Source organism: Campylobacter sp. IFREMER_LSEM_CL1097 (genome assembly GCF_025772225.1).
In the GTDB taxonomy this organism is placed as follows: Bacteria; Campylobacterota; Campylobacteria; order Campylobacterales; family Campylobacteraceae; genus Campylobacter_D; species Campylobacter_D lari_D.
In genome coordinates, this window is sequence record NZ_JAKMRT010000004.1 from 57321 (window position 1) to 111996 (window position 54676).

75 protein-coding genes, 2 tRNA genes and 2 pseudogenes (2 of these 79 only partly in view) are annotated in these 54676 nt (G+C 28.3%); 45 read left to right on the top strand and 34 right to left on the bottom strand.

What is annotated here, in order from left to right:
• On the bottom strand, positions 1-197 hold the beginning of the coding sequence (gene hemL / locus L8W64_RS02510) for a glutamate-1-semialdehyde 2,1-aminomutase (protein ID WP_263672801.1). Its footprint begins 1081 nt before the window's first position; 197 of the gene's 1278 nt are visible here — the first part of the coding sequence; its start codon is at positions 195-197; its stop codon lies off the left edge, out of view.
• Positions 194-538 (bottom strand): c-type cytochrome, encoded by a 345-nt coding sequence (locus L8W64_RS02515; RefSeq protein WP_263666734.1) that lies wholly within the window; start codon positions 536-538, stop codon positions 194-196. The genes hemL and L8W64_RS02515 overlap by 4 nt, the downstream gene beginning before the upstream one ends.
• A gap of 81 nt (positions 539-619) precedes the next feature.
• Between L8W64_RS02515 and folD the strand changes: the two genes are divergently transcribed.
• From folD to L8W64_RS02540, 5 genes are all read left to right on the top strand, one after another.
• Positions 620-1468, top strand: a complete 849-nt coding sequence (gene folD, locus L8W64_RS02520) for a bifunctional methylenetetrahydrofolate dehydrogenase/methenyltetrahydrofolate cyclohydrolase FolD (protein ID WP_133319286.1) — start codon at positions 620-622, stop codon at positions 1466-1468.
• A complete protein-coding gene (gene lepB / locus L8W64_RS02525; protein ID WP_220566758.1) occupies positions 1465-2313 on the top strand; it encodes a signal peptidase I in 849 nt (282 codons plus the stop codon). The genes folD and lepB overlap by 4 nt, the downstream gene beginning before the upstream one ends.
• Positions 2314-2475: 162 nt before the next feature.
• Entirely contained in the window at positions 2476-3642 is a 1167-nt protein-coding gene (locus tag L8W64_RS02530) for a pyridoxal phosphate-dependent aminotransferase (RefSeq protein ID WP_263672802.1), read from the top strand.
• A gap of 89 nt (positions 3643-3731) precedes the next feature.
• Positions 3732-4853, top strand: coding sequence for a tRNA guanosine(34) transglycosylase Tgt (tgt, locus tag L8W64_RS02535; RefSeq protein ID WP_263672803.1), 1122 nt, complete (start codon positions 3732-3734; stop codon positions 4851-4853).
• The gene (locus tag L8W64_RS02540) at positions 4847-5605 is read left to right on the top strand and encodes a CorA family divalent cation transporter (RefSeq protein WP_220566760.1); all 759 of its coding nucleotides are present in this window, start codon (positions 4847-4849) and stop codon (positions 5603-5605) included. Before tgt ends, L8W64_RS02540 begins: the two co-directional genes overlap by 7 nt.
• Position 5606: 1 nt before the next feature.
• Here L8W64_RS02540 and L8W64_RS02545 read toward each other — a convergent pair.
• Positions 5607-5683, bottom strand: a tRNA-Arg gene (locus L8W64_RS02545).
• A 118-nt stretch (positions 5684-5801) separates the two neighbouring features.
• Here L8W64_RS02545 and L8W64_RS02550 point away from each other — a divergent pair.
• The 6 genes from L8W64_RS02550 (at position 5802) to L8W64_RS02575 (ending at position 11227) form a co-directional block, all read left to right on the top strand.
• Positions 5802-7244: an acetyl-CoA carboxylase subunit A gene (locus tag L8W64_RS02550; protein WP_220566761.1), complete on the top strand. Its 1443-nt coding sequence runs from the start codon at positions 5802-5804 to the stop codon at positions 7242-7244.
• Positions 7241-7501 carry a hypothetical protein gene (locus L8W64_RS02555; RefSeq protein ID WP_012661304.1) on the top strand — a complete coding sequence of 87 codons (261 nt, stop codon included), beginning with the start codon at positions 7241-7243 and terminating at the stop codon, positions 7499-7501. Before L8W64_RS02550 ends, L8W64_RS02555 begins: the two co-directional genes overlap by 4 nt.
• The gene (locus L8W64_RS02560; RefSeq protein ID WP_133319279.1) at positions 7501-8220 is read left to right on the top strand and encodes an arginyltransferase; all 720 of its coding nucleotides are present in this window, start codon (positions 7501-7503) and stop codon (positions 8218-8220) included. Before L8W64_RS02555 ends, L8W64_RS02560 begins: the two co-directional genes overlap by 1 nt.
• A gap of 18 nt (positions 8221-8238) precedes the next feature.
• Positions 8239-9045: an adenylosuccinate lyase gene (locus L8W64_RS02565; protein WP_263672804.1), complete on the top strand. Its 807-nt coding sequence runs from the start codon at positions 8239-8241 to the stop codon at positions 9043-9045.
• 69 nt (positions 9046-9114) lie between these two features.
• Positions 9115-10278, top strand: a complete 1164-nt coding sequence (gene ftsW, locus L8W64_RS02570; protein ID WP_220566762.1) for a putative lipid II flippase FtsW — start codon at positions 9115-9117, stop codon at positions 10276-10278.
• A 190-nt stretch (positions 10279-10468) separates the two neighbouring features.
• On the top strand, positions 10469-11227 hold the full coding sequence (locus L8W64_RS02575) for a basic amino acid ABC transporter substrate-binding protein (protein ID WP_133319276.1): 759 nt from the start codon (positions 10469-10471) through the stop codon (positions 11225-11227).
• Here the strand turns inward: L8W64_RS02575 and L8W64_RS02580 are convergent, their stop codons facing one another.
• A complete protein-coding gene (locus tag L8W64_RS02580) occupies positions 11228-12493 on the bottom strand; it encodes an aminotransferase class V-fold PLP-dependent enzyme (protein ID WP_263672805.1) in 1266 nt (421 codons plus the stop codon).
• 58 nt (positions 12494-12551) lie between these two features.
• On the opposite strand from L8W64_RS02580, the gene L8W64_RS02585 reads away from it, so the two are divergent.
• The 5 genes from L8W64_RS02585 (at position 12552) to L8W64_RS02605 (ending at position 15934) form a co-directional block, all read left to right on the top strand.
• Positions 12552-13403, top strand: coding sequence for a DUF234 domain-containing protein (locus tag L8W64_RS02585; RefSeq protein WP_133319274.1), 852 nt, complete (start codon positions 12552-12554; stop codon positions 13401-13403).
• Positions 13404-13405: 2 nt separating this feature from the next.
• On the top strand, positions 13406-14422 hold the full coding sequence (locus L8W64_RS02590; RefSeq protein WP_263659366.1) for a sensor histidine kinase: 1017 nt from the start codon (positions 13406-13408) through the stop codon (positions 14420-14422).
• Positions 14423-14464: 42 nt separating this feature from the next.
• Positions 14465-14541, top strand: a tRNA-Arg gene (locus L8W64_RS02595).
• Positions 14542-14723: 182 nt separating this feature from the next.
• Positions 14724-15701, top strand: coding sequence for a tyrosine-type recombinase/integrase (locus L8W64_RS02600; RefSeq protein WP_263672806.1), 978 nt, complete (start codon positions 14724-14726; stop codon positions 15699-15701).
• On the top strand, positions 15689-15934 hold the full coding sequence (locus L8W64_RS02605) for a hypothetical protein (RefSeq protein WP_263672807.1): 246 nt from the start codon (positions 15689-15691) through the stop codon (positions 15932-15934). Before L8W64_RS02600 ends, L8W64_RS02605 begins: the two co-directional genes overlap by 13 nt.
• On the opposite strand, the gene L8W64_RS02610 is transcribed toward L8W64_RS02605, so the two are convergent.
• The 15 genes from L8W64_RS02610 to L8W64_RS02680 form a co-directional block, all read right to left on the bottom strand.
• The gene (locus L8W64_RS02610; RefSeq protein ID WP_039625719.1) at positions 15927-16106 is read right to left on the bottom strand and encodes a DNA-binding protein; all 180 of its coding nucleotides are present in this window, start codon (positions 16104-16106) and stop codon (positions 15927-15929) included. The two genes, L8W64_RS02605 and L8W64_RS02610, sit on opposite strands and share 8 nt — an antisense overlap.
• Positions 16107-16116: 10 nt before the next feature.
• Positions 16117-16776 carry a pentapeptide repeat-containing protein gene (locus L8W64_RS02615; protein WP_263672808.1) on the bottom strand — a complete coding sequence of 220 codons (660 nt, stop codon included), beginning with the start codon at positions 16774-16776 and terminating at the stop codon, positions 16117-16119.
• Between the two features lie 44 nt (positions 16777-16820).
• Positions 16821-17240 carry a YopX family protein gene (locus L8W64_RS02620; protein ID WP_263672809.1) on the bottom strand — a complete coding sequence of 140 codons (420 nt, stop codon included), beginning with the start codon at positions 17238-17240 and terminating at the stop codon, positions 16821-16823.
• Entirely contained in the window at positions 17237-17716 is a 480-nt protein-coding gene (locus L8W64_RS02625; protein ID WP_263672810.1) for a hypothetical protein, read from the bottom strand. The genes L8W64_RS02620 and L8W64_RS02625 overlap by 4 nt, the downstream gene beginning before the upstream one ends.
• A gap of 3 nt (positions 17717-17719) precedes the next feature.
• Positions 17720-18412, bottom strand: a complete 693-nt coding sequence (locus L8W64_RS02630; protein WP_263672811.1) for a Rha family transcriptional regulator — start codon at positions 18410-18412, stop codon at positions 17720-17722.
• Positions 18413-18542: 130 nt separating this feature from the next.
• Entirely contained in the window at positions 18543-19178 is a 636-nt protein-coding gene (locus L8W64_RS02635; protein ID WP_235375841.1) for a toxin-antitoxin system HicB family antitoxin, read from the bottom strand.
• A gap of 272 nt (positions 19179-19450) precedes the next feature.
• Positions 19451-20152 (bottom strand): hypothetical protein, encoded by a 702-nt coding sequence (locus tag L8W64_RS02640; protein ID WP_263672812.1) that lies wholly within the window; start codon positions 20150-20152, stop codon positions 19451-19453.
• Positions 20149-20331 (bottom strand): hypothetical protein, encoded by a 183-nt coding sequence (locus L8W64_RS02645; protein WP_263661550.1) that lies wholly within the window; start codon positions 20329-20331, stop codon positions 20149-20151. The genes L8W64_RS02640 and L8W64_RS02645 overlap by 4 nt, the downstream gene beginning before the upstream one ends.
• An 11-nt stretch (positions 20332-20342) precedes the next feature.
• The gene (locus L8W64_RS02650; RefSeq protein ID WP_074692787.1) at positions 20343-21038 is read right to left on the bottom strand and encodes a hypothetical protein; all 696 of its coding nucleotides are present in this window, start codon (positions 21036-21038) and stop codon (positions 20343-20345) included.
• Positions 21022-21738, bottom strand: coding sequence for a hypothetical protein (locus L8W64_RS02655; protein ID WP_263672813.1), 717 nt, complete (start codon positions 21736-21738; stop codon positions 21022-21024). Before L8W64_RS02655 ends, L8W64_RS02650 begins: the two co-directional genes overlap by 17 nt.
• A 1-nt stretch (position 21739) precedes the next feature.
• Positions 21740-22600 carry a lambda-exonuclease family protein gene (locus L8W64_RS02660; RefSeq protein ID WP_257943591.1) on the bottom strand — a complete coding sequence of 287 codons (861 nt, stop codon included), beginning with the start codon at positions 22598-22600 and terminating at the stop codon, positions 21740-21742.
• Positions 22590-22841 carry a hypothetical protein gene (locus tag L8W64_RS02665; RefSeq protein ID WP_039625727.1) on the bottom strand — a complete coding sequence of 84 codons (252 nt, stop codon included), beginning with the start codon at positions 22839-22841 and terminating at the stop codon, positions 22590-22592. Before L8W64_RS02665 ends, L8W64_RS02660 begins: the two co-directional genes overlap by 11 nt.
• Positions 22841-23044, bottom strand: a complete 204-nt coding sequence (locus L8W64_RS02670; RefSeq protein ID WP_214115095.1) for a hypothetical protein — start codon at positions 23042-23044, stop codon at positions 22841-22843. Before L8W64_RS02670 ends, L8W64_RS02665 begins: the two co-directional genes overlap by 1 nt.
• Before the next feature lie 452 nt (positions 23045-23496).
• Positions 23497-23625 carry a hypothetical protein gene (locus tag L8W64_RS02675; protein WP_263672814.1) on the bottom strand — a complete coding sequence of 43 codons (129 nt, stop codon included), beginning with the start codon at positions 23623-23625 and terminating at the stop codon, positions 23497-23499.
• A gap of 34 nt (positions 23626-23659) precedes the next feature.
• A complete protein-coding gene (locus L8W64_RS02680; RefSeq protein ID WP_047208138.1) occupies positions 23660-23935 on the bottom strand; it encodes a hypothetical protein in 276 nt (91 codons plus the stop codon).
• A gap of 166 nt (positions 23936-24101) precedes the next feature.
• Here L8W64_RS02680 and L8W64_RS02685 point away from each other — a divergent pair, with 166 nt between their 5' ends.
• A complete protein-coding gene (locus L8W64_RS02685) occupies positions 24102-24872 on the top strand; it encodes an SEL1-like repeat protein (protein ID WP_263672815.1) in 771 nt (256 codons plus the stop codon).
• Positions 24873-24890: 18 nt separating this feature from the next.
• Here L8W64_RS02685 and L8W64_RS02690 read toward each other — a convergent pair whose 3' ends face one another.
• From L8W64_RS02690 to L8W64_RS02725, 8 genes and pseudogenes are all read right to left on the bottom strand, one after another.
• Positions 24891-25289: a hypothetical protein gene (locus L8W64_RS02690; RefSeq protein ID WP_257402320.1), complete on the bottom strand. Its 399-nt coding sequence runs from the start codon at positions 25287-25289 to the stop codon at positions 24891-24893.
• Positions 25289-25729 carry a hypothetical protein gene (locus L8W64_RS02695; protein ID WP_257402319.1) on the bottom strand — a complete coding sequence of 147 codons (441 nt, stop codon included), beginning with the start codon at positions 25727-25729 and terminating at the stop codon, positions 25289-25291. Before L8W64_RS02695 ends, L8W64_RS02690 begins: the two co-directional genes overlap by 1 nt.
• On the bottom strand, positions 25717-26382 hold the full coding sequence (locus L8W64_RS02700) for a hypothetical protein (protein WP_257402318.1): 666 nt from the start codon (positions 26380-26382) through the stop codon (positions 25717-25719). Before L8W64_RS02700 ends, L8W64_RS02695 begins: the two co-directional genes overlap by 13 nt.
• 78 nt (positions 26383-26460) lie before the next feature.
• Positions 26461-27115, bottom strand: a pseudogene (locus L8W64_RS02705) (DNA/RNA non-specific endonuclease).
• A gap of 6 nt (positions 27116-27121) precedes the next feature.
• Positions 27122-27544: a protein-export chaperone SecB gene (locus tag L8W64_RS02710; protein ID WP_257402316.1), complete on the bottom strand. Its 423-nt coding sequence runs from the start codon at positions 27542-27544 to the stop codon at positions 27122-27124.
• Positions 27545-27559: 15 nt separating this feature from the next.
• Positions 27560-28243, bottom strand: a complete 684-nt coding sequence (locus L8W64_RS02715; protein WP_257402315.1) for a hypothetical protein — start codon at positions 28241-28243, stop codon at positions 27560-27562.
• The gene (locus L8W64_RS02720) at positions 28227-28607 is read right to left on the bottom strand and encodes a hypothetical protein (RefSeq protein WP_257402314.1); all 381 of its coding nucleotides are present in this window, start codon (positions 28605-28607) and stop codon (positions 28227-28229) included. Before L8W64_RS02720 ends, L8W64_RS02715 begins: the two co-directional genes overlap by 17 nt.
• Before the next feature lie 8 nt (positions 28608-28615).
• Positions 28616-29338 carry a S24 family peptidase gene (locus L8W64_RS02725; RefSeq protein WP_263661544.1) on the bottom strand — a complete coding sequence of 241 codons (723 nt, stop codon included), beginning with the start codon at positions 29336-29338 and terminating at the stop codon, positions 28616-28618.
• Between the two features lie 133 nt (positions 29339-29471).
• Between L8W64_RS02725 and L8W64_RS02730 the strand changes: the two genes are divergently transcribed.
• Positions 29472-29690: a hypothetical protein gene (locus L8W64_RS02730; RefSeq protein ID WP_263672817.1), complete on the top strand. Its 219-nt coding sequence runs from the start codon at positions 29472-29474 to the stop codon at positions 29688-29690.
• A complete protein-coding gene (locus tag L8W64_RS02735) occupies positions 29677-29859 on the top strand; it encodes a hypothetical protein (protein ID WP_087685558.1) in 183 nt (60 codons plus the stop codon). Before L8W64_RS02730 ends, L8W64_RS02735 begins: the two co-directional genes overlap by 14 nt.
• On the opposite strand, the gene L8W64_RS02740 is transcribed toward L8W64_RS02735, so the two are convergent.
• Positions 29856-30005: a hypothetical protein gene (locus L8W64_RS02740; RefSeq protein ID WP_158100226.1), complete on the bottom strand. Its 150-nt coding sequence runs from the start codon at positions 30003-30005 to the stop codon at positions 29856-29858. The two genes, L8W64_RS02735 and L8W64_RS02740, sit on opposite strands and share 4 nt — an antisense overlap.
• 126 nt (positions 30006-30131) lie before the next feature.
• Positions 30132-30473 (bottom strand): hypothetical protein, encoded by a 342-nt coding sequence (locus L8W64_RS02745; RefSeq protein ID WP_263672818.1) that lies wholly within the window; start codon positions 30471-30473, stop codon positions 30132-30134.
• Between the two features lie 32 nt (positions 30474-30505).
• Here L8W64_RS02745 and L8W64_RS02750 point away from each other — a divergent pair, with 32 nt between their 5' ends.
• The 12 genes and pseudogenes from L8W64_RS02750 to L8W64_RS02805 form a co-directional block, all read left to right on the top strand.
• Positions 30506-31468: a hypothetical protein gene (locus L8W64_RS02750; RefSeq protein ID WP_263672819.1), complete on the top strand. Its 963-nt coding sequence runs from the start codon at positions 30506-30508 to the stop codon at positions 31466-31468.
• Between the two features lie 7 nt (positions 31469-31475).
• Positions 31476-32141, top strand: a complete 666-nt coding sequence (locus L8W64_RS02755) for a hypothetical protein (protein ID WP_263672820.1) — start codon at positions 31476-31478, stop codon at positions 32139-32141.
• Positions 32138-32524 (top strand): endodeoxyribonuclease RusA-like protein, encoded by a 387-nt coding sequence (locus L8W64_RS02760; RefSeq protein ID WP_039625747.1) that lies wholly within the window; start codon positions 32138-32140, stop codon positions 32522-32524. The genes L8W64_RS02755 and L8W64_RS02760 overlap by 4 nt, the downstream gene beginning before the upstream one ends.
• Positions 32514-32891 (top strand): DNA-packaging protein, encoded by a 378-nt coding sequence (locus L8W64_RS02765; protein WP_257402309.1) that lies wholly within the window; start codon positions 32514-32516, stop codon positions 32889-32891. The genes L8W64_RS02760 and L8W64_RS02765 overlap by 11 nt, the downstream gene beginning before the upstream one ends.
• Positions 32882-34174 (top strand): terminase large subunit domain-containing protein, encoded by a 1293-nt coding sequence (locus L8W64_RS02770; protein WP_257941558.1) that lies wholly within the window; start codon positions 32882-32884, stop codon positions 34172-34174. The genes L8W64_RS02765 and L8W64_RS02770 overlap by 10 nt, the downstream gene beginning before the upstream one ends.
• Positions 34146-34427: a hypothetical protein gene (locus L8W64_RS02775; protein ID WP_236681658.1), complete on the top strand. Its 282-nt coding sequence runs from the start codon at positions 34146-34148 to the stop codon at positions 34425-34427. Before L8W64_RS02770 ends, L8W64_RS02775 begins: the two co-directional genes overlap by 29 nt.
• Positions 34417-35913, top strand: coding sequence for a hypothetical protein (locus tag L8W64_RS02780; protein ID WP_263672821.1), 1497 nt, complete (start codon positions 34417-34419; stop codon positions 35911-35913). Before L8W64_RS02775 ends, L8W64_RS02780 begins: the two co-directional genes overlap by 11 nt.
• A complete protein-coding gene (locus L8W64_RS02785; RefSeq protein WP_047208152.1) occupies positions 35910-36116 on the top strand; it encodes a hypothetical protein in 207 nt (68 codons plus the stop codon). Before L8W64_RS02780 ends, L8W64_RS02785 begins: the two co-directional genes overlap by 4 nt.
• Positions 36106-36747 (top strand): hypothetical protein, encoded by a 642-nt coding sequence (locus L8W64_RS02790; RefSeq protein WP_263672822.1) that lies wholly within the window; start codon positions 36106-36108, stop codon positions 36745-36747. Before L8W64_RS02785 ends, L8W64_RS02790 begins: the two co-directional genes overlap by 11 nt.
• 13 nt (positions 36748-36760) lie before the next feature.
• On the top strand, positions 36761-37120 hold the full coding sequence (locus L8W64_RS02795; protein WP_214115115.1) for a hypothetical protein: 360 nt from the start codon (positions 36761-36763) through the stop codon (positions 37118-37120).
• Positions 37121-37183: 63 nt separating this feature from the next.
• Positions 37184-38209 carry a hypothetical protein gene (locus L8W64_RS02800; protein ID WP_257402304.1) on the top strand — a complete coding sequence of 342 codons (1026 nt, stop codon included), beginning with the start codon at positions 37184-37186 and terminating at the stop codon, positions 38207-38209.
• Positions 38210-39018: 809 nt separating this feature from the next.
• Positions 39019-41789: pseudogene (locus L8W64_RS02805) on the top strand (hypothetical protein); the annotation flags it as partial.
• 372 nt (positions 41790-42161) lie between these two features.
• On the opposite strand, the gene L8W64_RS02810 reads toward L8W64_RS02805, so the two are convergent.
• The 3 genes from L8W64_RS02810 to L8W64_RS02820 all read right to left on the bottom strand — a co-directional run bounded on the left by L8W64_RS02810 (position 42162) and on the right by L8W64_RS02820 (position 43123).
• A complete protein-coding gene (locus tag L8W64_RS02810) occupies positions 42162-42560 on the bottom strand; it encodes a hypothetical protein (protein ID WP_214115118.1) in 399 nt (132 codons plus the stop codon).
• On the bottom strand, positions 42550-42759 hold the full coding sequence (locus L8W64_RS02815) for a hypothetical protein (RefSeq protein WP_214115119.1): 210 nt from the start codon (positions 42757-42759) through the stop codon (positions 42550-42552). Before L8W64_RS02815 ends, L8W64_RS02810 begins: the two co-directional genes overlap by 11 nt.
• 154 nt (positions 42760-42913) lie before the next feature.
• Entirely contained in the window at positions 42914-43123 is a 210-nt protein-coding gene (locus tag L8W64_RS02820) for a hypothetical protein (RefSeq protein ID WP_139424934.1), read from the bottom strand.
• A gap of 148 nt (positions 43124-43271) precedes the next feature.
• On the opposite strand from L8W64_RS02820, the gene L8W64_RS02825 reads away from it, so the two are divergent.
• The 14 genes from L8W64_RS02825 to L8W64_RS02890 all read left to right on the top strand — a co-directional run bounded on the left by L8W64_RS02825 (position 43272) and on the right by L8W64_RS02890 (position 53494).
• Positions 43272-43997 (top strand): Rha family transcriptional regulator, encoded by a 726-nt coding sequence (locus L8W64_RS02825; RefSeq protein WP_263672823.1) that lies wholly within the window; start codon positions 43272-43274, stop codon positions 43995-43997.
• An 88-nt stretch (positions 43998-44085) separates the two neighbouring features.
• On the top strand, positions 44086-45102 hold the full coding sequence (locus L8W64_RS02830) for a DUF5309 domain-containing protein (protein ID WP_263666701.1): 1017 nt from the start codon (positions 44086-44088) through the stop codon (positions 45100-45102).
• Positions 45099-45497 carry a hypothetical protein gene (locus tag L8W64_RS02835; RefSeq protein WP_039625773.1) on the top strand — a complete coding sequence of 133 codons (399 nt, stop codon included), beginning with the start codon at positions 45099-45101 and terminating at the stop codon, positions 45495-45497. Before L8W64_RS02830 ends, L8W64_RS02835 begins: the two co-directional genes overlap by 4 nt.
• Positions 45484-45669, top strand: coding sequence for a hypothetical protein (locus tag L8W64_RS02840; RefSeq protein ID WP_087685567.1), 186 nt, complete (start codon positions 45484-45486; stop codon positions 45667-45669). Before L8W64_RS02835 ends, L8W64_RS02840 begins: the two co-directional genes overlap by 14 nt.
• A 1-nt stretch (position 45670) precedes the next feature.
• Positions 45671-48169: a hypothetical protein gene (locus tag L8W64_RS02845; protein ID WP_263672824.1), complete on the top strand. Its 2499-nt coding sequence runs from the start codon at positions 45671-45673 to the stop codon at positions 48167-48169.
• A gap of 2 nt (positions 48170-48171) precedes the next feature.
• Positions 48172-48828, top strand: a complete 657-nt coding sequence (locus tag L8W64_RS02850; protein WP_263672825.1) for a DUF4376 domain-containing protein — start codon at positions 48172-48174, stop codon at positions 48826-48828.
• Positions 48828-49199, top strand: a complete 372-nt coding sequence (locus L8W64_RS02855; RefSeq protein WP_240390394.1) for a hypothetical protein — start codon at positions 48828-48830, stop codon at positions 49197-49199. Before L8W64_RS02850 ends, L8W64_RS02855 begins: the two co-directional genes overlap by 1 nt.
• Entirely contained in the window at positions 49192-49551 is a 360-nt protein-coding gene (locus L8W64_RS02860; protein WP_306808637.1) for a DUF1353 domain-containing protein, read from the top strand. Before L8W64_RS02855 ends, L8W64_RS02860 begins: the two co-directional genes overlap by 8 nt.
• Positions 49548-50027 (top strand): DUF5675 family protein, encoded by a 480-nt coding sequence (locus L8W64_RS02865; RefSeq protein WP_263672826.1) that lies wholly within the window; start codon positions 49548-49550, stop codon positions 50025-50027. The genes L8W64_RS02860 and L8W64_RS02865 overlap by 4 nt, the downstream gene beginning before the upstream one ends.
• Before the next feature lie 229 nt (positions 50028-50256).
• A complete protein-coding gene (locus L8W64_RS02870; protein WP_263672827.1) occupies positions 50257-50649 on the top strand; it encodes a hypothetical protein in 393 nt (130 codons plus the stop codon).
• Positions 50633-50791 (top strand): hypothetical protein, encoded by a 159-nt coding sequence (locus tag L8W64_RS02875; protein ID WP_245162297.1) that lies wholly within the window; start codon positions 50633-50635, stop codon positions 50789-50791. Before L8W64_RS02870 ends, L8W64_RS02875 begins: the two co-directional genes overlap by 17 nt.
• Complete coding sequence (locus tag L8W64_RS02880; RefSeq protein WP_039625790.1) at positions 50778-51251, top strand: hypothetical protein; 474 nt, start codon at positions 50778-50780, stop codon at positions 51249-51251. The genes L8W64_RS02875 and L8W64_RS02880 overlap by 14 nt, the downstream gene beginning before the upstream one ends.
• Entirely contained in the window at positions 51248-52840 is a 1593-nt protein-coding gene (locus L8W64_RS02885; protein ID WP_263672828.1) for a hypothetical protein, read from the top strand. Before L8W64_RS02880 ends, L8W64_RS02885 begins: the two co-directional genes overlap by 4 nt.
• A gap of 186 nt (positions 52841-53026) precedes the next feature.
• Positions 53027-53494, top strand: coding sequence for a tRNA (cytidine(34)-2'-O)-methyltransferase (locus L8W64_RS02890; RefSeq protein ID WP_257928077.1), 468 nt, complete (start codon positions 53027-53029; stop codon positions 53492-53494).
• On the opposite strand, the gene L8W64_RS02895 is transcribed toward L8W64_RS02890, so the two are convergent.
• On the bottom strand, positions 53491-54219 hold the full coding sequence (locus L8W64_RS02895) for an amino acid ABC transporter ATP-binding protein (protein ID WP_263660602.1): 729 nt from the start codon (positions 54217-54219) through the stop codon (positions 53491-53493). The genes L8W64_RS02890 and L8W64_RS02895 overlap by 4 nt on opposite strands.
• Positions 54212-54676: the 3' portion of an amino acid ABC transporter permease gene (locus tag L8W64_RS02900; RefSeq protein ID WP_133319270.1), read on the bottom strand. 288 nt of this gene lie beyond the right edge of the window; 465 of the gene's 753 nt are visible here — the last part of the coding sequence; the start codon falls outside the window, past its right edge; the stop codon is at positions 54212-54214. The genes L8W64_RS02895 and L8W64_RS02900 overlap by 8 nt, the downstream gene beginning before the upstream one ends.

The following is a 54676-nucleotide window of genomic DNA, read 5'->3' on the forward strand; positions in this document are numbered from 1 at the left end:
TGTCCAAAAAGTAAAGGTCCCCAACTTTGCACATAATCTATATAAGTATTTTCTTCTATATCGCTAATATAAGCACCTTTGCCTTGTTTGATAAATAAAGGATTGCTACTTACACTTGCAAAAGCACGCACTGGGGAATCTACCCCACCTGCTATATACTCACAAGCTTCCTCAAAGGCTTTTTTATTGTTTTTCATTTTTTACTCCTTTTATTGCTAGTAATATAATCATAAAGTGATTTTATTTCATCTTCTGTTAGCGAGTAAGTTGGCATAATGCTTTTTGCCTCTTGAGGTTGATTTAGAATTTTTCTAAAACGCGTATAAGGAGTGTTTTTAATACTTGGCACAATAAAAGGAATTTTTTCTCCATTTTTAGCGTAATAACCTAGTATTTGTTGACCTCCATCGCCATGACATTTAGCACAACTTATGCCTCTTGGATTTTTGTAAAGGGACTCTTGGTATTCTTTAGGAGAGATAAAATCTTCAGCCCAAGCACCATAAATTATAAAAAATAAAAATAATACAATTTTCATTCATTGCCTTTAACAAAAAAAGAAGTTTTGTTATGATACAATTTTTTAAGTTAAAGAAAGCTATAAAATTTAAGGAAAGAAATGACACTTTTAGATGGTAAAAAGCTAAGTGATAAGTTAAAAGAAAATTTAAAACAAGAAGTATTAGAACTTAAAGCTCAAAGTATAGAGCCTTGTTTGGCTGTAATTTTAGTAGGCGAGGATCCTGCTAGTGCTACTTATGTGGGTTCTAAAGCAAAAGCTTGCGAGCAATGTGAAATTAAGTCTTTAGTTTATAAACTTGATGTAAATACAACTCAAAATGAGCTTTTGGCTTTGATTAATACTTTAAATCATGATGATAGTATAGATGGAATTTTAGTTCAACTTCCATTGCCATCGCATATTAATAAAGATATAATCTTAGAAAGTATTAACTTTAATAAAGATGTAGACGGCTTTCACCCCTTTAATGTCGGAAATTTAAATCTTAATTTAAAAGGTGGTTTTTTACCATGTACACCTTTAGGCGTTATGAAAATTTTAGAACATTATGATATAAAATTACAAGGAGCTAGTGTAGTTGTAATAGGAGCTTCAAATATAGTAGGCCGTCCTATGGCTACTCTTTTGTTAAATGCTAATGCTAGTGTGAGTATTTGTCACATTTATACAAAAGATTTAAAAGCTTATACAAAAAATGCTGATATTGTTATCGTAGCAGCAGGTTGTCCAAATCTTTTAAAAGAAGATATGGTTAAAGAAGGTGTGGTGGTAATTGATGTTGGGATTAATAGAGTTGATGGAAAAATAGTAGGCGATGTCGATTTTGAAAATGTTAGTAAAAAAGCTAGTTATATCACTCCTGTACCAGGTGGAGTAGGGCCTATGACTATTGCTATGCTTTTAGAAAATACTATAAAATCAGCTAAAAATAGGATAAAAAAATGAAATTTTTGAAGAAAATTTATAAATTTACACAATCTTGGACGGGAACTTTAGTAGTTGTTTTATTGATTATATTTTTCTTTATACAAGCTTTTACTATACCAAGCGGTTCTATGAAAAATACTTTATTAGTAGGGGATTTTTTATTTGTAAAAAAATTTTCTTATGGTATTCCAACCCCACATATTCCTTGGGTGGAAATTCCTGTTTTACCTGATTTTAATAAAAATGGACATTTAGTAAGTGGTGAAGGTCCTAAAAGAGGGGATATTGTGGTATTTAGATATCCGCATGAGCCAAAAATCCACTATGTAAAAAGATGTGTGGCCAAAGGCGGAGATGAAGTAGTTTTTGCAAATAAAACCTTATATGTGCGTATGGTTGAGGGTGATGAATATATGAAAGATTATTATCCTAATAAAACAAAAATCATAGGCGGAAGACTTTTTGTAAAAGAGCCTTTTGTAGAAAAAGGAATACATTATGATTCTAGAGTGGATATAGACAGTGTATTTTTTCGTTATTTAAATTTGGGGCAATTTGCTATGAAGCCTGCTTCTTTTGATGAATTAGGTGCTAATAATATTTATGGTTTTAATGCTTATTATTATAAAGTACCTGAAAATGAATATTTTATGATGGGCGATAACCGTGATCATTCTAGCGATAGTCGATTTTGGGGAAGTGTAGATTATAAATATATAGTTGGGCAACCTTGGTTTATTTATTTTTCATGGGATGAAAATAAAAAAGTTAGATGGGAAAGAGTAGGGCGTTTAGTTGAAACTATAGAAAAAGATGAACGCTTTATTCATCATAATGAAAGCGACATAGAAGCTTTAGAATAATTACCCAAAGAAACAAATAAAAATAGTTTGTGTAGAAAATGTATAGTTTCTACACAAAATTTTTTAAAAATATACAATCTTGATTTTACTCGTAGAATTTTTTAAGCTCCAAGTTGTAACAATTACAAAAATTAAAATTAGTATAAGATAAAAGGATAGAAAATGCTAAGCCAAAGATCTCAAAATTTAGGAGAATCCTTAACTTTAGTAATGACTGATATAGCCAAAACTTTAAAAGCAAATGGTGAGAAAGTTATTAGTTTTTCGGCAGGTGAGCCTGATTTTGATACTCCAGAAATCATTAAAAAAGCAGCAATTGAAGCTATTGAAAAAGGTTGTGGAGCTTATACGCCAGTTGTGGGTATAAAAGAAGTTATAGAGGCTATACAATATAAATTTAAAAATGATAATAATTTAGATTATAAAACAAGTGAAATCATTACCAATGTTGGTGCTAAACATTCTTTGTTTATGGCGATTGAGTGTTTAGTTGAAGAAGGTGATGAGGTTATCATTCCAAGTCCTTATTGGGTGAGTTATCCTGAAATGGTAAAATTTGCAGGCGCAACTCCTGTGTTTATAGAAGGCGAAGCAAAAAATGGATTTAAAATCACCCCAGAACAATTAAAACAAGCTATTACTTCAAAAACTAAGGTTTTGATGTTTAATTCTCCATCAAATCCTACAGGAGCTATATATTCTAAAGAAGAAATAAGTGCTTTAGCTAAGGTTTTAGAAGGAACTAAAATAGTAGTTTTAAGTGATGAAATTTACGAAAAATTAGTTTATGATGGAGAATTTTGTGCCTTTGCACAAGTTAGTGAAGATGCTTTAAATAGAACTGTAAGTATTAATGGTCTTAGCAAATGTGGTGCTATGCCAGGGTGGCGTTTTGGATACATGGCGAGTAAAATGAGCGAGTTTAATAATGCTGTTAAAAAACTACAAGGGCAAAGTACATCAAATATTTGTTCAATCATCCAACACGCAGCTTTACCAGCCTTACTTGGAAAAGCAGATAATGATATTGAAATGATGAGACAAGCCTTTTTAAAGCGTAGAGAATTAGCTTGTGAAATTTTAGCCAAAAGCGATAAGTTAAAATTAGAACAAATTCCACAAGGAGCTTTTTATTTATTTATATCTTGCAAAGAAGTTGATAATGATTCTATGAGATTTTGTAAAAGACTACTAGAAGAGCAAAAAGTAGCTTTGGTGCCAGGTATTGGTTTTGGCATGGAAGGGTATTTTAGGCTCTCTTATGCAACTAATGAAAAAGATATTATTGAAGGTTGTGAAAAAATCGTTGAATTTGTAAAAAACTACTAATTTCTTAAGCCTGTTAAAAACAGGCTTTCTTTCAAAAAAACTTATAAGCAAGTCTTTGGTATGATTATGCAAAAAATATAGGAAAAATAATGGAATTTGAAGTTCAATATAAAAGTGCAAATGCTAGAGCTTGTCGTATAAAAACTACACATAGTGAAATTTTAACTCCTATTTTTATGCCCGTTGGAACTTTGGCTGCGATTAAAAGTTTAGATGCTGTTGATATGAGTGAGATTTTAAATGCAAAAATTATTTTAGCAAATACTTATCATTTGTATTTAAGGCCTGGTTCTAAAGTGATTAAGCAAATGGGTGGCCTGCACGGTTTTAGTAAATTTGAAGGCTCTTTTTTAACAGATAGTGGAGGTTTTCAAGCTTTTTCTTTAAGTAAAAATTCAAAACCTGATGAAAAAGGTATTCAATTTAAAAGTCATATCGATGGAAGTTTGCACTATTTTACCCCGCAAAGTGTTTTAGATGCACAATATGATTTTAATTCAGATATTATGATGATTTTAGATGATTTAGTGGCCTTACCTGCAAGTAAAGAAAGGATAGAACTTTCTCTAAAACGCACTATAAAATGGGCAAGAGAAGCTATTGATTATCATAAGTTAAAACAAAGTCAAGGTGTGGGAATAGGGCAAAATATCTTTGGTATTATCCAAGGTGGGACTGATTTTGAAGCTAGAAAAATTTGCTCTCAAGCACTTTGTGAGATGGATTTTGATGGGCTTGCTATAGGTGGATTAAGCGTGGGAGAAGAAAATGAGGCTATGTATGATACGGTTGAAGCTATGATGCCTTATGTGGATAACAATCGCCCTAGATATTTAATGGGAGTTGGCACGCCTGAAGATTTAGTAGAAAATGTAGCAAGAGGTGTGGATATGTTTGATTGCGTGATGCCAACAAGAAATGCAAGAAATGGTACTTTATTTACTAGCTTTGGAAAATTTAATATCAAAAAAGCAGAATTTATCACTGATCATGCCCCTATAGACGGCAAATGTTCTTGCTATACATGTAAGAATTTTTCAAGGGCCTATTTAAATCATTTATTTAAAGCCAAAGAATTAACCTTTTTTAGACTTGCAAGTATTCATAATTTACACTATTATTTAAATTTGGTCAAGCAAATGCGTGAAGCTATTATTAAAGATGAATTTGAAAATTTTAGAAAAGAATTTTATAGGCAAAGAATGTGTTAAATGATGTTTTAAAACAAATTATTAGCAATATTAATATATCAAATGCTTATTATGAATTTGATGATTTTGATATTTTCACTCTAGATATAACTAAAAATTCTAAAAGTGTATTTGTTTTTAAAGAAAATCAAATTTTTGAGTATAAAGATGAAAATTTGATTTTATTTTCTAATACGGAATTTATAGCTATATTAAAAGAAATTTTGCAAAATGAAAAAGAAAAAAATAATACCATTAACCTTTCTATAGAAAAAAGAGAGGAGTTGATTTTAGAAAATAAAAAAGTAAAGAATTTCTTGACAAAATATTTTATATTAAAAGTCAAGCTTAGTAAAAGTTATAACATGGTTTCTTCTGTTTTAGAGGCTTGTAAAATTTGTCATAGTAAGCATCATTTTATAAAGAAAAGTTTAAAAACAATTATTTTAAATTTAGCTGTTTTGGAAAAAAATATTAAAGAAAATATATCAAGATTAGAAGGGATTTACACTTATATTAATACCGCAAGAAATGAAAAAATAAATAAAAATATTTACTTTTTAAGTATTATGTCTGCAATTTTTTTACCTTTAAATTTAATCGTTGGATTTTTTGGTATGAATACCAAAAATTTATTTTTATCTGAAAATGAATACGGAACTTACTATATTTTAGCTGTGATTTTAACGATATTTTTTATTTTATTTTTATGGTATCAATTTAAAGATAAAAAAGAATTGGATTTGGATGAATTTTCTGTAAAAAAGAAGTAAGTGGTACGCCCAAGAGGATTCGAACCTCTGACCTTTTGAACCGCAATCAAATGCTCTATCCAGCTGAGCTATGGGCGCAAAAATAAAGAGTAATTTTATCAAAAAATTCTTAAAATTAGCAAAAATAAATATTTTTATAGAATTTTTATATTTTTATGCTAATCTTCTTTTTAATATTTTAGCTTAAGGCAAAGTCATGATACATAAGATTTTAATAGCCAATAGAGGTGAGATTGCAGTAAGGGTGATCCGTGCTTGTAGAGATTTGCATATACAAAGTGTTGCTGTTTATACTGAACCTGATTATGAGTGTTTGCATGTAAAAGTTGCTGATGAAGCATATAGAATAGGAACTGATGCCATAAGAGGGTATTTAGATGGTAAAAGAATAGTTGAGATTGCTAAAGCTTGTGGAGCTGATGCTATACATCCTGGGTATGGTTTTTTAAGTGAAAATTATGAATTTGCAAAAGAATGCGAAGAAGCAGGGATTATCTTTATAGGTCCAAAATCAGATGTTATCCGTAAAATGGGTAATAAAAACATAGCAAGATATTTAATGAAAAAAAATGGAATCCCTGTAGTTCCAGGTACTGAAAAATTAAATCATTGCACATTAGAAGAAATCAAACTTCAAGCTTTAAAAATAGGCTATCCTGTAATTTTAAAAGCTAGTGGTGGTGGTGGCGGTAGAGGTATACGCGTAGTACATAAAGAAGAGGATTTAGAAAAATCTTTTGAAGCATGCAAAAGAGAAGCACTAAGTTTTTTTAAAAATGATGAAGTTTTTATGGAAAAATATGTTATTAATCCAAGGCATATTGAATTTCAAATTTTAGCAGATAATTATGGTAATATCATTCATCTTTGTGAAAGAGATTGCTCAATACAAAGAAGACATCAAAAAATCATTGAAATAGCACCTTGCCCAAGTATTTCAGAAAAACTAAGAAAAACCATAGGAGTTACTGCAGTAGCTGCTGCAAAAGCTGTGGGCTATACGAATGTTGGGACGGTTGAGTTTTTACTTGATGATTATAATAGATTTTATTTTATGGAAATGAATACAAGAATTCAAGTAGAACACCCAATTACTGAAGAAATTACGGGGATTGACCTTATTACAAGACAAATTCGTATAGCAAATGGGGAAATTTTAGATCTTGAGCAAAGCGATATAAAACCAAGAGGTTTCGCGATAGAAGCTAGGATTACAGCAGAAAATGTATGGAAAAATTTCATTCCAAGTCCAGGCAAAATTACAGAGTATTTTCCAGCTTTAGGGCCATCTGTGAGAGTGGATAGTCATTTATATAAAGACTATACTGTACCACCTTATTATGATTCTTTACTTGCAAAATTAATTGTTAAGGGTTCAAGTTATGATAGTGCAGTTAATAGACTTGAGAGAGCTTTGAAAGAATTTGTGATTGATGATATTAGAACAACTGTTCCATTTTTGATTGCAATTACCAAAATAAGAGAATTTAGAAGAGGGTATTTTGATACTTCTTTCATAGAAACACATATGGAAGAGCTTTTGGAAAAGACAGAAGATAGACACCAAGAAAATAAAGAAGAAGTAATTGCTGCTATAGCTGCAGCCTTACAAAAGATAAAAGAAAGTAGGCAATCATGAGTTTTTTAGATGAATTAAAAGATATAAAAAAAGCACTCCAAAAAGAACAAGGTCAAACAAAAAAAGAAAAGGTTAAAGCGAGTAAAAGCGGAGTTAGTATGAAAAATACTGACTTAGATGCTATACAAAAAGACTTAGCTAAGCAAAATGAAGATAAAAAGCAAGAACAAGAATTTGAAGATATGTTTTTAAAAGAAGAGCGTTTAGCTAATGAATTTATGGAATTTGTAAAAAATAGTGATATTAAAAAGATCTAATGAATAATATTATTGGTTTTTGTACTTTAGAAGAAGAATGTCCTTATCTTGAAAATAGATATTGTAGAAATGAGTATAATTATATATCTTTTATTAACAAAGCACAAAATCAAGAATTAGTTTCAAGAGGTTGGCGTCGCTTTGGTTCATATTTTTCAAGACCAATATGTAATGATTGTAATGAATGTCAAAATTTGCGTATTTTGGTAGAAAATTTCCATTTTAGCAAAAGCTATCGTAGGGTTTTAAAAAAAAATATAGCTACTAAAATAATCTTACAAAAACCTTCTTTAAGTGATGAGCATTTATTGCTTTATGAAAAATACCACCATTATCAAAAAGATAAAAGAAATTGGAAAATTTATGATTTAAATTTTAGAAAATATTACAATCTTTATGTAGATAATGCAGGTACTTTTGGATATGAACTTGATTTTTATATAGATAATAAGTTAGTGTGTGTTGATTTGATTGATATTTTAGAAGATGGAATTTCTAGTATATATTGTTTTTATGATCCTGATTTTTCACATCTAAGTCTTGGAAAATACTCGCTTTTAACAGAAATCAAGCTTGCACAATTAAAAAAATTAAAATATATTTATTTAGGATATTTTGTAAAAGGGTGTCAATCTTTATCGTATAAAGCCGATTATAGTCCAAATGAAATTTTAAAACACACTAGTGCTTTAGATGAACAGGCATTTTTGTGGAGTTAGGTTTATAGAGAGGATTTTATGCAAGTAGTGCAAACTTTAGAATCTGTTAGTGTTAATACTGATGATTTTTTAATGTTTAAATATTTTCAAGATCTTATCCGTAAAAATTTTTCTAAAGTCATAGGAAATAAAAACAAAACCCTATCTTTTTTTGTGGAAAATGAAATTCCTCAAAGAAGATATTTTTTAAAACTTGTTAATCACAAGTATAAAAAAAATACTGGAAACCAAATCGATAATCTTGCTTTTGCGTATTATAAGACCTTTAAATTAAATCTTGCTCAAGCAAATACTTTAAAGCCTGTAATCTTTGCTAAAATAGGTTTTGCACAAAAAAATATCTTAATAACTTTAAGTTCTAATGAAAAAATGTTTGCTGTATATTTAGAGCAATATTTTAAAGATCATAAAAGCATGTATGATGAGAAAAATTGTATTTTTTCAGTAGAATACAAAGATGATAATACTTTAAATCTTTTAGAAATTTTAGCAAGCGTAAATGAGCATTTAAAATATTGTGTGGATTTTACAATCAATGAAACTCAACTTTTAGAATTTAGAAATAAAATGAAAAATAAAGCCAATACTAATTGGAAATTTAATGCTTTGGCTAAACTTTTTGAGAATTATTTCCAAACTTTAGGATGTAATTCTAATGATGATTTTGCTACTATTAGACAAAATTATCTTAATTTGGTTAAAATTTATCATCCTGATCGCCATCAAGGTAAAAGCAAAATCGAACAAGCTTATTGTCGTGAGGAATTTGAAAAAATTCAGCTTGCTTATGAGAGTTTAAAATCTTTATATAAAAACAATACATAATCTCCAAATAACATCATTTTAAGTTGCAATTTATTAAAATTAATTTTTATAAAATTCTAGGAAGAAATTTTGGTTGCTGATAGAAAATTATTTTTTTTAAGTTGCATTCTAATAACTATAGGGATACTTTTTTCATATTCTTTAAGTGCTTTTACTGTGCTTTATTTAGAATATAATGAATTTCATTTTTTTATCAGACAGCTTTTTTTCGGACTTAGTGGTATAGCTATTATTTATTTTGTTTCAAGATTAAATCCTGATAGTAAAATGGCACATTATTTAATGATAAGTGTTTTATTAATCTCTTTTTTATTTATACTTATTTTGCCTTTTTTACCGACCTTTCTTGCTACTGCAGCAGGTGGTGCTAAAAGGTGGATCAGGCTTGGTCCTTTATCTATTTCTCCTGTTGAATTTTTTAAGATAGGTTTGATTTATTTCCTTGCTTGGTCTTATACAAGAAGGATTGATGATAGCAAAAAAGCAATCAAACACGAAGTTTTAATTTTAATTCCTTATTTTATTTTAGCTGCTTTTGTTATTGGTTATATTTATATGACACAAAATGATTTAGGCCAAAGTGTTATCTCTTTTTTCTTGGTTTTTGCTTTAGCATTTTTTGCAGGAGCTAGTAAAAGACTTTTTGCTTTTGGCGTGGTTATTGTTGGAATGATTGGGGTTTTGGTGATTTTAAGTAATCAAAGAAGAATTCAGCGTATTTCTGCTTGGTGGGGAAATATCCAAGATGCGTTTTTACCTTTTTTTCCTGATTGGCTAGCAAGTGCTTTAAGAGTAAGCCATAACTCAGAACCTTATCAAATTTCACATAGTTTAAATGCTATAGCTCATGGTGGATTTTTTGGAGAAGGGTTGGGCCTTGGAACTTTTAAATTGGGATTTTTAAGTGAGGTGCATACGGATTTTGTTTTATCAGGGATTACTGAGGAAATAGGATTGTTAGGATTGAGCATTATATGTTTGATTTATTTGATGGTCATACTTAGAATTTTTAGAATTGCTGGGCGTTGTGAAAATAAGGTCCATTTTTTATTTTGTTCAGGTGTAGCTTTACTTTTATTATTTTCATTTTTTATGAATGCTTTTGGAATTATTTCTTTAACTCCATTAAAAGGAGTTGCTGTGCCACTTTTAAGTTATGGCGGCAGTTCTATGTGGTCTATTTGTCTTGGAATAGGTTATGTTTTAATGATTAGCAAGAAGGTAAAAATTTAAACTCATTAATTAAAATATATAAAAATTAACTTAAATAAAAAATATTCTATAACAACTCTTTACAAAAAACTTTTTTCTGCTATAATTATGCTCACATTTATTATAAAGGAGGCGGATATGAAGAAATACAGGCGTTTAAACACATTATAATCATTTATCAATTTTATTTTAATTTTAATAAAGGAAAAAAATGAAAAAAATATTATATGTTGTTTTAGCGTTATTTGGTATATTAGCTTTAGGTGCTTGTTCAAGCGATAAAAATCAAGCTAGTGCTTCTGGTGAAAAAGTTTATAAAGTAGGTATAGCTGCAAATTATCCTCCTTTTGATTTTATTAAAGATGCAAAAATTACCGGCTTTGATGTTGATTTATTGGAAGAAATTGCTAAAAGAGAAAATTTAAAACTTGAATGGGTAAATATGAGTTTTGATGGTTTAATTCCTGCCTTAAAAGCTGGAAAGATTGATATGATAGCTTCTGCTATGAGTTCAACTCCTCAAAGATTAGCAAGTATGGATTTTAGTGATACTTATTTCAATACTAAAAATTTATATTTAAAATTAAAAACAGATTCTAGTATTAGCGATAAACAAAGTTTGGAAGGTAAAAAAATAGGTGTTCAACTTGGAACTATTCAAGAAAGTGCTGCTAAGACTATTCCAAATGCTCAAGTAGTTGCAAGTGAAGAAATGTTAGCAGCAATTTTAGCTTTAAAAGCTGGCAAAGTAGATGCAGTTTTAACGGATAAAGATATTGGTAAAGGTTATTTAAAAACTAATGAAGAGCTAGAAGCATTTTTAGAAGAAAATGATGGAAGTTCAGGGTTTTGTATAGCTTTTGATAAAGGAAAACAAAGTGAGCTTGTTCAAAAAATTAATGCAGGTTTAGAAAAAGTTAAAGCTGATGGTACTTACCAAAAAATCGTAGAAAAATACGATTTACAATAATTAACTTAAAGCCTTGATACTTATATTCAAGGCTTTAAAAAAATATTCTATATCTTCTTTTGTATGTGTATAATGAAAACCCACTCTTAGCCAACCTGGTTTAGATTTTAATTCTTGATTGTCTTTTAGATTGAGTAAATCATGTCCATAAGGTCCTGCACAAGCACAACCTGCTCTTGTTTCTATCTTATAAGTTTTACTTAGTTTATAAGCTAAATCAAAAGGAGAAATTCCTTCTATATTAAAAGCAAAAATAGGTAATCTATTAGTGATATTTTTTGCATATAAGATCATTTTTGGAAAATTTGTACATTGTTTGAAAAAATATTCACAAAGTTCTTTTTCTTTTTTTTCTATATTTTTTAAACCTATTTCATTGCGTATTTTAAAAGCCAAACTTGCTCTAATAAGCTGAATAATTCCAGGCGTGCCACCTTCTTCTAAATTTTCAACTTCGCATAAATATTGTTGAGATGTTCTTGAAACATAGCCCACAGTTCCACCTGCTGCAAAGCTAGGGGTATTGCCACATAGATTTTTTTTGATAACAAGTAAGCCACAAGATCCTACACCTCCAAGTAGTTTATGAGAGCTAATAAACACTGCATCGTAAAATTTAGGATCTAAATTAGCATAAGGAGCTAAAGTGGAAATATCAAAAGCAACTATACCGTTGTGTTGTTTGATTAAAGTGTAAATTTTTTTATAATCACTTAAAATTCCTGTAACATTAGAAGCTGCATTAAAGCTTGCTATGATTTGTCTGTTTTTGGATTTTTGTAATAATTTTTCTAAAAAATTAAAATCTAATTCTCCATTTTTATCTAAGGGCACTCGAACGTATTCACACAAAGCTTCTCTAAATGAAAGTTCATTAGAATGGTGTTCATAGGGTCCAACTATAACCAAAGGTAAGGTGTTTTTGTCTGTATTTTTAAAATATTTTTCTTTAATAAGTGGTGGTATATATAGACCTAAAAGTTCTTGAAATTTTTTTATAGCTGCTGAAGATCCATTCCCACAAGCTATAAGAGCAAAACTATCATCTAATTCAAGGTATTTTTTTAAATTTATTCTTGCGTTTTCATAATGCTGTTGTGTGATAAAAGAATTTAAAGAGCTATCTGAATGTGTATTTGCATAGGTAGTAAGAATTTTTTTAATTTCTTTTTCTATGCTTTTTAGTGCTAAAGCGCTAGCTGTAAAATCAAAATAATATATTCCTTTTTTTAAAATAATATCTTGTTTTAGTTTTTCAATATCCAAAAAAAATCCTCTAATTTTTTGTTAAAATTATAACATACAAAATATTTATTTTAAGGATGTGATTATAAAATTTGGTGATTTTTCAAAACGCTGTGAAACTTTGGAGCTTGAAAGTATTTTTGATTTTTATAGTATTTTTGATGAGTTTGAATTTGATTTGAAATTAAGTTTATATGAAAATATCTTAAATGTTTTTATTTTGAAAGCCTTTGATATTTTAGCTTCTTTAAATTTAGATGAGAATGCTTTAAAAGCTTTGAGTGTTTTAAGTAAAAACGATAGAAAACGCTATTCTATTAATAAATCTATTCCGCATTTTCAGGCTCTAGGACTTATTAATAAACTTTTAGAGAAAAATATTTTGATCTTAGAAAAAAGTCAAGAAAAGCCAATCATAAAAAACAAAAGACAGAAAGTTAAAAAAGAATTACGCTCTTATAATATACAAGATAAGGTTGTTTTTAAAAATCAAGGATTAAGATTTTTCTTTTATTTTATATATCCTAAACTTAATTTAATCGCGATGAAAAAATACAATGAATTAATAGAACTTATCCAAGAAAATTTGGAAAAATACCAAAGTTTTACTTTTGAACTTTTATGTAAAGAATTTTTAGCAAAAAAACTTAAAGTGGATCAAGTGTATAGTTTTTGGAATTATTATCATGAAATAGACTTGTATTATCATGAAAACAATTTTTGTGTTTTAGGTGAAGTTAAATTTAAAGAAAGAAAAATATGTAAAAATGTTTTAAATATTTTAAAAAGTAAAGCAAAACAGTTGCAAATTCAACCTAATTTATATGTGCTTTTTTCAAAGAGTGGCTTTAGTAAAGAGCTTATTTTAAATAAGGAGCGTAATTTGCTTTTATATACTTTAGAAGATTTTCAATTTTTAATTAAGGATTAAGTGTGGATGAGAATATTTTAAAAAGTTTAGATTCTAGTGAAAAAGAAAACTTACAACAAGGATTAAAAGCCTTAATAGAGCAAACCTATGTTATAGAAAATGAATATAAGCAACTTAATGAAAACTACACTGCATTAAGACAAATGGTAAGTGAGATTATAGAGGTTTTGCCTATGGCTTTGTGGATTTTAGACGCAAATAAAAATATTATTTTGCAAAACAACCTAGCTACACAAAAGCCAAAGCTTTTAGAATGCATTGATCTTGATAAAACACATTATGAGCTTGAGTTTGATCATAAATTTTATTTAATCAAAATCACTTCTCATACTGATAAACTTATAGTAAATGCAACAGATATTAGTGATGAAAAAAGAAACGAAAGGTTAGCTAGTATGGGAACAGTTGCAGCACACCTAGCGCATGAAATACGCAATCCCATAGGTTCTATTTCTTTATTAAGCTCTACTTTGTTTGAAAGAAGTGAGTTAAAAAATAAGCATATAGTTTTAGAAATCCAAAAAGCAATTTCAAGAGTAGAGCGTATTGTAAATTCTACTTTACTTTTTACAAAAGGAGTACATGTTAATTTAAATGAGTTTAATTTACAGGAGTTACAAGATGAGTGTGAGCAAGCTATTGGAGCTTATAATTATCTAGCTAATATCGATTTTAAATTTGAATTTTTAGATTTAAAAATCAATGCAGATAAATCTTTACTTGCTTTAGTTTTGCAAAATTTACTTTATAATGCCATAGATGCTATTGAAGAAAGCGAAAATGATGATGGTTATATAAAGGTTAAGTGCGAACAAAAAGAAGATAGGGTTTTTATTAAAGTTTATGATAATGGTGTAAGTATCAAAGATAAAAAAATGGTTTTTGAGGCTTTTAAAACAACTAAATTAAAAGGTAATGGTTTAGGTCTTTCTTTATCAAAACAAATTATTGATGCGCATAATGGAGTTTTAGGTTTTGATGAAAATCCAAAATGTTTTTTTATAGAGCTTAAAATTTAAGCTCTATAAAATAAATTTTTTCTTAAAATAATAAAAATATTTGTCCTCATAGCTCAGCTGGATAGAGCGCAGAATTCCTAATTCTGAGGTCGCAAGTTCAAACCTTGCTGGGGACACCATTATTATTTAAATACATTTCTTACATTTCTTTAAACCTCTATTTTTAGGCATTTGTAGTATTTTATTTATTTCTTTTATTTCATTTATTTGATATAATTTCAATACCCATTTTATACCCAGCGTTATTTTTTATAGGTATTGGGTATATTTTTGGTATTTTTTGGGTATAAAGGGGCGAAAAATGGCACTCTCTCAAAGTGATATAGAAGCATTAGAAATAAAGGAAAAACAATACTTAGTTCCGCTCGGTGAGCCAAAAGAGCTTTATTTAAAAATTCATCCTACAGGTAGAAAAGTTTTTCAACTTAGAGAACAAAAATTAAAAAAATATATAACCATAGGAGAGTTTAGAAAAGGATTGTTAAGTCTTGCAGAAGCTAGAAAGGAAGCGATTAAGATTTTACAACAATTAAGAAGCGGGGATTTTATCGATAACAAGAATAAAAAATTTACATTAAATATGGCAAATGATCATTATATAGAAACTATAGGAAAAAAACTTTCATATTTTACTATCAAAAAGGAGCAGGGGACTTTTGTAAAATACATACAGCCTATGCTAGGAGAAAAGCCTATTAATTTGCTAGAAAAGAAAGACTTTCTTCCTATTTATGATCATATGAATTCAAAAAATATTTATTCAACTTTAAATAAAAGCATTGCTTTTATTTGCAGGATTTTAGAACTTGCAAGACAAAGAGGAGAATTAAAAACTAATATTATTGTAGATTTGAAAGATTTACAAAAGTACTATAGATTAATTAATGATGATTGCAATGTGAAGCATTTTAAAGCTTTGGTAGAAGAAAAAGAGGTTAAGTTTATGCTCGAATGTATGAAAGAATACAGACAAAGAGCTAGGGTTAATGTGAATATTATAAATGCAATTTATTTTACGCTTTTGACAGCGCAAAGAAGTAAAAACATACGGTTTGCTAAATGGAGTGAGATAGATTTTGATAATAATCTTTGGGTTATACAAGCTGAAGATATGAAGGTAAAAAGCAATGGTGAAAATATTATCCCATTGAATGAATATGCATTAAAAATATTACAAATGCAAAAGATGTTTAATATAACAAAGAATATGTGTTTTTTAATTTTGATAAATGCATTAGCGATAACTTTGCAAGCAAGTTTTTCAAAATGTATGATTTGAAACATACAATACATGGATTTAGAAGTACTTTTAGGAGTATATGTACAGAAAAAAGCAACGAGCTTATAAAACTTGGCATAGGCAAAGATATCGCTGAGATGATATTGCACCATGTAAATGGAAGTGAAGTTGAAAGAGCTTATAATAGAAGTAAGGCCATTGATTTAAGAAAACAGCTTATGAATTGGTATGGCGAATACTTAAATTCTTTGTGTCCATTTGATTTTAAATGATAACTTTTTTAGATTTAAACCAATGATCTAGTTCTGTTTTTTTGTACCTGATTGTTTTAACATCAATCTTGTAGTGTGGCATGCCATTGCTTCTTGCTCTAAATTGTTGTAAAGGGTTTAATCCATACATTTGTTCTACTTGCTTTGGTGTTAAAAATTCTATATTTGACATGGGGTTTCCTTTAAATATTGTATTTTATATTGATGATTTTAAATAAAATGTCTTTGTATGCATTCCATACTTGCGTATAATCTTCACGACCATCGTTTAACTCTTCATTTTTTACATTTTTCCACCATGATATGCTTTCTTGTTTGCAACCTATGGCTATATCTTGAGAATTAAAGGATATGGAAAATTTTTCTACTTGTAATGAGCATATGTTTTCCATATCTCCTATGGTATTTGAAATTAAAGTATTTTTAAAAAATGGATTTGTAATTCTTGTTTTTAAGAAGTTGTTTTCTCTTAAATCAGCCCCGCTAAAATCACAATCTATAAATCTAGCAGAATTTGAAAAAATGTTTTGTAGTGAGCAATTTTTAAAATTAGTTTCATTTGCAATTACATCTTGCATATAAGCGTTTTTTAAAACAGCATTTGTAAAAACAGCATTTGATATAATGCTTGATTGAAAATTGCAATATTGTAAAATGGCATTAGTGAAATCAGCCCCGATTAGATCTAAACTATTAAAATCTATGCCTGCTAAATTTTGCTCTTTAAAATTAGCATTTTTTAAAGATGTTTTTTGCTTTCTACAAAAATCAAGTAGTTCGCTCAAACTAAATTCAGTTTTTTCTATAATAATATTTCCATTTTTGTCATAAATTGTAGCCATTTTATTTCCTCTTGTTTTAGAATTAATATTGTTTTTTTGTGGGTTTAGATGTGGTTTTCGTGGATATTGCCGATTATTTCAATATCACTATAAAAAGTAAAATCTAATACATCTTTATTGCTAGTTATTAGTTCAAACCTAGCTTCTTCTTTATCATAAACAATATGACCTGCTATAATTTCTCCAGTGGCAAAAAACTCTAAAATATCACCTTCAAAAATCTTTTTGCCATTTCTATCACGTAAGCCTGTCCAAAGTTCGATTTCAATATCATTGGAATTATAAGACTTAAGCCCATAGAATTCATTATTCTTAGGATTTTTGTTATCAAAACAATCCATTACTTTTAAATAATTTTCTTTGTTTCTTTCATTATTAAAAATAAAGCTCATCTGGCACTGATAGTTTATAAATGTTTTTCTTTTGTAATCCCAAATCCTAAAATCAAAGTCACTTAACTTCATTTTTCAATCCTTTGCTTGTATAGTTTTAGGTGTTTTTCTATATTTTCTTTATCAAATAATTGATAAAGAAAGTCAAAATAGTTTAAATCAATCAAGCGATCAAATAAATTTTTGATATCTTCTGTCATTTTAATATCATAATGCGAGTGTGATGATATTGCATTAATAACTTGCCAACCATATCTATATAAAGCCATTAATTTTAGTTTTTTATCTAAGTCATCGCCGTTGTATTTTAGTAATTCTAATTGCATAAAATCATTAAATACATCACTAGCAAATATAGTTATGTGTTTATATTTCTTATAGTCACTTTTTCTAAGTTTATATAACTCTATCTTGCAATCAAGATAAAATCTAAATTTTTCAACTTTATTACTAAAATCATAATTTGATTTATCTATTACAGTTTCTAGATAAGAACTAAAATCATAAGTATATTCTGATGCATGTAAATCAATATTTTCTTTTTTCAATTGTTAATCCTTTAAGCTGTATTGTTTTTTAAAGAATGGATGCTTTGAATAAAATTTTTCTATATCATCGTAGTTTTTATAGTAGTATAATTTGTTTTCTAGCCTTTTTAAGATAGCTTCAAAAACTTCATTTTTTCCTATTTTTTCTGCAAATAAACTAAACTCCCACTCTTTCATACAAAGAATGTTATAATCACGAGCAAGTATTTTCCTAAGCTCTAATAACTCTTCATTGCTAAGTTTTCTTTTAAAGCTTAACTCGTTTTTATGTTCTAAATCATACTTTAAAGCTTTAATCTCATTTTCATATTTTAGCTTTTGCTGTTTAAGTTGAGATTTATAACCTAAGCTCTGTCTAAAAGCTAGTTTTTGCATTTGTTCCTGCTCTAAGTTTTTAAGTTTTTCTTTCATTTGATAAAAAGCAAAAACTAAAACTTTTTTAGCATTTCTAACACTTTCGCTATTTTTCATATAAGTTAAAAGTAGAGTTGCTTGTTGTTCGTTTAGCTCATATATTTTTTTATTTGTTTTTGCTATTTTTTGAAGTGAAAATTCTAACTTTCCAAAACACTCCAAATCTTGCCTATATGTTCTTATAAGCTTTTGCACAGAATTTACATCAACTTTAGATATTGTAGAAATTTTGTCTTGATTTGTAACTAAATAGCCATTTGAAGAATAAACTAAATCATTCACAATACAATCCTTTTTCAATATTTTATTATTGAAATAATATTATATTAAAAATGATTTGTCAATACTATTTAATTGCTTTATTATAAAAGTAAGAATGATATAGTATTGAGATTAAATTAACGATCGGATTTTAAATCCGTTCGTTTTTAATATCATCTATAAAAAGATACATTATGTATTGATTTAAAGATATTCCAGCTTTTTCTGCTTTTTTTTCCAATTTACCTTTTAGTTCGCTTGGTATTTTAATCTGTATATTATAACTGCCTTTGCTTTTTTTCTCTATTGCAGAAAAATGTAAATCAAATATATATTTATAGTTACCTTTAAACCATTCTATCCACATACCTACAGATTTTAAATTAAAAAACAAATTATCATTATCTTCTAATTGCCATTCTTTGTATATGTTATACATTTTTTCATAAGGGTTGATTTCTTGCATATCTATTTTTAAGCCATAATCTAATAAAAAATCATCAATTTTTTCTTTGAATTCTTCTTCTGACACAATCAATGTTGGTCTTAGATATTTTATAATTTTAGAAGATAATTCATTCACAATATTATCAAATGGTTCTTTTTTTGTTCTTCCTAAAAAACTATCTTTAATACTATATAAAAAGTTAAGGGCTTGTAGCATTTGTTCTTGATTAAGCTCAAACTTATCATTTACTATATCTATACTTTCTGCTATAACACCTTCATCACCTGCTGAAGTCTCATCTTTAAATATTTCTTTTCTATATTTTTCTAAGTTTTCCATTATTTTCCTTTTTTTTTATTTTTGATAATTTTATCAAAAAGTATTTTATAAACAACTTCTTTGTTTGTAGATTTGAAGATTTTAGTATGTTTTATCTAATTTAAAAATCCTTTTACATTTTTTAAGATTATCTTTTGAGAAAATTTCAAGAATAAATAATCCTATGATAATTGCACAAATCCCAAGAAATGCAAAAGTTAAAGCTAATATTGAGATAATAATATTAAAAGCTTTTGAAAGAGCATTTAAAACAAATCTTATTGTTTTTGTAATCATAGCTTGCAACCCTCATAATCAGCTTTGTACCATTTGATAAAATTTAATTTCATATCACCACCTAATGCGCTTTTGTATTTAAAAGTCCACATTATGTTATTTTCTTTGTGTAATTTAGGTTTAGTTTTTCCATTTAAACTTGGTTCATTTGATTCACGATAAAACGCTAATTTATATGCCTCATCTAAGGTATAAGCACCGGGCATTTGATAAAACTTATTTTCATATTCACAGTAATTGCCTATATTTTTACTTTCAATTTCTTTAATTGTTTCAATCATGCATTTGTAAAAGTTAAATCCTAAATCTTTTACAACACATTCTATTTTAAAAATAAGATCAAATTCATAATCTTTAAAATCTTCAGAAGCAATATATTCAAAATCAAGTTCATTGTTTATTTCTGACATAAGCTCTTGTATATTCCATACTATATCTCCTATAACATAGCTTTTTTTAGAAGAATTTTGATTTATAGTTATGTTTATAAATTCAGCATTGAAACTATTTAAATAAAGTATTGTAATATCACAAAGTGCTTTTACTTTTTCTAAGTCATCTTTTGCTTTAAAATATTCACTAACTTTTTCAAAAGCATTACCTAAAAACTCTGCTTGTTGATTTTCATATGTTAAATGCCTTATTTCTCTATATTTAGCTAATCTTTCTTTGATTTCATTAAATTGTTTTCTTGTCATTTTTCGCCTTTCAATAATTCTTTTGCTTTTATCAAGAGTTTTTTTAAGTCATCTAAATTAGATCTTAATTCATCCTCATCGCACTCTTCCATGTAGTCAATCAACTCTAAGCATTCTTTGTTAATTAAAGTCAAAGCTCTTGCGTGTTCTATGGCTGTGTTAATTTTTTCTTTTAACATTTTTACTTACTTTAAAATGGAAGCTCACCATCATCTTCTAAAGTGGCATCTAAAGTATGAATTTGTTGAGGTTTTTGATTAAAATTTTGTGCATATGGATTAAATGAAATGCTTTGAGCTTGAAACTCATTTTGCTCTTGTGGTAATTTTTTGTGTCTGGCTTTAAAGTTTTTATATGCAACTGGCTCTTTTTGGTTTTTAAATTCATCAAGACTTTGTAGTTTTGAGTTAAAAATTCTACTAAGTACTATTTTATTTTCAACTTGATTGTTTTTATTTAAAAACTCTTCTGTGTCAAAACCCAAAAGCAAAGTTTTATTTGTTAGCTCATCAAGACTTGTAGCTTCTGTTTCTTTTCCGTAGATATTTGCTTTTGTTTTTTTGCTAAGATCAAGTTCTTCTATACCTAAAAATAGCATTATTGCGTTAAGTTGTCTAAAGCCTAAGTAGCTTTCCTTTTCGCCTTTTGAAGTTGTGTATGTAAAATCTCCATTCTTTGCAATAAATAAATTAAAATCAGCTAATTTATTGTGTTTTTGGCATACAAATTCACATTTTACAAAAGTATTTGTATGGCCTGTGTTGCCGATAGTATCATATAAGAATATTTTTCTAAAATAGCCACTATATAAACCACCTTCGTTTAAATATTCAAGTAGTGGCTGATAATTTGCCACTTCATAATTTGCTTTAAATGTTGGTATCATTTTTTAGTCCTTGTTTAAGTTCGAATATTTTATTTTTATCATCTAACAATTCTTTTATTTTCTCTCTTGTAAAGATATTGTTGTTTTTGATAAATGCATTTTGTTCTTCTTTATTTAAACCCATATCCTCTAAGGTTTTTCTTAGTTCAAGCCCAAGTTTTTTTAGCTCATTTGCTTCATCTTTTATTAGCGTTGCTTTAGTATTGTTATAGTCTTTGATAGTATCTAATTCACTCTCATCTAACATTCCAAGACCGCAAATACTTAAAGTAACGCGCCTTTTAGCTTTAGTTATGGCTTTCATTAAAGCATTTGCTAGGTTATCTCCGCCCAAATTTTTAATATTTAAAGCTCCTGTGTCGCAATCTGTTCTACCATCTGGAGTGCTAGCATAAACCGTAACCATATAAATATCTCCAATTTGATTAGCTTCTGTTTTAGTGATAGATACTTTATGGATTTGTCTTAACTGATCTGTTGCTGTTTTTGTTGCATAAAGAGTTAATTTGCCATTAATTTCAATGTACTCAAAAGGCTTAGTTAACATATTGATGCCTAAACTATCGCAAATACTTTTTACATAAGAAGTTCTTTCTTCATCATTTAATTCTGATAAATCTCCTTTAACTAATGCTAATTCATATGGATTAAAGTTAAAATTATTTTTTTGTGTTTTTTCAGCTACTACTAATTCACTCATTTTATGCTCCTTTTTTGATTTTTAAACACATTGAGGTACTTTGTCTTATATATTCTTTTGGGATTTCTAATTTAGTAAAATCTAAAAAGCCTTTATAATCAATCGTTGTTCTATTTTGCGGATAAACACTAATATCCAAGCATTTAACTTTCTCACCATTTGCTAGCTCTATAAATTCTTTTTTAAGAGCTTCTAGTTTTTCTTTTATAGGCTTCATTGTGCTTTCAAGTCTAATTATTTCTAAGGCTAATTCTTTTGCATGAGCATCATCAAGTTCTTTGTAGTCGCTTTTTTGATTAACGAGATAATCTTTTATAAACTCATCTATTTTTCTAAGCATAAAATCTTGATATTCCTTATCGCTTTTAACCACACAATAAGTCAAATCATCATTCTCATTTAAGACTGCAAAAACACATTTTTCAAAACCACCTACAAAAAGTTGAAATTGGACTTGAGCGTAGTATTTTGGGCTAGGTTTTTTAAATTTTAACACTTGCTCGTATTCTTCGTTGTTCGTTGAGTATTTAAACTCGTATATTGTTTTTTCATCATCTATACCATCTAAAGAAGCCATAAAAAGCTCATTTTCTAAGCTTTGAATAACAATAGGAGTTATATCTTTTCCTATCATAAATTCCATTTTTGCTCTGATTAATTCCTCATACTCTCTACCTTTTTGCATGGCTTTATTGGTATATGGTTCAAAAAGTCCTTGTATAAGTTCTTTTGCCTTTTCTTTGCTTAAAAAAGCACCTTTTTCACCAATGCAAGAAGCGACTATACTAGCTGTGATTTTTCCTTTTCTAAACTCAAGCCATTCTTTAGAGCCTTGTTCTAATTCTATGATTTTATATTTCATTTGTTTTCTCCTTTAGTGTTTTTATTTTTTTAATTGCTAATTCTTCAGCGTTATCCATAGCTATAAGCCCTAACTCATCAAGTATTTTTATTTTAAAAGAGTGAAGTTTTCTAAGCTCTTTTTCTTTTTCTTCTAAAGCTAATAAGCTTTGATTTATTGCTTTGTTTTTAAGTCTTATGTGGTTTTGGGCTTTGAAAAGCTTTATTTTTAAATCATCATCTTTTTTGAAAAATAACAACATCAAAGCTCCTTTGTTAATAAGCTTAATAGTTTAATGTTTTCAACTTCTATAGCCATTCTTAATTTATTTTCACTTTTAAATAAGTCTTTAGCTTCTTTTAGTTTTTCTTCTAATAAAACTATTTTCTTTTTATATTCGCTGACTTCATTTGCATAATCATCAAAACGAACGTATGCCTTTTTGTTTATTACTTCTGCTCTCATTGATATTCCTTTCAAAATCTTTATACTCAAATGAGCGCAAAGCAAAAAGGAAAAAATATGTCTTATTGTTTATAATTAAGGAGTAATCGCAATGAAAAAAACTTAATGAATGTGATGTAAAATCAAAACAAAAATCTTTGCGCTCATTTGAGTATAAAAAGGGGTTTAAGAAAGCCGAAAGCCACGCTCTCTTTCGGTTATTGTGTTCTAAATGTATTAAGCTTGTACTAAGCGTGGATATATATAATATGCTCTAAGGATTTTAGATGAGATAATTAACGAGCTTAATTATCTCTTTTATTAATTCTAAAATAAGAATTATAAAATCAATTATCTTGCTCACCAATAACCCCCCCCCCTTTTTTTTTTCTAAAAAACCGAAAGAGTAGCCATACTTAATACAATTGTTATTATACAAAATTATTTCTTAACCCTTAAGTTTTCTGTCATTTTTAAAGTGCAAGAAAACATAAAATAGCACTATAAACATTTATACTAAGCCAAGTTTTTGGATAACTTGCTAACCCTTCTGCTATAAGAACTATCAACGCGATAGTAAAGCTTAATTTCCAAGCAGTCAAAAGCTTAATCAAGTCTTTTTAGTAAAAGACTTTGTTAAGCTTTAATAGCATTTAAAGTTTTTTGCTTTTCCTTTACTTTGGATATTAAATCCCAAATCTCAAACTCAATATTTTCTTTGTAAGTTTCTAAAGAAGTTGAAAACTCCCAATCTTGCATTTTGCACTCAAGATCTGTTATAAAATCTTCTATCAAATCTTTAAGATAAAAAAGATTTTTACCACTCATACTCTCATCATGCATAAGCTCTTTAGCTAGAGTATCAACTTCTCTTTCTCTTTTTTCTAAATCAAGGCAGCAACTATCTAACATTTTAAATCCTTTTTTGTTTCTTAGGTTTCATTTGTTTCGATGAAGAAATTGTAGTATAACTACATTTAAAATAAACTTAAATATATGTAGTATATCTACATATTTTAAAAAATGCATTTATGATATAATTTTGAGTATAAAATAGAGGCAAAATAAAGGGTTGTTGTTGAAAAAATTACTGATTTTATTTGTATGTATATATGCTTTTGGGTTTGATGTATGTGAGCAAAGAGAAAATGAAGCACTTGCGTATATAGAAAAACACGCCGTTGGTTATAAAAACAAAAATTTTAATCTTTCAGAAGAAAAACTATACAAAAAATCTTTTAGTGATTGCTATGATAAAAAGAATAAAGAAGCTTGTTTATATATTTATAATAATTTTGCTATAGATGGAAATTTTAAAGTTGAGAGTAATATATTTAATTTTATTGAAATAATGACTTTTGTTGGTTTAATTCTTAATGCGGATAAAGATAAAAAGCATAAAGAAATTAATCGCTTGATAGCTTTAGATAGTCGAAATAAAACATCAGAATTGATAGATTTTGTTTTGAGTGAAACTAGTGATGCAAAAGCTATAAAGACACTAAAGCTACTAAAAGAGATGAATGATTTTATCATTTATCAGGGTTATGCGTGTCCTTTGTATTATAATGATAAATTACAATCTGATATAATAGATATGCCTTGTGCTTGCAAAAGAAATACTGCACTTTTATTTAAACCAGATACTATGAGACAAGTTTTTTTAAATTTTAAACTTTTATGTGATAAATATAAAGATAGTGTAAGCTGTGGAGCTGTTGGTGAGCTTTATGAAAATGGAAAAGGTGTAAGGATAGATTTTAAACAAGCAAAAAAATATCATGGCTTAGCTTGTGATGGCGGTTATCAACTTGGCTGTGATGGATATAAAAGGTTGATGGGGTATTGAGGAGAGATTGTGGTGATGTTATTTACATTTAATTTTTATAGACATTTTAAACATTTTTTGATATGTCATTATTAAATGTCTAACATTTACTTCTTTTTTGGAGTTTTCAGTTTGATAATCTGCCCATTTTCTCATTCTTTGCAGAAATAGTAATTTATCTTTATGAAATTCAGATAATCCATTATTGTTAAACAAATGCCAGTGCATATGTATTGTTTCTTCCTTTGATTCAAGTTCTTCTATATTTTCATGTAATATTTTATGATAAAAGGCATAATATAATCTTCCAATACCCATTCTAAAAGAAATATTATCGTTTTGTTGTAGGCATTCTTCAGCAAATTTAAACAAATCGTTAGCAAATTCAAGATGATTATTATATTGATAGTTGTGAGTGTCTTTATATTCAAAATTCATCATAAAACCATTAACGAATCAATATAAAAATATTTTTTTTGCGAAAATACTTCATATGCTCTTTTATTTATCTCTTCTAATTCATCCACATTTATGTCGTTTGGTAAGTCCATATTAAAAACAAGACCGATTTTATTTTCTATATCATCTTCAAATTCACCAATGGATATAATGTTATATCCAGTTGCACTACTTATTAAATTACTTAAATTTTGAATTTCGTAATTTTTAATATCAATTTCATTTCTTTCTTCACTTTCTATCGTATTTGTTTTTTGCAATAAAATAGAATTATCTATCGTATTTGTTTTTTGCAATAAAATAGAATTATCTATCGTATTTGTTTTTTGCAATAAAATAGAATTATCTAACAAATACTCACATGTTAAAAGAATTGGAACCGTAGAAGCTAGGGTAGCTAAATTGTTTATACTGCCCATGAATTCATCTCGTCTATTTTATTATTTTGCAACCTATATAATTCTTGAATTTTATCACAAATCGAATCATCATAACCCATACTACCTATTTTTTCACAAGCTGTAATGATTTCCATAATATAACCTTGTTTCTCTTTATCAAATATTTTATTAAATGTTTTATTAATTATTGTAACAAAGCATATATTATCATCGTTTTCCTCTGTTAATTTAACATTTGAAAGAAAATCTAAACAATCTTTATCTTTAATTTTTATGGCTAAAAAACCTTTAATAGAATCCACATTAAATACTCTTTTTGTTCCTATTCTAGATATAGATTCAATTTCATCTTTAAGAGATTCTAAAATTGCAGAAATAAAACCAATATCTTCTTTTTCGCGTTTTGACGAATCAAAGCCTATAACATTATCGCCTAAAAAAATACTAGTATCTTTACCTTCGAATGTAAGTTTATGAGTAGGTCGATACTTTAAATTAGGATCCAACTGTCTAACTTCTTGTGGAATATCAAAGATAGGTAGCCTTTCTATTTTTGGACTTGTATCATCTATCTTAATTATAGAAAATAAACTTTCTATATTATTTTTAAAAGTTACAAATAAATCACATATATCTATGATTTTTTTATTTTCTTGTTTTAAATTATCCATTTTAATATCCTCTCTTTTTTATATCGACACTAATATAACAAAGGTTAACAAAATTAAATAAAAATATACTCTATGCTATTATATTTTAGCACAATTAACCTTATATTTTTTTTATACTTAAATTATCGACTTCATAATTTGGAACTTTATAACATTCTTTAAAATTATTACCTTTTATAATCTTGATATAAGAGTTTGGAATAGCAATTTGATTTTTTATTCTTTGTGGGTTGCTATCATAATTAACTAAATTTAAAACTTCAATTTCTCCAAGCTTTAAAGCTACTTGTCTTTCTCTTTTTTCAATCTTATTCCATACTTTTTGATTAATTTGTGGATTTTGCGGAGTAATATTACTCATTAAGAATGTACTTCTTTGAGCTTGAGTAGTTTTTCTCATAGAGGCATTAGAAAGGGTATGTCCTCTATCATAACCACTATTTTTATAATCACTCCAAGTGGTACGATATTTTTTAGGGATATTTGTATCATCTTCAAAGCGCGGGCGTTTTTTGATTTGTTCGCCTTTTAGATTATCTGCTTCTAATTTATAAGCTACTGCTTTAGTACCTTTGTAGTTATAATCATAGCAATTAATATAATAAAATTTATCTAAAACTTGAGAGCAGTTTTGTTTAGTAAAATACTTTGCAAAATCTTCACTTGGTTTATATTGTGTGTAATTAGCTAAGGCTAGAGTTGTTAATAGTGGTACAATTATAAGTTTTTTCATTTGTTGTTATTTTTCATTTATAATTTTAACTTTAAATTCCTCAAAGCTAACAGGTTGTAGGTGATAAGGCGGGAAGCCAGATAGCATTGTTATTTGGGCTATCATTGGTCTTAAATATGAAAACATTATTGCAACGGCATTGTTTAGAAGAATTTTATTTTGTTCATCTTTAGTTTCAAAAGCAATTAATGATAGTATTGTTGTTGATATATTATAAACACTTTCACTACCGCTATCTGCTTGAATATCTAAATCTAATCGGATTAAAAATATATCTTTTTTCTTGTCATCTTTTTGATGTGCAATGACACCTATGTTGTTTTTACAATTGATAGTGCCAGAATCATCTAGCACTCCATTTTGTTCAAAATTAAATTTTTTTATTTCTATTGATAAAATTTGAAATACCCCCGATTTTATCTCATTCATTATAACTCCTTATTTCTAAGCTACTTTGCTAAAATTACTGTTAATTTTAAGCTCATCATTTTTATATTTAGTTTTGTTAATTTTAAGCTCATCATTTTTATATTTAGTTTTGTTAATTTTAAAGTATTGTTGGTTTTTGGTTGATTTTACTTTATTTTCAAGATTATTCAACATTTCAAAACATTCTTTAAAACTAATTTGCGTTTCAGAAAAATCTTTAAAACTAATTTGCGTTTCAGAAAAATCTTTAGAATCAAGTGCAAAATTGTATTCTAAAATTTTTAAGTGTTTTGCAAAATTTTTAGCTTTTTTTTCATGTAAATCAATTGTTTTTAGATTATATTTTGGTGGATATTGAAAATAAATACTACTTAAAAAATTTTGAAATATATGTCCCAACTGCTCATAAACTTCTTTCTTGTCTTTATATTCTATAGTAATATTGTTACCGTCAAAAATTGATTTCGAATTGTATTTTTTTAGTTTCATATTTCTCTTTAAAACAATGTTAAATTTTTTACATATAGTATCAATGTTTAATGAGGAATTCTCATTCTTTACGATATCAATAACTCTCGTTGCATCCATTGGTCGCTTATTTGATTCTGGGATAATTTTCCAAAGTTTATTAGCAAGATTTTTATTTTCTAAAAATATCTTCTGCTCTCTCTTATTGAGTAATTTAAAAATATTTTTCATTGTTTTGTATTTCTTTCTTTATGAAATAATTTTCATTTTCTCTTGGACTGTATATTATATTGTTATTTTCTTTATAAACATAAACAATCCTTTCTTTTTTCTCTAAAATAGTTTGCAAATAAGCAAAATCTTCATAATTTATTTTTTTCATATCAACTTCTTTGATTTTTATTCCTCCGCTTTCAAGTACTATTTGATCCACTTCTAGTTTAAAACAACTTTTAACATCTTTATTTTTTGTGAATATTTCACAATTTTCTGTTCGATAAATTTTGTTTATTTTATTATACTTTAATTCTCTTGCATATAAAATACTATTGAAATCTTTAAGACCTATTTTTTCTAATTCATTATCTTTTTTCATATTTACTCTTATCTTACAAACTCTATAAAATTTTTAAAGGTTTCAACTGTCATTTTTGATACAACCACCCCTATAATTTCACACTGTGCAAAATCGCTAATTTTAACTTCTTTGTAGTCTTTGTTTTCAGATACTAAATAAATAAAATCGCAAAAAGCTTCTTTTTTAATTTTTTTACAATATAGATCTTCGCCTTGTCTAAAAATAACTATATCAGCACTTGATATAGTACCAAGAGTATTTTTGCTTCTATCAATAACAACAAAATCTCCATGTGTTAAAAGTGGCTCCATGCTATCGCCATTTATTTTTATAATATCGTAGCTTTTTTTTATAGGAATGTCTAAAATCTCTTTTAGAAAACTTCCATCAACACAAATACTAGTATAATTTATATCTTGTGCTAAAACTCCATATCCAGCTGAAGCAGAAATATCAGGATAGTATTTAAATTCGATTTGATTGTCTTTTTTTAACAAGGGAATTATATTTGTTTTTATATTATCGTTTATTGGTGCTAATTTTTCTATCGGAACATTTAACACTTGAGCAATTTTTATAACATTTTCATAATTTTCAGGTTGGTTGTTTTCAGATCTATACCAATAGGCTATGCCATCTAATGATATTTCATAGCCGTTGTCTGTTAGCATTTGAGCGAGTTTACTTCTACTGATTTTTTTCTCTTTCAACACTTCTGTTAAATATTCTTTGTTTAATTTATAAAACATCGCATTCCTTATTTTTATTGTAGTAATTATACATCGTTTTTTTATAAAATTTATGTAGTATAACAACATAAATTTTAAGCTTATTTTTATGGTAGTTATACTACATTTTTATTTAAAAAGTTAGGAAGCAAAATTGAACAGAAAAGAGTTGAAAAAAATTCTATTAACTTATTATAGTAAGGCTGGAGTTGATAGTATTTTGAGTTCTCGCATTGGGATAAAAGTGCAAGTTGCGGGAGAACTTTGGGAGAAATATCATATCCCACCAAATATTTGGGGTAGAGTAAATAGAGATAAGCTGCTTGATTTTATAGAGGAAAACCAAAAAAGGAGTGTGAGTGAAAGAGCTTAATTTAAAAATTAAAATTAAAGATGAGCATTATAAGGTGCTTGAAACACTTTCTAGCCAAGATAATAAAAGTGTTGATGAATATATTTTTTCGACTTTAAATAAATTCATCTCTCTTGATATTAGCTTGGCTTTAAGGGTTGAAAACGCTTTGATACTTAATAAGGATTAATCTTTGTCACTAATTAAATCTGGAGTATCAAGACTAAAGTGTTGCGAAGTGTTTTTATCCTTTTCCAATAAAGCCACTTTGCTTTCTAATGCTTCAACTCTTAGTTTTAAATCTAAAATGATTTTTTCTAATTGTTGGATTTCCATTTTAATCCTCCTTTCTTTAAAGATGGGGAATTTTAACTAAAAAGGAGTGCGGATGAAAAGGATGTTTTATGAGTGTGATTAACTACTTGCTTTCGGGTCTTAGTATAGGATTTTTAATCGGAGTTTTTATTTATTCTTTGTCTCATTTCTTACATCAAAAGTTCGGAGGTAAAGGCAAGTGACTTTTGTTTTAGCACAAATGCCATCTTTTCTTAAAAAATCGCATTTTGGAGCTTGCTCTATTCCATCTTTATATACCAAAGTGATGGGTATTTTAACTCTTAAAATAGCGTTGCATGTGCTTTGGAATGTGGTTATTTGCGTTTTGTTTTGCGCTTTTGTAAAAAAACGCCCAAGTAAAAAACCTATGATAAGTCCATATATAAAAATGGCTTGTTTTTCACCTAGTATCTGCGCTAAAGAATTAAGTAGATCCATTTTAGGCCTTTTTGCGTTTGATTTTATCATATTAAAAATGAGAAATAAATTAAGGAAAAATGATGAGTATACCGCATTTTAAAGCTAGTTTAGAGGTGGCTTTAGGAGCTAAAAAGCCACTTAGAGCTAGAAGAGGTTTCACAAAAGTAGCTAATACGATTTTTTATGGTGGCTTAAGTATGGATGCTTTGGCTCTTTACTTACAGCTTAAGAGAATGAGTGAAAAAACTTTAGTAAGTGAAATTTACTTAAGAGAACTTATTTTAATCAAAAAAGATACAAGAATAAGCTTGCAAAGATTAAGACTTGCTAAAGATGAATTAATCAATTTTAATCTACTTCAAATTAAAAAAACAAATCATCATAGATTTAATTATGAGTGGATTTTAAAAGATGAAAACAATGAAATAATTAAGCATTTTAACAAAACTGAATATAAGCTTAAAAGTGCTGATAAAAAACCAAGCAAAATATTTAAAAATAATACTTCTTCCGTAGTCGGAAATTTGAATACGGAAAAAGAAAAAAATGAAAATTCCCTATATAAAGAAAATAATATAAATATAAATAATAATAAATTTATAAATTTAGAAAATTTAGAAAATAAAGAGAATACAAATAAAAATAATAACGCTACGCGAACTTTTTTTGTTGTTGATTTTGGAGCTTTAAAAACACAGGAGTTTAGCATGGGTAAATTTAAAAAACCTAGTGTAGATGATCTAATGGAGCAGATTAATACCTTTAATCAAAAACACAATACTTGCTTTGATGAGAGTTTGGCTGAAGATTTTATAGAGTATTGGGATGTTAGACAGTGGAAGAGAGGCAACAAAAAAATGGCTTCTGTTGCTGGTAGCTTACATACTTGGCTTAAATATGCAAAGGAAAATGCATTAAGAAAAAATGCTTTTAAAGTTAGAAAAAAAGAGGCTGAAGCTTGTGTGGTGAGCTCTTTGATGAATTATTATGGATTTGAAGATAGTCAAGAACAAAAATATATTGATGTAGTAAGTATTAGTTGAGGGTGAAATGAAAGAAAAAGTTAAAATTTTAATGAATTTGTTAGATCTTAATCAAGCTCAAGCGGTGGATATAGTGGGCAGATATTTAAAAGATGTCAAAGATATACATGTTTTTTTAGATTATTATTTTGAGACATGTATGAGTGAAAAAATCATCGGTTCTACTTATGAAAAACTTAGAATTGTTTGCAAGATAGCACAACTTGAGTTTAAAGAACGATTTGAGAATAAAGAAAGTTTTTTAAAATGGCTTTTTAGAAATTACAAGTCAAGAGCTTTTTTTAGATTATATAAAAATGATTTTACATATGAATATTTTGCTTATGATAGTTTCAAAAATAAAGTAAAACTTGAAAATAGTTCAAATGATTGTTTAATATGTATAAATGGCTTTAAAGAATTAACATATCACGATGGGTCTTTAGTAGAAGATGGGTATTTTAAAGAGGCGCTTATAGACTTCATGTTTAAAAACCAGCATAGAGTTGGTAAAGATTTGAGCTTGGATATTCAAAAGATAGAATTAAAAACAGAACTTTGCCATCAAAAAACAAAAGAAGAAGAAAAAATATTGCACTTGCAAAATTTGGAAAAGTTTTCTCAAAAACTAAAAGAAAAAACCGACACCAATTTTAATTATTTAAGCAAAAACAAAGAAAAGGTAATACGATGAGCTATTCTTTAAAATTAGAGCTTAAAAATAACCCTGTGCCTTATAAAAGAACAACTCAAAGAGCCAAGTTTGTTTGCAAGGATTATCTTAAGTATTTAGATTTTAAAAAACTCTTGCAAATTGAGTTTAGAAAGCAAAATGGAATAAGCCCTAATCAAGCTTTTGACTCTAAAAAGCAATACGAGTTTTCTTTAAAAATAGGTTTTAACAATAAAAAACATGGTGATGCAGATAATATCGTAAAAGCCGTATTGGATGCGCTGTTTGAAAATGATAAGAACGTGTTAAAAGGGAAATATGAAATTGTTGCTTTTAAAAAGGCTTTTTTGGATTTAGAAATTAGCCAATATGATTTTAAGGAAGGATTATCTTATGAGCAATAAAGTATTAACAAAAGATGAGTTAGAGCAAAAAGTTGATGAGTTTTTTGCTACAAATACACCACTTGCTGAAACAAAAGAAAAAACTATTTATGCGCCAAAGACAATAGAAAGTCTAGCTGTATTTTTAGGTGTTACGACAAAAACTCTTAGTATTTGGGAGAAAGATGCAGAATTTGGAGAAATAATTCAAATAGCTAAACAAAGATGCGCTAGCTCTATAATAGATCATTCTTTGATAGGCACTTACACTCCTAGCATAAGCATGTTTTTGCTTAAAAACAATCATGGCTATGTAGATAAACAAGAAGTGGTTAGTGATAGTGTTCAAAAAATAGAAATCATAAGAAGTGAAGTTAAATGCAATTAAAACTTGATTTTTCTTACACTCCGGCACAACTTAAAGTTTTTGATGATAAAAATCCACGCTTCATAACTGTAGCAAAGGGGAGAAGATTGGGTTTTACAAGAGGAAGTGCAAAATATGTAATAGAAAATCTTTTAATGGGGTTAAATGTTCTTTGGGTTGACACGGTTCAAAGCAACTTACAAAATTATTTCGAGCTTTACTTTATGCCTGAGCTAAAAAAACTCCCAAAAGAATTTTATTCTTGGAGCGTTCAAGATAAAAAACTTATTTTAAATAATGCTGTGCTTCATATGAGAAGTGCTGAAAGACCTGAAAATATAGAAGGCTTTGGCTATGATTTGGTAATTTTAAACGAAGCAGGAATTATCTTAAAAGGCTCTAAAGGGGAGTATCTTTGGTACAACGCCATACGCCCTATGTTGCTTGATAATCCTAAATCAAGAGCGATTATAGGTGGAGTTCCTAAAGGAAAAAATCTTTTTTATGAGCTTTGTAAAAAAGAATTAAGTGATGAAAATTGGAAACATTTTCAGTTCTCAAGTTACGATAATCCTTTTTTGAGTAAAGATCAAATCAAAGAGCTAATCGAAGAAGTAGGCGGAGAAGATAGCGAAGTAGTTAAACAAGAAATTTATGGAGACTTTATAGATAACTCTAGTGCAGAACTTTTTGCTTTAAGTGATATTGAAAAAAGTATGAATGTTATTAGTTTTGATATGCAAAAAATGCAAGGAGATAATATATGGGGACTTGATGTAGCAAGATATGGAGATGATAAGAGCGTTTTGGTTAAGAGAAAAGGTTTTGTTGTAGATGAGATTAAAAAATATAGTGGGTTTAGCATTAGTGCTTTAGCAAATGTTGTTTTAGCAGAATTTAATAAAGACAAGGAAAAGCCACGAGGTATTTTTATAGATACTTGTGGGCTTGGAGTTGGTGTATATGATATATTGAGTGATTATGGCTTGCCTGTATTTGAGGCAAATTCTGCAAATTCTGCAACTAGCAATGAATACTTAAACAAAAGAGCGCAAATGTATTTTACTTTAGCTAAAAACATAAAACATATGCAAATTATCAAAGATGATGAGCTAAAAAAAGATTTACGCATGATTGAATATGAGTATTCTGATAAGGGGCTTTTAAAGATAAAGGCAAAAGAACAGATAAAAAAAGATTACGGAAAAAGCCCTGATACTAGTGATGCTTTAGCTTTAACTTTCTTTGAAAAATTGCACCCAAAAAACAATACTAGTGAAGATTGGAGTTATGATGGCTGGTGAGTTTTTAATGGTATATGAGAATATAGATCCGCTTAAAATTAAAGAGTTAGCTAAGAAAGAAGATGATGTTATAAAAATAATTTTGGCTAAGTGGATATTAGATCTTTTTGGGGGTTTTAGAAATATTTCTAAAAAGCAATACAAGAGAGAAATGGTGAAAATTTTAAAAGAAAAAGGTGTGAGTGATGATGATATTGCTAAGCTAACAAAGCTTAGTAAAGTTACCATATGGAGAATTAATAATGAGAAATAAAGAAGAAAAAATTACGTATTTAGTAAAACTTATAAGTGAAAGTAAAAATGCTTATGAAAAATACAAGCCTTATTTTTCTGCCTTGCAAGATGCATATTTATTAAAAAATGAAAAAAAAGAAATTTATGAAAAAAGAAACAAATCTTGCATCTTTATACCAAAGATTAATGCAAAAATTAAATATTTAATAACTGCTTTAAATGATGTGTATTTTAACAGTGAGAGAATGGCAGATATTGAAAGTTATATTAATTCAGATGAGCAAATTATAGCTATGTGGCAAAGAGCTTTAGATTTTTATACAGGAGAAATTAATTTGTTTAAGCTCTTTCAGCCTTTATTTTTAGATGTTTTAACAACAGGAACATCAATAGCAAAAGTAACTTGGCACAAGGGTATGCCTCGTATTGAAAGAGTTGGTATAGATGAGGTTTATTTTGATCCAAATGCTTTAAATAATGATGATATTAGTTTTATCGTAAATGAGATTTATCTTTCACACGCACAAATTAAGCAAAGGCAAAAATTAGGATTTTATCAAAAGACAAATATAGATGTGCATTTTGACAAAAATGAAGAGTTTAAAAAGGTTAAGTTATATGATATTTATGTGAAAAAAGATGATGATAAATGGGTTGTTTCAACACTTTTAGAAGAGGAATTGTTGCGCGATGATGTGGTTTTAGAAGATGGACAGCCTTTTGTTTGGGGGTCAATGCTTCCACAATTAAAAACAATAGACAATGAAGAATATGTGTGTGCTTATGGCGAACCTGTTATGTCAAGTGCATTGTCTTTGCAAAAGGAAATAAATATCACAAGAAATCTTTTAATAGATGCAATGAGAAGTGCATTAAACCCAAAAATAATACTTCAAAAATCTGCCGGAGTTTCAAGAGAAGACTTAGAGACTGTTGGCAAGCCAATATATCTTACAGAGCCTTCAAGTGTTAGTTTTTTGCCAACACCGAATATAAGTAGCTCGGGGGTTAATTTAGAACTCTTAGAGAGTGAAATCACAGAGGTTACTGGTGTTAGCCCACAAAATAACGGTGCGCAAACTGCACAAAATGAAACTGCTACTGAGATTAGCATAAAAGCACAAGAAGGTGGTCGAAGAAGTGCAGATTATATTAGATCATATAATGAGACTTTTGTAGAGCCTTTGTTTGATAGATTTGCAAAACTAGTATTTAAGTATGGAAATGATGAATTTTTTAATGGGTTTACAAGAGAGGATATACCTAGTTTTAGATTTAATATACAAACAGGTACTGGAGCTATGAATAAAGAAGTTAGAAGAGCAGGACTTCAAGCAAGTATGCAAGTATTTTCACAACTTTATCAAATGTATATGAGTATAGGTGATATGCAAAGTGCATATGGAATTGTTAAAGCTAATGAAGAGTTAGTTAAAGAACTTTTACCTATTTTGGGGATAAAAAATGTCAATTCTTTATTTGCTTTCAACAAGGGTATGCAATGAAGATTTTATTGGATTTAAATTTTGATATACAACAAACAAAAGGAGGTAAGAGGCTAGTTGATTTTATAGATAAAAAATACCAAGAATGTTTTGCAATGGCAAAAAACCAACAACAAACAGCAGAGTATAGGCTAAAAGCTTTAGAGCAAATGGCTTTTTTAGACACGATAATAAATTTACTAAAGGAAGAAGATGATGAATGAACAAATGAATGAAAATGATGCTTTAAATGAACTTTTAAACTCACTTAATGACAATGAAGAAACCACTCAAAACAAAGAGGAAGAACAAGAAGTAGAGCAAGTAGAACAAGATAAACAAAATAATCAAGATTTATCTAAACTTTTAAAAGAGCAAGCAAATGAAATTAAAACTTTAAAAGAAAGCTTAGCACTGCTTAATAATAAAAATAAGCCAAGTAAAGAAGAAGAAGAAAGGAAAGAGTATTTAAAGCAATTAGGGCTTGAAGGAATTGATGAAAGGCTTAAAAAACTAGATGAATTAGAAGCAAAAGCTAAGCAAAAAGATGAGGAAGAAAGCTTGCGCGCTAAATACATGGAGGTTGAAAGAACAATTAGAAAAGAGTATCCAAATGCTGACTTAAAAACTATGGGAGAATTAGCAAACAAACTTGGTGGATTAGCAAGTGGAGATTTACAAAGCTGGAGAACACTTTTGGCTATGGTTTATAAAAAAGATATTGGTAAAAAGGCAGATGAGAGCCTACCTAGATCAAATTACGCAGGTGGCGAGAGTGATTTTAACTCAAAAATAAAAAAAGGTGATGATATTTCTAATATTGATTTAGGAAAAGAATTATTATCTTTAGCTTAAAGAGGGGTATTTAATGAATTACGCAGCATTAATGAATAATGGTTTTGATTTTTCAAAAAACTTAGTTAAAGCTCAGGCTCCAAAGGTTGATAGTTTTTCATTTACTGATTTTCTAAGTAAAGGTTTTGATAATTTTAGTAAATGGGGGAATAAAGAAATAGCAAAAAATGGAGCAAGAACTAATTTTGATAGGCTTATAGACCTTGGTGGGCTTGCCGGAGGACTTTGGGGCGGATATGAACAACAAAAAATGGCAAAAAAGAATTTTGAGCTTCAAAAAGATGCTTACAATTTTAACAAATACTTAGCACAAGAGGAGCTTAGAAGAAGACAAAATAGAGAAAATAACTTAAAAGAAGTTTGGGCTAGTTAAAGTTTATGGATTTAAGGGGTTACCTTAAATCCTTTATTTTAGATATCAAATAAAGGTTGAAAAATGGCATATTATAACCCACAGCAAGTAGTATTTAACCCAAGTCTTGGTGTAATCCAAAATGCAGGAAAAGTAGGTGGAGTTTTATACGATAGTATGAAACAATATAGAGAAGAAGAAAACAAAAGAAGACTTTTGGCGCAAAGAGATGAAGAATTAAAAGCTCGACAAGAACAAAATGAGATTAATAATGCTTTTTTAAATAATAATTTATTGCAAAAGGAAAGAGCTTTTGAGTATGCTATGGAGCAAGATAGAATAAAGAATAATTTAGAACTGCAAAAATTAAATCAGCTAAAGCTTTCTAATGAATTAAATTTTAAATCAAAATATGGTTTTTTAGAGCCTAGCGAAGATGAAATAGAAGGTATGTTAAAAGACAATACTGGTATAGAAAAACCCTATTTGCTTTCTAGTAATGAAAAAAACTTAATGCAAAAAATGAAAAACCCAAAAAAAGAAATTGGTTTTTTAGATACATTTGTAGATGGCTTTTATGCGGGAAAGGAAAATAGAGATACATATAGCAAAATGTTTTATAACGCGCATAATGAAGCTATGTTAGATTTTGCAAGGGCAAAATATGGTTCACAAGTTACAAACAAGCAACAAGAAGATATAGAAAGAATTCATGGATTGCCTAGTTTTTCATTTATAAGAGATCAAATTCCATTAGATAGATTTTATAAACTTAAATCAGCTCAAGCAGATACACTTAAAAAAGCAGCTTATGATAAAACACGTGAAAAACTATTAAAACCAAGCATTTATAATCACCCAGTTTTAAGAAGAGAAGCAATAGCTGAATATAAAAATTATGTAAAAAAAATAGATGAAGAATTACTAGAGACTAAAAAATGGCTTGGTATTACTCCAAATAATCCTGGAAAAATAGTAGATATATCACAAGAACATAGCAATCAACCTATAATCACTCCATTAGTTGATGGTACTTATTTAGTAGAAAAAGATGGAAAATTTTACGAAGCAAGTTATGCTGAATTAAAACAAATGGGAGTTTTTGAATGAGAGAGATAACACTAGAACAAGCACAAGAATTAAAAAATCAATATGCAATAAACGCCTTAGCTGATTTAGAAGATAATAAAAAAGTAATTAATTATCTAAATAGACTAAAAGAAGAAAGCACTGATGATATAGAACGAATGGATATTGATAAACATAAGGAAGAAGTCTATAAAAACACGCCTTTTTTTATGGAAAACATTTACAAAGATGGAAGTAAAAACATAAAATCAAATATTATGCAAACACTATCAAATGCTAGTGGTTCTTTGGGAAATTATAATTTTGCTAAATCTTTATTGGGTGATGAAGAAGCGCAGAGAGCAAGAGCTAAAGTTGAAGAAGAAGTATTGAAATCAATGAACCAAGAGCTAAAGAAAATGGGTGTGGGTTTTATAGGTAAAGATGAATATAATAGAAGATATTTTGTATCAAATACTGGAGAAACCCAAGAGCTTGATGATAATGTATTTATGGACCTTTGGCGTGGAGTTAAAACTAATGCTTTTGAAGTAGGTGGCTCTCTTGCTGGCGGTTTAGTTGGTAGTAAATTTAAGCCTATTTTAAAAGCTTTTCCTGGTGCTAAAAAGTATGCCGATGAGATTACAGCTGGAACTATTGGAGCTATGTTAGGGAGTGATATTGACTATACTAGAAATGCTGCTTTATTTAACAAAGAGCCAAGTTTTAATGATAGATTGGCAAATAGTGCAACTGCAGGGCTTTTAAATGTTGGTGGAGATTTGGCTGTTTTAGGTGGTGCTAAGGCTTTAAGTGGTGTTAAAAACTCATTTTTAGGAGTTAAAGATGGTATAAAAACAGGGTCAGCTGTTGGCAAAGATATGATAGATGGGATAGCTGTTAAGGGAAATAGAGTTATTGATAAAATCAGTCAAAAAGATATTCCCATAGTTGGCAAGTTTAGTGATGGTGGCTTGCAAAATGCTGAAACAATTTTTAACAATCTTACAAAAAATGTGGAAAATAAAGCCCAAATTGATGAATTAATATTAAAAGAAAACCCAATATACTTAGAAAATGGAAAACCTACAATAGAAATATTAAAAACCTTGTTGAGCAAGGACTTAACAAAAACAATCCGCAATTTATACAAGATAGTGCTAAAAGAACAAGTGCTATTTTAAAAAATATTTCTAATGCTTTGTCGGGTTACCCCACTACACAAAGAAGAGAAATACTACTAAAAGCAGCACAAGCGTATCCTGAAATAGGTAGTTTTTTAGATGATGTTTTAAAAGCTGATAAAGATGCTAGCATTTCTTTTTTAAACATAGTTAAAGAACAAGATGAGGTGTTTAAGAATAAAACTGGTTTAAGCGGGGAGTTTGATGTTAAGGCTTGGCAAAAAGATAATAGCTCTTATAAAAAAAGAATTAATAATGAATATGCTCAAGCTATAAAAAGTATAGATGAGCTTAACAATGGCTCAATAAGGTTAAGCAAAGAAGATTTAGCAAAGATTGAAGAGTTTAAAAACAACAATTTTTTAGAGCAAGATATAAAAACAAATATTAGTAGCTTTCTAGAAGATGCTATTGATAAAGACTTAAGTGCTGAGCAAATATTTAACTTAAGAAGTGCTATAAATAAGCAATTAGCCACAGGAAACAAGACATATAATACTAAAGAAGCTTATAGACTAGTAAAAGATACTTTAGATGAAACTATGATAAAAAATGCAAGTGATAAAGAACTAGCAAGGAAGATTTTAGAAGATGCTAATAAAAACTATGCGTTAAAAGAAAATTTTAATAATAGTTATCTAGGAAAAATAAAAGACCAAGAAACGCCCGAAGCGCTCGCACAAAGAATAGCTAATGGTGCTAGAAATATCAATGAAGATAAGGATTTAAAAAGAGCTTTTGAAGGTATGAATGAAGCAGAGCGAAAAGCAAATGAAAAACATGTTTTTAATGCATTACTAGCAAAACATAGAATTGAAGATATAGGATATGATTTTAAGAGCCTAGCAAAAGATATGGATAATGTAGAATTTGTAAGTAAAGACTTAAAATATGCAAAAGAAGTAGTAAATGTTTATGCAAAAATTTATCAAAACAATAAAGACTTAATAATGACGGCTTTAGCTAGTAGTGGCAAAAAAACAAATTCTTCAATAGCCACAACATTTAGTGGGGTTTTTGATAGAATATTAATAAGCGGTGTTTTTGCTAGATTACATGCTTTAGCGCCTTTTATGAAGAGTGCTAAGGAGCAAGCGTTAAGAAATCAAATATTAGATGCATTAAAACTTGCTAAAACCAACAAGCAGATTATAAAAAATCTCAAAAACATAAAAATATCAAATCCAGAACAAAGTAAAATCTTTAAAGATGCTTTGGATAATTATATTAAAGTAGATAAAGAGCAAAACAAAATTTTAAAAGATACGCTAATAAAAGAAGGGCTTATCAAAGGCGATAACTTTTATATGGACAAGCCTGATCCTAAATATGCTAAAAGTGATTATACTGCTAAATTTAATGTAGAAAAATGGATTAATAATGTTACAGGAATTTTAAAAGATGAATGGGTAGTGAATTTAAAAGCTATGGCTAAAAAACACCCTGAAATGTTTAAAAATGAAGCAGATGTATTTAGGGTGATTAAAGAGATAAAGGACAATCCTACGCATTTTTTTAAAAACTATGATGATGAGGTGGCATTAATAGCTAAACCTTTAAAAGATAATAAGGTTGGTAATATAGCCATAAAAAAAGATAGTGGCAAAATTATACACATTAATAAAACAAAAGATAAAGATTTGGAGAGATTAAATCGTAGAAATAAAGAAATGCTGACAGGTACGCCAACTCCTGCAACCACTAAAGGCAGTACTACCAATGTGGAAGGCGGTTTATTACAGCATTCTTTCAAACATTCTACCCAAGATAAACCTAAAGAAAACTTAATTGAGAAATTAAAGGAGGATAGGAAAAACAAGAAAAGTGTTAAAGAAAAACTTGATGAAAAAATCAAAAATCAAAAAGAGAATGATGAGGATAAATGGAAAAGATTTGATAATTTTTTAAAAGAGAATAAAGACTATAATCTTGATGTTATGGGTAATTTAGATGTTGTCACTAGAGAATTTATACTCAATGCTAAAAAAAAGACACATAAGGGTAAAAAAGCTGATATACCTGATCTAATGCGTTCTAAAATAGAAAATGAATTAAACATCAAGCCTTTAAAAGAATTTGGAAAAAATTATGCAGAGTATTACCATGATGGAAAGGGTGCTTTACAAAAATTACTCATTGAAAAACAAGGACAAGTAGCAGGTGCTTTTCATAGAAAAGACTTAGGGGATATTGATTTGGTTTGGGGAGAAGTAACAGATGAGATAAAACATAAAGGCTATGGTTTAGCTCATATTATCGATAAACACCCTGATCTAGATTTAAAGCTAATATCTGAAATTATTAAAAATGGCAAATTGATAAAAGATAATAAGGGTAGAATTAGAATACAATTTGATAATAAAGTTGTCGGTATAAAAGATAATTGGAAGGGAGATAAAACAAATGCATGGATAGTTACAAGCTATGAATTACAATAAAAGAAGTGAAAAGTTTATATACATCTTTCACAATTACAAAGGGCGAGATTCTGCCCTTAAACTCTTAATTAAAATTCTAACAAACAAAGCTAAAAACAAAATTAATTGTTTTGGAAAAATTATATCATAGGCTTAAGTAGTGAATATAAAGGAAATAAAAGAACTTTTATAATTACGGCTTTTGAAAGATATAAAGGATAAAAACAACACTTTCACCGATTGTTTTTTTGCGGTTAGCTCGGACAATTTGCTAACCAACCTTTAATTAATTATATCATAAATTCGTGTAGTATTAAGATTAAAATATACTCGTAGTAAATGAACTATAATACCTAAAAAGTAATAAAAAATGCGGATAGGTATTATTTATTCTTATTGGCTTGTTTTCGAAGAACCTACTCCTGCTAAATATCCAAATACTCCTGCTACTGTTGTACTGAGTAAACCCAGCCCTATATCTATTTTATCAGTAAATATAATAAGATAAAGCCCAACAATTAAAAGAATAAAAACTGCAATGCTTGCTATATTCATAGATTTATGCCATTTTGCATTATCTTTGTTTAATTTATCTTTTGCAAATTCATATTGCTTTTGATTATCCTCTTTGGTGGCTTCGATTTGAGCTAGAGCGGTTTGCTGCTTATTTAGCTCAATATCTGCCATTACTCTGCCTATTTTTTCAAAAGCTTCTAAGCTTGTTTTTCCTAATTCCTCTAAATTTAATCCTTTAGTTGGAATCAATTTATTATTATCACCATCAATTCGCATATTTAACTTCTACATTTTTTTTAAAATTTCTGTTGCTTTGTTGTATAAAGTGCAAAGTATTTTGCACAAGAAGTAAATCCGTATTTTGCATTTGCGGATAATATCCTTTATAGTTTGAATAAGATACAACAACAGCTTTGTCTGCATTATGTTTCTGAATATCTTTTGCTTGACTGTAAGCTTCTTGTATGCTATACATAATCCTTCCTTTGTATTAGCTTATAAACTATAAAAATTATATTACAATTATAATAAAAATTATATTATATATGAAATATAATAAATATATGAAATAAAATGTAATTTTGCATAAAACAACAAAAATGTTATTTTTAATTATTTATGTTCAATATTTATCTTATAAAAGGTTTTATAGATTTTGAAATTTCATCTAAAACTTTTGCTTTTTCATAATTAATAAGCCAACTATTTACCCAGCCGGGTATAGAATTTGTTTGTCTCCAATTGGTTACGCCGGTATAGCTCATTTTAACCATTTCAGAAAAATCTTTTTTGCTTAAACTGATTGATTTTAATTTATTCTCAAATTCATCATAATTCATTTTAACACCTTTACAAATAAAATATTTATTATTTTACAAAAAAACAACTAAAATATTTATAAAATTATTGACAATATAACTAAATGATGTTATAATTTACTCATAAAACAAATGATTTATTTGTTTTAAATCAAAACAAAGGGAAAAAATGGAAAAATTAGCTGTAATTAATGGCGTAGGTGTAGAGTTGGAGGTAGCCAACGACCAAGTAACGACTACCTCTTTAAGTGTGGCGGCAGTTTTTAATAAACGCCACGATAATATTATAGCAAAAATTAATGAATTACCGCAAGATGAGTTTAACGCCCTTAATTTTAAGGCGGTTGAATATAAAGATAAAAAAGGCGAGTTAAGACCTTGCTACAACCTAACTCGTGATGGTTTTTCTTTACTTGTTATGGGTTTTACAGGCGAAAAAGCCTATAAATTCAAAGTTGAGTTTATCAAAGCTTTTAATGAAATGGAAAAATGCTTAAAAAACTTAGAACAAGAACAAATGCAAAAACTAGCTTTTAGACAGAGCTTAGGTTATAAATCTCAACTTAAACAGCAAAAGCTAAAATATGAAAATGAGATTAAAGCTTTAAAGTATGATTTAGAACATAAAAACGAGTTAAGCTTTAAAAGAAAACTTAGCAATGAGGAATTATTAGAGCTTAGGAAATTTCTAGCAAAAGATTATGAAATAGTTTGTTTTAAAAAATGGGAGTATATGTTATTTGCTGAAAGCGTTTCAAGAAAAAACTATAAACTAGATAAAGCAAATGGTTTTTGTATTTATAAAAGTATAGAAGAAAAGTTTAATTCTAGGCTTGATTATTATAAACATTATGATGAATATGAAGAAAAGTGGGGTAACTTATTAAGAAGGTAAAATATTTTTTAATTTATTTCAAAATATACTAGTTTTGAAATAGCCATTTTTGTCAAAATCTCCAAAAAATATCAAAGGAGATTTTAAAATGGCTTTGTCATCTATGGACTTTACCCCACCAGCAACACAAAATGTTAAATTAAAACCTAGTGTATATGAAAAGATTATACAAATAGGTGCAAGCGAGACACCACTTTTAAACAAAATAGGCACATCAAGTGTTACAAGCCCACTGTTGCATTCTTGGCTTACAGATACATTAGCAGACCCAAAGAAGAATGCTAATTCGGAATTAAGTAAATTTAATGGCGAAACAAAAAACACAACTCAAAAAACATCTAATGCAACACAAATTTTTATTACAGAAATTTCAGTTACCACAGCTTTAATGAAAGCTAAACAATATGGTGGCAATGAGATGGAGTATCAAGTTGGTAAAAAGACAAAAGAGCATAAAAGAGATATGGAATATGCTTTATTTGGATTAGGTCGTGATAGTGATGTTAAAAAATCAGTGTTTAAAGATTATATTCAAGCGCAAGATGGCGTAAGTGGAGAAATGGCGGGATTGTTTCACTATATAGCAAAAGGAGAAACAAGCTTTAGTGGTGGAAAAAGAGGCAATGTATTAGCATTTGATGAAGCAAAAGATTGGAGCGGAACTCCTAGCTTGCTTACTGAAGATAAATTAAGTCAAATTTTACAAAGCATTTGGGATAGTGGTGCTACACCTAAAGATGTATTTTTAGGGGCTAGTTTAAAACCGGCTATTAATAAACTCGCTACTAGGATTTTTGGAAATGAGAAAAATCTAGTTGGAAATGTTATGAGCCTTGAGACAGATTTTGGAACAATCAATTTTCACTTACATAGACTATTAAGCCCTAAATATGGTTTAGGCGATGTTTTAATAGCGGGTGATTTTGAGTTTATGAAACACGGGCTTTATATTTCCACTTTTATTGAAGATGTACCTACTGATGCAACAGCAAAAGCAAAAAGAATTTACACTCAAAGCACATTAGAAGTAAGAAATGCTGATGCATTTGCTATAGGTGTTGGGCTTAGTGGCGTAGAAGGTGGAGCTTTAAAGCTTAAAAAATGAAAAGTGTATTAGTTAGGGATATTATCTTAAAGAAAATGTCCAAAGAAAGAACTAGTGTTGATGATAAATTTATAAAAGCCTATATTATGGAGGCTTTTTATTATATTTGTGGCAAATGTGAGCCTAGCGTACTCACTAAAACCATAAGAGAAGATGATCAAGTGGTCTTAAGAAACACTAGAAACAATGCATTTTTGATAGTCCCTGATGAGCCAAATTTTGAAGATGAACAAGAACATTTAATGATAGATGAAAGCCTTTGCTACGCTGTTATTAATTATGTATGTTTTTTGATGAGCAAAGGCGAAAATGTGATGTATTTAAAGCTTTGCAATGAAATTATCAATGATTATATTAGTAACGATGGAAAGGAGCTTGAAAATGCACACTTGTGATACATATAAAAAATTTATCAGAGCAAAGAGTTATGATGATTATGAAAAAAGTATTACAAACTTAGATTTTATAGCTTATTTGGATACTAAAAAATGGCTTGAAGCAATGGATGATTTGTTGTTATTTTGCCAAAGAAGAATAAAAGATAGCGATTTTTATACAGGGGAGTAAAATGGTAAGTTTAGCTGAATTGAAAACAGGTAAAGAAAAGCTAGAATTAATTAATCAAATTTTATTAAGAATTGATACTATAGCTAGAGCTTTAGACAATACAAGACTTGATGAAATTGTCGGTTTAAAAGAGAGCGTAAATTCTTTACATGAACAAACACTAGAACTAAAACAAGAAGTTTCAACAATGTATACTAGTTTTAGCGAAAATAAAAAAGATTTTGATACTAAATTTTCTAGTGTTAATGAAAAATTTAGCATTATGCAAGAGCGTTTTAGTTTTATAGAGCAAGCTTATAATGATTTTTCAAGTTCTAAAGAAGAACTTGAGCTTATAAAAGGCTTTATAGAAGAAAATAAACCTGTATTTGAAAGCTTAAAAGATGATTTATCTAAATATGAAAGTATGAAGATAGATCTAGAAGCCATTATCACAGAAGCTACAAATAATACAAAATTATCAAAAGAATATTTTGAATTAAGCTCAAAAATAAAAGATGATATTTTAAGAGAATTAGAACATTGTAAAGATTTGGTGCAAGAGTTAAACTATAGCGCTGATGAGCTTAGGGGACTAAAGCCAGAGCTTTTGCAGATAAAAAAAGAAGTAAACGAGCTTTCATCGCAAGCTAGTAAAATAGTTTTAGATGCAAGCGAAATTATAAAAAATAAAATAAATACTATCTTTTTTGAAAATCAAAGATTAAATCAAGAAATGATAGATAGTGTCAAAAAATTGGAGGAAATAAAATATGATGTTGGCATAAAGTATAAAGAAATAATACAAGCTTATAATCTTTTACTAGAAACCAAAGAGAGTTTAGAAGAGTTAAAAGAAGTTATTGCTTTATACAAAGAATTTGAAAACGACATTAAATCATATTCAGAGCTTATAAAAAATTTCAAAGAACAAATTGCGAATTTAGAAAGTGATTTAGAAAATAAAGCACAAGGTTTACACGAAGATTTAGAAGCAAAAGGTGAACAAGTAATCTCATCCATAGAAACAGCAAAAAATGAAGCTATTGTTAAATTTGATGAGCTTGTTGCAAAATGTGAAGGATATAAAATACATTTTGAGCAAAGTTATGATAGGTTTAATCAAAGAACTTTAATAGCTAATGAAGATTTGGGGAGACTAGCCGAAGTTGCTAAAAAAGAGCTAGGCAATGACAAGTTAATCTATGAGACAGAATTAAAAGCTTTGCGTGATGAAATATTGCAAGAAATGAATGAAGTTAGTGATAAGGTAATAAATGATAGCACAGGAGTTATTGCCTCAATTGATGAAAAAGCTAATGAACTTAAAAATTTTGTAGATATTTCAAGAGCAAATATAGATAATTTAATAAATGCATTTAATGCTAATTATAATCAAAAAATACAAGAATTTACATCTTTAAACACAAACGCCTTAAGTAGTATAGAAGAAGCTAAAACTAGCTCTTTATCTGATATTAATACTAGTAAAGATGAAAGTATATCTTCTATAGAAACAAGCAAAGACAACGCCTTAAGTAGTATAGAAGAAGCTAAAACACAAGGGATAGCTTCAATAGATGAAAAATTAACGCAAATAGATTTTAATGGGATAAAAGAAAGAGTTGAAAAAAACGAAAGTGATATTGCAGGTATTGAGGAAAAACTAGAAAAAGCCGCAACAACAGATGAGGATAATTCATTTAGTGGAAATAATTCTTTTGAAAAACCTATAAGTATTCCAGAAGCTACCAAAGAAAACGAAGGGATTAATTTAGGTCAAGCTGATGTTAGATATTCTAAAACACAAACACAAGAATTAGAATGGAGACTAGGGCAGGGAGAACAATTTACATCATTAAAACAGGTATTCGAAGAAGCTTCTAAATATACAAGTAGTTATTTTATCAAAATAACAATTAAAGATAATTTTGAAATAAATGCGTTTAATAATGTTTATAATGGAAAAGCTACTTTAGAGTTTTTTGGTGAAGGTAATCAAAATCTAATTATAAAGAACACTATAGGTCAATGGGATAATTGTATATCTGTTGCATACGGTAGTAGAGTTATTTTTTATAATCTTAAAATACAAAGCACTAAAGCTACTAATGAGGGTATATTCTTAGCTGGGCAAGGTCGTGTAGAGTTTAATAAAGTTTCATTTTCAGGTAAATATCTTTATTGTATTTATACTAGCTGTTTTGTAGGCTTAAATGAGGTTACAATGGAACTAGATAAAGGTAGTATAGGTATATCTATATTATTAAATGGCTACTTAGATATTATTACTAAATTTACTTGTAATAACGCAAAAGTAGCAGTTCTAGCGGATTTGGGAGGTAGAGCTATAGTTAGAGGTTATCCTTGCAATATTACAAACTGCACAACAGGATTAAAAGTTGAGCACGGAGGTCTTATAGATTTATATAATAAATCAGCTATTACTTTTACAGGAACTACCACTCAATATAGTCAAGCATTGAATACACAAACTACAAATGGATATATAAGGGGATAATTATGATAACTACAAAATTTAATGGTAATCAATACTTTAGTTTAGATAAAAATATTATAGAAACTCATATAGATAACAAATGGGTTATAGCTTTTGTTACTAGACAGCTTAGTTTTAAGGAAGAAGATAGACTATTGCCTGATGGTACTATAGTTAAAGTTAATGATTTTATAGATGATATAACACCACAAGAAATTGAAAATGGTACTAAAACAGTTAAAGAATACTGTCTAGCAAATAAAAATGAAAATTTATATTTTGAATACTTACTAGCAATTTCACAAGAAGATGAAAAATTAAATGTTTTAAAAGAAAAGAAAAAATATGAAATTCAAACTAAAAGAGATGAGGCTTTAGAAAGCGGACTTATTTATAATGATCATATTTTCCAAACAAGAGAAAAAGACAAGCAAAATATCATTGGAGCTGCAACTAATTTAATGTTTGATATACAAAGTGGGACTAACTCAATCTCTGAAATCATTTGGATTGATATAAATGATGAAAAAGTAACTTTTACACCACAAGATTTTTTAAAATTTGCTTCAAGCGTAGCTTATCATACCCAAGAAATTATCTTTAGGGCAAATGCATTAAAAGAAAGAATAGAACAAGCTAAATCTGAGCAAGATTTAGAAGCTATTGTTTGGGAGGAATGATGAATTACACTCAACAAGGAATTGAATTAGCTCAGCTTAGCACTCCTGCTTTACTAGGTGTTATTGTTATAGTTTTGGCTTATATAGTAATAAATTTATATAAAAAAATAAACCATGAAAATCAAGAAAAAGTAAAAGAGCTAATTTTGTTATCAAAAGAAACAAATAAATTAATTAGCGAACAAATCAACACTTCAAAAGCTTCAAGTGAGATTTTAGTGAAATTTATAGAAAGTCATTGTCAAAAAACACATGAAAAATTATTGGAAATTGAAGATGATATTAAGGATATGAATATAAAGCTAAGCCATATCTCACATATTAGAAACAACGAATTATCTAAGATTTATAAAGGAAATAATAATGCATAGAGTTATAGTTAAACCTTTTGGCAAAGATAGATTTGAAGTTGTAAAAGAATTTGAAGTTAGTTTGTGTGGTTTAAATTTTATCGTGCCAAAAGGCTTTATTAGTGATGGTGCTTCAGTGCCACGCATTTTTTGGAGTATTTATCCTCCATATAAAAGTGAGTATTTTAGTGCTAGCATCGTGCATGATTATTTATGTGAAAGAGCTAATACTAGAAATGATTATAAATTAGCAGATTTGGCTTTAAAAGAAGCTATGAGTGAGCTTGGTTGCTCTAAAGTAAAGACTTTTATTTTTTATCATGCGTGTAATACATTCCATGTGGTTAAATGTTTTTTGAAAGGACTAAAATGAAACTAAAATTAACTAGAAAGTATTTGAGAAATACTTGTGTCATAGGAGAGTTTAAAGTTTTAGATGAAAAAGAAAATATTCTTTTTGAGTGTTTTTCTTTAGAAGAAGATAAAGAAGGTGTTGAAAGAGAAAAAGACTTAAGAGTTCCTGCGGGAGTTTATAATTTAAAAAGACATACACTATCTAGTTTTAATGATAAAGGTAAAAGGGTAGTAGCAGGAGTTAAAGTTTTAAACGATGATGATAGTGTTGTAAATATCTACAACGATAATGTGCCTTTTGATAGACACATTTTAATCCATTGGGGAAATACTGACAAAGATACAAAAGGTTGTATTTTACTAGGTTTAACTAAGAGTGATGAAAGTATAGGACAAAGCAGACAAGCTTGTAAAAAATTATATGACTTGTTGTATCAGCAAGATTTATCAAATATAAAATTAGAAATCACGAATAAATTTTTAGAAAGGAGATAAAAGTTTAAGTAGGCCAAAGGTGGTATTCTAGCTCCCCTTTTTAAAGGGGAAATCAAAGCTAATAAGCCTTGACTATAATTATACAAAGTAGTATAATTATTACTAGAATTTTATGGTTCAATTTAATCACCACCTAACTGAGTGTTGATTAACACCAAAGGCGGCCACCTTTGGTGTTCCACCCTTTGAAATTATACTCAAATCTTACTTAAACTTCTAAAATTAAGAAATGATAAATCTTTTATTTAACAATACAAAGCTTTATATTGCTTTAGCTCTAATGCTTATGCTTAATGTATTTTTATATCTTAAGCTAGATAGCACAAATGCAAAATTAGAAAAAAGTCAAAGTGATTTAAATTTGGCTTTGAGTGTAAATAATGAACTCACAAGGATTACTCAAGAGCTTAAAATAAGACACGAACAAGAGCTAAAAGCACTCTTTCATGCAAATACTCAAAAAAATCAAATCAAAACAAGGGTTGATGATGTTAAAAACTATATATCCAAAAGCAATGAAACTAACACTACTAAGCTTTTTAATGCTATGCTTGATAGGCTGTGGGAGCAAAACACAAGTGCTAACCAAAATACAAATTCAAAAAGTGCAAATACCAAATGAGCTTTTAGAATTTGATAGAGCAAGCAAACCTATAGTGCAAGATGAAAAAGATATATTAAAAGCTTATAGTGAGCTTTTTTATCACTATAAGCAATGTGAGATCAATATAGATAAAATTAAGGAGTTGAATGATGAATTATGAGCAAAGATTAAATCAATTTAAAAAAATATATCCTGAAATTTTAGAGTTAAGCTTGGCGGAAAAATCCCCATTTGGAGAATTAAAAAAGATATTAGATGATAGCATAAAAAATGATGTTATTAAAAACGAAGAGCAGTTTAAAACTTTAGCGAATGCGCTATCTTTAGTAGGACAAAGTATAGTAGCACAAAGTCAAACTACAGCATTGGGTATGATTTTGCAAGGCGATGAAAACGAACTTAATAGCGAGAAAATAAAACTTATACAAGCACAAATAGAAACTGAAAAGAAAAAACCCGCACTCATAGATAGACAACGAGAACAAATAGATGATATGTTAAGAATAGAAGCGGCAAAAGTTGCACAAGGATATAGTTTTGGGCTAAGCGCAGGTGGGCTTGAAATACCAAAAGAGTTGGAATCTTGGGTAAAAGAAAAAATTGAAAATATAGATAAATGATTGATAAAAAATATAGAACTCCAAAATATTTTTTAAGAGCTAAATATCCACAGAATGCAAATGACATAGGATATGTAGAATGCTATCAAGCTTGGTTTTTATACGGAACTACCTTTGTATATAAATATGTAGAGCTTTTGCATAAACAATTAATAAGAAAAGGTAGGGCTGTAAAAACAAGAATTTATCACCCGCTCTTCCCAAATTCCTATGGAATTGATTTTTATGATATTAAAAGTCCTTCTAGAGCTCCATATAATTACCATAATAGTGGGGATTTGGGGTTAAATCAGTTTTTTGTAGGTCAAAACCCTTATGAGTGGTATAGAGGAGACCCTGGAGATAAAAGTGGAATATATCATGATACTTGTCAAATTATAAGGAAAAGACAAAATTTAAGCTTGTTTAGTTTTGATTTTCATGGAAAAAATGTTGTTACAAACCCTAGCTATCTTTTAAAATACAAAGAAGAGCTAAAGAATTTTTATTATCTACATGATCTTACTTTTGAAAAAATACATGGCTTTTATGGTGCTATAGTCCCTGGATATGGTAAGCCAAAATATATTTTTGTAAAATCTAATATAATTAATAACGAGCTTATAAAACCTAATTTTATTTTACCGGATAAAGACAAATTTAAGCCAAGTTTAGTAGAGAGTGAAGATGGTAGATATTACAATTTAAGACCATATTATGATGAGTTCTTGAGATTAAATAAAAATGTATTTATTGTACCTGAAAAAATATCTAATATTGATTTTTTAAGTGCATTTAACAATAACATCAATGTTTCTAAATTAGGCGATATATTTCACCCTCTAGCATTTCTTTCTAATTTAAATAATATAGCTTATCAAGAGCCTGTTGTTTTGAGAAGTCGGAGTAGTTTTTTTTATAAAAATATCTCATTGATGCCTTGTTATAACAATGAAAGCAATATGCCTTATGGAAGAAAAGATAGATGGTTTATTTTATGGGATAGTATGTATGATCTTTATGTGAAAGAAGATAAGGAATGGTGGGAGTTTATAATAGCTCCTGTTGTTTCTGCTGTGATTGTTTTTATTAGTTTTTATACAGGTGGAGTTATAGGTGGGGCTTTAGGTGGTATGATAGGCGGAGCTTCGGCTACAATTATAACAAATATAACAATCGCACTTAGTACGCTTGGAGGTGTTATAGACGCATTAAGTTTTTTAGGCATAGTAGATAATGGAAGTTCTTTAGCTAAAATAAATAAAGTTTTAAAATTGGTTTTAGCTGTTGCAGGATTGGTAAGTGCTGGATATAAAATAGGAGTTGATATTAATAGTGCAATTTCTAATCAAACCCCTATAGTTGATGTTTTAATTAATAAAGATGCTACATCTTCAGATATTATAGGTTATATTAGTGATATATTTTTAAGCTCTAATTTAAAAGAAGCTAGTTTGCCTTTAGATGAAAATAGTGATATTGATGAGCATGTTTTTTTTGGAGAGGCTTCAAAGGAAGATATTGAAATGGTAACTAAAAATCTACTAAATGAAAACTGGTATAGTTTTGACACCTTAGATATTTTAAATGAAAAAGATGTTGAGATATAATTTAGATAATTAAGTTTTGTCTAATATATTTTAAAGTATCTTTTTGGAAAATAAAAAAATATATGTTCTTAGCAAATTATACCCATTTTATACCTATTTGTGAATTTTTTGGTATAAAATATCTATAAATAAGCTATTTTATAGCATAGTTCAAACCTTGCTGGGGACACCATTTCAAGGAAAAAGATGTTTCATATAGTCTTAGTTGAGCCTCGCATACCACAAAATACAGGAAGTATAGGCAGAATGTGTTTTAATGCAGGTTTTGCTTTACATATTATCAATCCGCTTTTTAGTATTGATGAAAAGGCAGTTAAAAGAGCAGGACTTGATTATTGGAAAAAATTAAATCCTTTTTTATGGGATAATTTAGAAGATTTTTTAAAAGAGTATGAAAAATTTCAAGATAGATTTTTCTTTGCGACAACTAAAACTACTCAAGCTTATTTTGATGTAAATTATCAAAAAGGTGATTTTTTATTTTTTGGAAGTGAAAGTTTTGGTTTGCCTATGGATTTAATGCAAAAAAAATGGGAAAATGCTATTACTATACCGATGAAAGATTGCGGTAGAAGTTTAAATTTAGCTACAAGTGTAGGCATAGTGAGTTATGAGGCTTTGAGGCAAAATTTTGCCTCTTTTGAAAAATTTTAATGATTTAAAACTTGATTTAAAAATTCTTTCAATCTTTCATTCTCTGGGTTTTCAAAAGCTATTTTAGGACATTCATCTACTGCTATAATGCCTTTATCCATGAAAAAAATTCTATTAGCTACATTTCTTGCAAATCCCATTTCATGTGTAACTACAAGCATAGTTAAACCTTCTTTAGCCACTTCTTTCATGATATTTAAAACCTCACCTATCATTTCAGGATCTAAAGCTGAAGTTGGCTCATCAAATAAAATCACATCAGGATTCATCATTAATGATCTTGCTATGGCAATACGCTGTTTTTGTCCACCTGAAAGCTTATGAGGAAAATAATTTTCTTTATCACTTAGGCCAACTTTTTTGAGTAATTCTCGTGCTTTTTTTACTGCTTCATCTTTACCCATGATTTTTGTTTGTACTGGCACTAGGCATAAATTTTCCAAAACATTTTTATTATTAAAAAGATTAAAATGTTGAAATACCATGCTTACTTTTTGTCGAATTTTATTGATATCTGTTTTTTTATCAAGTATATTGATATTATTGATATAAATATTACCACTATCTGGTGTTTCAAGTTTATTTAAACAGCGTAAAAAAGTACTTTTTCCACCTCCGCTAGGCCCTATAATAGCAATAATATCACCTTTATGTACTTCAATGCTAATATCTTTTAAAACTTCTAAATCTCCATATTTTTTAATCAAATTTTCTATTTTAATCATGTTTGTTTAATCTCATTTCTATAAATCTTGCAATCAGTGTTAAAATTTTAACGCTTACATAATATACAAGCCCTGTAAAAATAATAGGTTTAGGGTTGTAATAAATTGCTTGTAAGCTTTTACTTTGCATGGTAATATCCATAACGCTAATATAGCCCACTATTGAAGTTTCTTTAAATAAAGAAATAAATTCATTCATTAAAGAAGGTAAGATATTTTTAATCGCTTGTGGAAAGATGATTAGTCTCATAGAAGCAGAATAATTAAGCCCCATTGCTCTTGATGCTTCCATTTGTCCTTTGTCTACACTTTGAATTCCACTTCTTACGATTTCAGCTACATAAGCAGAACTATTAAGTCCAAGTGCAATAATAGCTACATAAAAATTATCACTCCAAGTAGCAAAAATCACTACTGAGAAAATCAAAAGCTGTAAAAGCAGAGGAGTTCCGCGTAT

Bases quoted from the DNA above. Each gene is read 5' to 3' on its own strand.
- L8W64_RS02515 (WP_263666734.1), bottom strand. From the start codon at position 538: ATGAAAATTGTATTATTTTTATTTTTTATAATTTATGGTGCTTGGGCT.
- folD (WP_133319286.1), top strand. From the start codon at position 620: ATGACACTTTTAGATGGTAAAAAGCTAAGTGATAAGTTAAAAGAAAAT.
- lepB (WP_220566758.1), top strand. From the start codon at position 1,465: ATGAAATTTTTGAAGAAAATTTATAAATTTACACAATCTTGGACGGGA.
- L8W64_RS02530 (WP_263672802.1), top strand. From the start codon at position 2,476: ATGCTAAGCCAAAGATCTCAAAATTTAGGAGAATCCTTAACTTTAGTA.
- tgt (WP_263672803.1), top strand. From the start codon at position 3,732: ATGGAATTTGAAGTTCAATATAAAAGTGCAAATGCTAGAGCTTGTCGT.
- L8W64_RS02550 (WP_220566761.1), top strand. From the start codon at position 5,802: ATGATACATAAGATTTTAATAGCCAATAGAGGTGAGATTGCAGTAAGG.
- L8W64_RS02555 (WP_012661304.1), top strand. From the start codon at position 7,241: ATGAGTTTTTTAGATGAATTAAAAGATATAAAAAAAGCACTCCAAAAA.
- L8W64_RS02560 (WP_133319279.1), top strand. From the start codon at position 7,501: ATGAATAATATTATTGGTTTTTGTACTTTAGAAGAAGAATGTCCTTAT.
- L8W64_RS02565 (WP_263672804.1), top strand. From the start codon at position 8,239: ATGCAAGTAGTGCAAACTTTAGAATCTGTTAGTGTTAATACTGATGAT.
- L8W64_RS02575 (WP_133319276.1), top strand. From the start codon at position 10,469: ATGAAAAAAATATTATATGTTGTTTTAGCGTTATTTGGTATATTAGCT.
- L8W64_RS02600 (WP_263672806.1), top strand. From the start codon at position 14,724: ATGGCACTCTCTCAAAGTGATATAGAAGCATTAGAAATAAAGGAAAAA.
- L8W64_RS02605 (WP_263672807.1), top strand. From the start codon at position 15,689: ATGTATGATTTGAAACATACAATACATGGATTTAGAAGTACTTTTAGG.
- L8W64_RS02610 (WP_039625719.1), bottom strand. From the start codon at position 16,106: ATGTCAAATATAGAATTTTTAACACCAAAGCAAGTAGAACAAATGTAT.
- L8W64_RS02615 (WP_263672808.1), bottom strand. From the start codon at position 16,776: ATGGCTACAATTTATGACAAAAATGGAAATATTATTATAGAAAAAACT.
- L8W64_RS02620 (WP_263672809.1), bottom strand. From the start codon at position 17,240: ATGAAGTTAAGTGACTTTGATTTTAGGATTTGGGATTACAAAAGAAAA.
- L8W64_RS02635 (WP_235375841.1), bottom strand. From the start codon at position 19,178: ATGGAAAACTTAGAAAAATATAGAAAAGAAATATTTAAAGATGAGACT.
- L8W64_RS02640 (WP_263672812.1), bottom strand. From the start codon at position 20,152: ATGACAAGAAAACAATTTAATGAAATCAAAGAAAGATTAGCTAAATAT.
- L8W64_RS02645 (WP_263661550.1), bottom strand. From the start codon at position 20,331: ATGTTAAAAGAAAAAATTAACACAGCCATAGAACACGCAAGAGCTTTG.
- L8W64_RS02650 (WP_074692787.1), bottom strand. From the start codon at position 21,038: ATGATACCAACATTTAAAGCAAATTATGAAGTGGCAAATTATCAGCCA.
- L8W64_RS02655 (WP_263672813.1), bottom strand. From the start codon at position 21,738: ATGAGTGAATTAGTAGTAGCTGAAAAAACACAAAAAAATAATTTTAAC.
- L8W64_RS02660 (WP_257943591.1), bottom strand. From the start codon at position 22,600: ATGAAATATAAAATCATAGAATTAGAACAAGGCTCTAAAGAATGGCTT.
- L8W64_RS02665 (WP_039625727.1), bottom strand. From the start codon at position 22,841: ATGTTGTTATTTTTCAAAAAAGATGATGATTTAAAAATAAAGCTTTTC.
- L8W64_RS02670 (WP_214115095.1), bottom strand. From the start codon at position 23,044: ATGAGAGCAGAAGTAATAAACAAAAAGGCATACGTTCGTTTTGATGAT.
- L8W64_RS02680 (WP_047208138.1), bottom strand. From the start codon at position 23,935: ATGTTAGATAGTTGCTGCCTTGATTTAGAAAAAAGAGAAAGAGAAGTT.
- L8W64_RS02690 (WP_257402320.1), bottom strand. From the start codon at position 25,289: ATGAATTTTGAATATAAAGACACTCACAACTATCAATATAATAATCAT.
- L8W64_RS02695 (WP_257402319.1), bottom strand. From the start codon at position 25,729: ATGGGCAGTATAAACAATTTAGCTACCCTAGCTTCTACGGTTCCAATT.
- L8W64_RS02700 (WP_257402318.1), bottom strand. From the start codon at position 26,382: ATGGATAATTTAAAACAAGAAAATAAAAAAATCATAGATATATGTGAT.
- L8W64_RS02710 (WP_257402316.1), bottom strand. From the start codon at position 27,544: ATGAATGAGATAAAATCGGGGGTATTTCAAATTTTATCAATAGAAATA.
- L8W64_RS02715 (WP_257402315.1), bottom strand. From the start codon at position 28,243: ATGAAAAATATTTTTAAATTACTCAATAAGAGAGAGCAGAAGATATTT.
- L8W64_RS02720 (WP_257402314.1), bottom strand. From the start codon at position 28,607: ATGAAAAAAGATAATGAATTAGAAAAAATAGGTCTTAAAGATTTCAAT.
- L8W64_RS02725 (WP_263661544.1), bottom strand. From the start codon at position 29,338: ATGTTTTATAAATTAAACAAAGAATATTTAACAGAAGTGTTGAAAGAG.
- L8W64_RS02740 (WP_158100226.1), bottom strand. From the start codon at position 30,005: ATGGAAATCCAACAATTAGAAAAAATCATTTTAGATTTAAAACTAAGA.
- L8W64_RS02745 (WP_263672818.1), bottom strand. From the start codon at position 30,473: ATGATAAAATCAAACGCAAAAAGGCCTAAAATGGATCTACTTAATTCT.
- L8W64_RS02750 (WP_263672819.1), top strand. From the start codon at position 30,506: ATGAGTATACCGCATTTTAAAGCTAGTTTAGAGGTGGCTTTAGGAGCT.
- L8W64_RS02755 (WP_263672820.1), top strand. From the start codon at position 31,476: ATGAAAGAAAAAGTTAAAATTTTAATGAATTTGTTAGATCTTAATCAA.
- L8W64_RS02760 (WP_039625747.1), top strand. From the start codon at position 32,138: ATGAGCTATTCTTTAAAATTAGAGCTTAAAAATAACCCTGTGCCTTAT.
- L8W64_RS02765 (WP_257402309.1), top strand. From the start codon at position 32,514: ATGAGCAATAAAGTATTAACAAAAGATGAGTTAGAGCAAAAAGTTGAT.
- L8W64_RS02770 (WP_257941558.1), top strand. From the start codon at position 32,882: ATGCAATTAAAACTTGATTTTTCTTACACTCCGGCACAACTTAAAGTT.
- L8W64_RS02780 (WP_263672821.1), top strand. From the start codon at position 34,417: ATGAGAAATAAAGAAGAAAAAATTACGTATTTAGTAAAACTTATAAGT.
- L8W64_RS02785 (WP_047208152.1), top strand. From the start codon at position 35,910: ATGAAGATTTTATTGGATTTAAATTTTGATATACAACAAACAAAAGGA.
- L8W64_RS02790 (WP_263672822.1), top strand. From the start codon at position 36,106: ATGATGAATGAACAAATGAATGAAAATGATGCTTTAAATGAACTTTTA.
- L8W64_RS02795 (WP_214115115.1), top strand. From the start codon at position 36,761: ATGAATTACGCAGCATTAATGAATAATGGTTTTGATTTTTCAAAAAAC.
- L8W64_RS02800 (WP_257402304.1), top strand. From the start codon at position 37,184: ATGGCATATTATAACCCACAGCAAGTAGTATTTAACCCAAGTCTTGGT.
- L8W64_RS02810 (WP_214115118.1), bottom strand. From the start codon at position 42,560: ATGCGAATTGATGGTGATAATAATAAATTGATTCCAACTAAAGGATTA.
- L8W64_RS02815 (WP_214115119.1), bottom strand. From the start codon at position 42,759: ATGTATAGCATACAAGAAGCTTACAGTCAAGCAAAAGATATTCAGAAA.
- L8W64_RS02820 (WP_139424934.1), bottom strand. From the start codon at position 43,123: ATGAATTATGATGAATTTGAGAATAAATTAAAATCAATCAGTTTAAGC.
- L8W64_RS02825 (WP_263672823.1), top strand. From the start codon at position 43,272: ATGGAAAAATTAGCTGTAATTAATGGCGTAGGTGTAGAGTTGGAGGTA.
- L8W64_RS02830 (WP_263666701.1), top strand. From the start codon at position 44,086: ATGGCTTTGTCATCTATGGACTTTACCCCACCAGCAACACAAAATGTT.
- L8W64_RS02835 (WP_039625773.1), top strand. From the start codon at position 45,099: ATGAAAAGTGTATTAGTTAGGGATATTATCTTAAAGAAAATGTCCAAA.
- L8W64_RS02840 (WP_087685567.1), top strand. From the start codon at position 45,484: ATGCACACTTGTGATACATATAAAAAATTTATCAGAGCAAAGAGTTAT.
- L8W64_RS02845 (WP_263672824.1), top strand. From the start codon at position 45,671: ATGGTAAGTTTAGCTGAATTGAAAACAGGTAAAGAAAAGCTAGAATTA.
- L8W64_RS02850 (WP_263672825.1), top strand. From the start codon at position 48,172: ATGATAACTACAAAATTTAATGGTAATCAATACTTTAGTTTAGATAAA.
- L8W64_RS02855 (WP_240390394.1), top strand. From the start codon at position 48,828: ATGAATTACACTCAACAAGGAATTGAATTAGCTCAGCTTAGCACTCCT.
- L8W64_RS02860 (WP_306808637.1), top strand. From the start codon at position 49,192: ATGCATAGAGTTATAGTTAAACCTTTTGGCAAAGATAGATTTGAAGTT.
- L8W64_RS02865 (WP_263672826.1), top strand. From the start codon at position 49,548: ATGAAACTAAAATTAACTAGAAAGTATTTGAGAAATACTTGTGTCATA.
- L8W64_RS02870 (WP_263672827.1), top strand. From the start codon at position 50,257: ATGATAAATCTTTTATTTAACAATACAAAGCTTTATATTGCTTTAGCT.
- L8W64_RS02880 (WP_039625790.1), top strand. From the start codon at position 50,778: ATGATGAATTATGAGCAAAGATTAAATCAATTTAAAAAAATATATCCT.
- L8W64_RS02885 (WP_263672828.1), top strand. From the start codon at position 51,248: ATGATTGATAAAAAATATAGAACTCCAAAATATTTTTTAAGAGCTAAA.
- L8W64_RS02890 (WP_257928077.1), top strand. From the start codon at position 53,027: ATGTTTCATATAGTCTTAGTTGAGCCTCGCATACCACAAAATACAGGA.
- L8W64_RS02895 (WP_263660602.1), bottom strand. From the start codon at position 54,219: ATGATTAAAATAGAAAATTTGATTAAAAAATATGGAGATTTAGAAGTT.